Annotated in this window: 41 protein-coding genes and 1 other annotated feature; of the genes, 4 read left to right on the top strand and 37 right to left on the bottom strand. The window is 29.5% G+C overall.

Annotated elements, in window-relative coordinates; all coding sequences use genetic code 11:
- From WAO56_RS00945 to WAO56_RS00865, 17 genes are all read right to left on the bottom strand, one after another.
- Positions 1-232, bottom strand: a 232-nt coding sequence (locus tag WAO56_RS00945; protein ID WP_422144938.1) for a mannonate dehydratase, incomplete at its 3' end; no start/stop codon positions are given.
- 82 nt (positions 233-314) lie between these two features.
- Positions 315-1,061 carry a GntR family transcriptional regulator gene (locus WAO56_RS00940; RefSeq protein ID WP_422144939.1) on the bottom strand — a complete coding sequence of 249 codons (747 nt, stop codon included), beginning with the start codon at positions 1,059-1,061 and terminating at the stop codon, positions 315-317.
- A 270-nt stretch (positions 1,062-1,331) separates the two neighbouring features.
- On the bottom strand, positions 1,332-2,972 hold the full coding sequence (ilvB, locus tag WAO56_RS00935; RefSeq protein WP_422144940.1) for a biosynthetic-type acetolactate synthase large subunit: 1,641 nt from the start codon (positions 2,970-2,972) through the stop codon (positions 1,332-1,334).
- 9 nt (positions 2,973-2,981) lie between these two features.
- Entirely contained in the window at positions 2,982-4,655 is a 1,674-nt protein-coding gene (ilvD, locus tag WAO56_RS00930; protein WP_422144941.1) for a dihydroxy-acid dehydratase, read from the bottom strand.
- Between the two features lie 19 nt (positions 4,656-4,674).
- A complete protein-coding gene (ilvC, locus tag WAO56_RS00925) occupies positions 4,675-5,658 on the bottom strand; it encodes a ketol-acid reductoisomerase (RefSeq protein ID WP_422144942.1) in 984 nt (327 codons plus the stop codon).
- Positions 5,659-5,679: 21 nt separating this feature from the next.
- On the bottom strand, positions 5,680-5,877 hold the full coding sequence (locus WAO56_RS00920; RefSeq protein ID WP_422144943.1) for a hypothetical protein: 198 nt from the start codon (positions 5,875-5,877) through the stop codon (positions 5,680-5,682).
- A 59-nt stretch (positions 5,878-5,936) separates the two neighbouring features.
- Positions 5,937-6,141 (bottom strand) — a binding site (T-box leader).
- A gap of 189 nt (positions 6,142-6,330) precedes the next feature.
- Positions 6,331-6,768 carry a GNAT family N-acetyltransferase gene (locus WAO56_RS00915; protein ID WP_422144944.1) on the bottom strand — a complete coding sequence of 146 codons (438 nt, stop codon included), beginning with the start codon at positions 6,766-6,768 and terminating at the stop codon, positions 6,331-6,333.
- A 7-nt stretch (positions 6,769-6,775) separates the two neighbouring features.
- Positions 6,776-8,137: a DNA repair protein RadA gene (gene radA, locus WAO56_RS00910; protein WP_422144945.1), complete on the bottom strand. Its 1,362-nt coding sequence runs from the start codon at positions 8,135-8,137 to the stop codon at positions 6,776-6,778.
- A 93-nt stretch (positions 8,138-8,230) separates the two neighbouring features.
- Entirely contained in the window at positions 8,231-8,674 is a 444-nt protein-coding gene (locus WAO56_RS00905) for a GtrA family protein (RefSeq protein ID WP_422144946.1), read from the bottom strand.
- A gap of 60 nt (positions 8,675-8,734) precedes the next feature.
- Positions 8,735-9,661, bottom strand: a complete 927-nt coding sequence (locus WAO56_RS00900) for a glycosyltransferase family 2 protein (RefSeq protein WP_422144947.1) — start codon at positions 9,659-9,661, stop codon at positions 8,735-8,737.
- 158 nt (positions 9,662-9,819) lie between these two features.
- Positions 9,820-12,267 carry an ATP-dependent Clp protease ATP-binding subunit gene (locus WAO56_RS00895; RefSeq protein ID WP_422144948.1) on the bottom strand — a complete coding sequence of 816 codons (2,448 nt, stop codon included), beginning with the start codon at positions 12,265-12,267 and terminating at the stop codon, positions 9,820-9,822.
- Entirely contained in the window at positions 12,260-13,306 is a 1,047-nt protein-coding gene (locus WAO56_RS00890; protein WP_422144949.1) for a protein arginine kinase, read from the bottom strand. The genes WAO56_RS00895 and WAO56_RS00890 overlap by 8 nt, the downstream gene beginning before the upstream one ends.
- The gene (locus tag WAO56_RS00885; protein ID WP_422144950.1) at positions 13,299-13,868 is read right to left on the bottom strand and encodes a UvrB/UvrC motif-containing protein; all 570 of its coding nucleotides are present in this window, start codon (positions 13,866-13,868) and stop codon (positions 13,299-13,301) included. The genes WAO56_RS00890 and WAO56_RS00885 overlap by 8 nt, the downstream gene beginning before the upstream one ends.
- 10 nt (positions 13,869-13,878) lie before the next feature.
- Positions 13,879-14,340, bottom strand: coding sequence for a CtsR family transcriptional regulator (locus WAO56_RS00880; RefSeq protein WP_422144951.1), 462 nt, complete (start codon positions 14,338-14,340; stop codon positions 13,879-13,881).
- Positions 14,341-14,507: 167 nt separating this feature from the next.
- The gene (gene fusA / locus WAO56_RS00875) at positions 14,508-16,565 is read right to left on the bottom strand and encodes an elongation factor G (protein WP_422144952.1); all 2,058 of its coding nucleotides are present in this window, start codon (positions 16,563-16,565) and stop codon (positions 14,508-14,510) included.
- Positions 16,566-16,676: 111 nt separating this feature from the next.
- Complete coding sequence (locus WAO56_RS00870) at positions 16,677-17,921, bottom strand: AI-2E family transporter (RefSeq protein ID WP_422144953.1); 1,245 nt, start codon at positions 17,919-17,921, stop codon at positions 16,677-16,679.
- A 93-nt stretch (positions 17,922-18,014) separates the two neighbouring features.
- A complete protein-coding gene (locus tag WAO56_RS00865) occupies positions 18,015-18,782 on the bottom strand; it encodes an IclR family transcriptional regulator (protein WP_422144954.1) in 768 nt (255 codons plus the stop codon).
- 118 nt (positions 18,783-18,900) lie between these two features.
- Here WAO56_RS00865 and WAO56_RS00860 point away from each other — a divergent pair, with 118 nt between their 5' ends.
- A complete protein-coding gene (locus tag WAO56_RS00860) occupies positions 18,901-19,533 on the top strand; it encodes a bifunctional 2-keto-4-hydroxyglutarate aldolase/2-keto-3-deoxy-6-phosphogluconate aldolase (RefSeq protein ID WP_422144955.1) in 633 nt (210 codons plus the stop codon).
- Positions 19,534-19,549: 16 nt separating this feature from the next.
- Positions 19,550-20,572, top strand: coding sequence for a PfkB family carbohydrate kinase (locus WAO56_RS00855; RefSeq protein WP_422144956.1), 1,023 nt, complete (start codon positions 19,550-19,552; stop codon positions 20,570-20,572).
- An 87-nt stretch (positions 20,573-20,659) separates the two neighbouring features.
- On the opposite strand, the gene WAO56_RS00850 is transcribed toward WAO56_RS00855, so the two are convergent.
- The 8 genes from WAO56_RS00850 to WAO56_RS00815 all read right to left on the bottom strand — a co-directional run bounded on the left by WAO56_RS00850 (position 20,660) and on the right by WAO56_RS00815 (position 27,543).
- Complete coding sequence (locus WAO56_RS00850; protein ID WP_422146184.1) at positions 20,660-21,826, bottom strand: NAD(P)-dependent malic enzyme; 1,167 nt, start codon at positions 21,824-21,826, stop codon at positions 20,660-20,662.
- Between the two features lie 237 nt (positions 21,827-22,063).
- A complete protein-coding gene (locus WAO56_RS00845; protein WP_422144958.1) occupies positions 22,064-23,008 on the bottom strand; it encodes an AEC family transporter in 945 nt (314 codons plus the stop codon).
- Between the two features lie 135 nt (positions 23,009-23,143).
- The gene (locus WAO56_RS00840) at positions 23,144-23,986 is read right to left on the bottom strand and encodes a MetQ/NlpA family ABC transporter substrate-binding protein (protein ID WP_422144959.1); all 843 of its coding nucleotides are present in this window, start codon (positions 23,984-23,986) and stop codon (positions 23,144-23,146) included.
- Positions 23,987-23,996: 10 nt separating this feature from the next.
- On the bottom strand, positions 23,997-24,653 hold the full coding sequence (locus WAO56_RS00835) for a methionine ABC transporter permease (protein ID WP_422144960.1): 657 nt from the start codon (positions 24,651-24,653) through the stop codon (positions 23,997-23,999).
- Entirely contained in the window at positions 24,653-25,657 is a 1,005-nt protein-coding gene (locus tag WAO56_RS00830; RefSeq protein ID WP_422144961.1) for a methionine ABC transporter ATP-binding protein, read from the bottom strand. The genes WAO56_RS00835 and WAO56_RS00830 overlap by 1 nt, the downstream gene beginning before the upstream one ends.
- A gap of 163 nt (positions 25,658-25,820) precedes the next feature.
- Complete coding sequence (locus WAO56_RS00825; RefSeq protein WP_422144962.1) at positions 25,821-26,555, bottom strand: NAD-dependent protein deacylase; 735 nt, start codon at positions 26,553-26,555, stop codon at positions 25,821-25,823.
- Positions 26,556-26,575: 20 nt separating this feature from the next.
- Positions 26,576-27,037 (bottom strand): 8-oxo-dGTP diphosphatase, encoded by a 462-nt coding sequence (locus tag WAO56_RS00820; RefSeq protein ID WP_422144963.1) that lies wholly within the window; start codon positions 27,035-27,037, stop codon positions 26,576-26,578.
- A 62-nt stretch (positions 27,038-27,099) separates the two neighbouring features.
- The gene (locus tag WAO56_RS00815; protein ID WP_422144964.1) at positions 27,100-27,543 is read right to left on the bottom strand and encodes a hypothetical protein; all 444 of its coding nucleotides are present in this window, start codon (positions 27,541-27,543) and stop codon (positions 27,100-27,102) included.
- Between the two features lie 193 nt (positions 27,544-27,736).
- On the opposite strand from WAO56_RS00815, the gene WAO56_RS00810 reads away from it, so the two are divergent.
- Positions 27,737-29,218, top strand: a complete 1,482-nt coding sequence (locus tag WAO56_RS00810; RefSeq protein WP_422144965.1) for a carbon starvation protein A — start codon at positions 27,737-27,739, stop codon at positions 29,216-29,218.
- Positions 29,219-29,296: 78 nt separating this feature from the next.
- Here the strand turns inward: WAO56_RS00810 and trpA are convergent, their stop codons facing one another.
- The 8 genes from trpA to WAO56_RS00770 all read right to left on the bottom strand — a co-directional run bounded on the left by trpA (position 29,297) and on the right by WAO56_RS00770 (position 36,574).
- Complete coding sequence (gene trpA, locus WAO56_RS00805) at positions 29,297-30,067, bottom strand: tryptophan synthase subunit alpha (protein ID WP_422144966.1); 771 nt, start codon at positions 30,065-30,067, stop codon at positions 29,297-29,299.
- A complete protein-coding gene (trpB, locus tag WAO56_RS00800; protein WP_422144967.1) occupies positions 30,060-31,244 on the bottom strand; it encodes a tryptophan synthase subunit beta in 1,185 nt (394 codons plus the stop codon). Before trpB ends, trpA begins: the two co-directional genes overlap by 8 nt.
- Positions 31,237-31,827, bottom strand: a complete 591-nt coding sequence (locus WAO56_RS00795; protein WP_422144968.1) for a phosphoribosylanthranilate isomerase — start codon at positions 31,825-31,827, stop codon at positions 31,237-31,239. Before WAO56_RS00795 ends, trpB begins: the two co-directional genes overlap by 8 nt.
- Positions 31,824-32,600 carry an indole-3-glycerol phosphate synthase TrpC gene (gene trpC, locus WAO56_RS00790; protein WP_422144969.1) on the bottom strand — a complete coding sequence of 259 codons (777 nt, stop codon included), beginning with the start codon at positions 32,598-32,600 and terminating at the stop codon, positions 31,824-31,826. The genes WAO56_RS00795 and trpC overlap by 4 nt, the downstream gene beginning before the upstream one ends.
- Positions 32,578-33,612: an anthranilate phosphoribosyltransferase gene (gene trpD, locus WAO56_RS00785; protein ID WP_422144970.1), complete on the bottom strand. Its 1,035-nt coding sequence runs from the start codon at positions 33,610-33,612 to the stop codon at positions 32,578-32,580. Before trpD ends, trpC begins: the two co-directional genes overlap by 23 nt.
- A gap of 603 nt (positions 33,613-34,215) precedes the next feature.
- Positions 34,216-34,767: a hypothetical protein gene (locus tag WAO56_RS00780; protein WP_422144971.1), complete on the bottom strand. Its 552-nt coding sequence runs from the start codon at positions 34,765-34,767 to the stop codon at positions 34,216-34,218.
- A gap of 84 nt (positions 34,768-34,851) precedes the next feature.
- Positions 34,852-35,661, bottom strand: a complete 810-nt coding sequence (locus WAO56_RS00775) for an SDR family oxidoreductase (protein WP_422144972.1) — start codon at positions 35,659-35,661, stop codon at positions 34,852-34,854.
- Positions 35,662-35,722: 61 nt separating this feature from the next.
- Entirely contained in the window at positions 35,723-36,574 is an 852-nt protein-coding gene (locus tag WAO56_RS00770; protein ID WP_422144973.1) for an aldo/keto reductase, read from the bottom strand.
- Between the two features lie 168 nt (positions 36,575-36,742).
- Here WAO56_RS00770 and WAO56_RS00765 point away from each other — a divergent pair, with 168 nt between their 5' ends.
- Positions 36,743-37,780, top strand: coding sequence for a DUF3048 domain-containing protein (locus WAO56_RS00765; protein WP_422144974.1), 1,038 nt, complete (start codon positions 36,743-36,745; stop codon positions 37,778-37,780).
- A 75-nt stretch (positions 37,781-37,855) separates the two neighbouring features.
- Here WAO56_RS00765 and mprF read toward each other — a convergent pair whose 3' ends face one another.
- The 4 genes from mprF to WAO56_RS00745 form a co-directional block, all read right to left on the bottom strand.
- On the bottom strand, positions 37,856-40,420 hold the full coding sequence (mprF, locus tag WAO56_RS00760; RefSeq protein WP_422144975.1) for a bifunctional lysylphosphatidylglycerol flippase/synthetase MprF: 2,565 nt from the start codon (positions 40,418-40,420) through the stop codon (positions 37,856-37,858).
- A gap of 143 nt (positions 40,421-40,563) precedes the next feature.
- Positions 40,564-41,082, bottom strand: coding sequence for a cysteine hydrolase family protein (locus tag WAO56_RS00755; protein ID WP_422144976.1), 519 nt, complete (start codon positions 41,080-41,082; stop codon positions 40,564-40,566).
- 124 nt (positions 41,083-41,206) lie between these two features.
- Entirely contained in the window at positions 41,207-42,778 is a 1,572-nt protein-coding gene (locus WAO56_RS00750; RefSeq protein ID WP_422144977.1) for a hypothetical protein, read from the bottom strand.
- Positions 42,768-43,481 (bottom strand): ABC transporter ATP-binding protein, encoded by a 714-nt coding sequence (locus WAO56_RS00745; RefSeq protein WP_422146185.1) that lies wholly within the window; start codon positions 43,479-43,481, stop codon positions 42,768-42,770. The genes WAO56_RS00750 and WAO56_RS00745 overlap by 11 nt, the downstream gene beginning before the upstream one ends.
- Between the last annotated feature and the right edge of the window lie 113 nt (positions 43,482-43,594).

Below are 43,594 nucleotides of genomic sequence, written 5' to 3'. Positions count from 1 at the left end.
GTAATCCTAGCTTAATATCTTCATGAACATTAACACTTTCTATTACCTCTACTTCTAAACCATGTTTATTAACATAATCTACATATTCCTTAATTCTTTCTTCCGACCATATTTCACCAGCTGGAATGTCGTCTAACATACCCATAATACCTGTACAATTAGGAATTTGTTTAATATATTTTAGTGGTATTGCATCTGTGTTTTTTCCATACCATCTAAATGTCATTTTCATAATACACCTCTAATTTTCGTATAAGTTCTAGTTAAAATTTTAATTAATACTATATTTATTGTTATATTATATATATATTATATTAAAGTTTTTTTATTATTTCATCTAAGAAGCTATTTTCTTCTAATATATTTATACTTTTTTCACTATTCTTATCAATCTTTATTAAATCTGGGTAATTAATCTTTAACCAGTGCTTCTCTTCAACTAATTCCGAAATATGCTTATTTAAAATTTCTATTAGGGAGTCTCTATCTCCCTTTTCCATACATTCAACTATTTTTTTATGTTCTTCTACTAATTCTTCTAGGTGTTCTACTCCCATAGAAGTTAAAGATAAAAGCCTCATTCTTCCATAATGAGCTTGGTTTTCAGATATTACATCCCATATGAAATTTCTATCAGTAATATCAAATAGCACTTCATGAAATTTGTCATCGTACTTTAAAAAAGAAACATAATCGTTTTCTTTAATAGCCTTCATTTGTAAATCTATTACTTCTTCATATTTTTTCAAATCCAGCTTTGAATAATCTTTTTCTAAAAAATCTATAAACATCTTGTATTCAATACAATGACGTAAATATCTTTCATCTTCCATTCTTTTTAAATCTATTTTAGTAATTCTTGTTCCAACTTGTGGAATACTTTCCGCTAAGCCTTCTTCCTCTAAACGTATAATAGCGTCCCTTGCTGGAGATCTACTAACATTCATTGACTCACTAATTTCTTTTATACTTATGTTTTTTCCTGGTTTAATACTTAAATTCATTATTTTTGAGTGTAGTGTTAAATACACTTTTTCACTCATAGTAATTTTTTCTCCCATTTTTCCTCCATTACAATACTTATAATATACCTAAACAGGTTAAGTATTTTAAATATTAATACTGATATATTATATGATGTATTAACTAATATATTAGTACTAATATTTCACTAGGTCAAGTATTTTTTATAATTTTTAATTATAATTTCTTATATGTTAATTAAACTTAACAAATCTATATATTTTATATATTAAACCTACCAATAAACTTTATTTAACAACAAAAAAATACTAAACTATTTTTCTAGTTTAGTATTTTTTATATTACTATTAATTTCTTTCTATTATATTATTAATACTTGAACCTGCTGCTACCATTGGATAAGCCCAGTCGTCATGGTCTATCATACATTCAACTATATTTATTCCCTTTTGTAGGTCACAATTATTAAGGGCCTTTTCCAATTCCTCTTCGTTATTTACTTTACCTGCATAATTTACTCCATAGGCTTTTGATAAATAATAAAAATCTAGAGCATCATAAATATCGGTTTCAGAGTATCTTTCATTTTCAAATATTCCTTGCCATTGTCTTACCATACCTAAGGTATTATTATTAAAAACAAAAATTGTTACAGGTATATTATAGGTACTTAAGGTCAAAACTTCATTGTGATTCATCCTAAAGGAACCATCACCGGTTATTAGCACAACTGGAGTTTCAGGTTTTGCAATTTTAGCACCGATTGCTGCTCCTACTCCAAATCCCATTGTTCCTTGACCACCGGAAGTTATAACCCTATTTGGATATTTAGCTTTCCAATACATCATTGTCCACATTTGATGCTGGCCAACATCTGTAACAACTACAGCATCATTTGTAAATATTTCTTGAATTTTTTCTATATATCGTTTTGGTAAGAAATTCTCTTCAGATTTCGGTAACTTTTCATGATTAAAATCCATTTCAAAATGTAGGCCTTTTAACTCATCTATCATGATTTTTAATATCTCATTAAAGTTTCCTAGAATTTCAACCTCTGCTTCAATATTTTTATTAAATTCTGTTCCATCTACATCAATATGAATTACTTTTGCATTTTCACTAAATCCTCTTCTATGACCTATTGCCCTATCTGAAAATCTTACACCAATTCCCAATATAACATCAGCCTTATAAACCATCATATTGGTAATTTTCTGACCATGCATACCAACAATTCCATAGGATTTTTCATCGGTCATATCAAATGCTCCCATACCCATTATTGAATTCATAACAGGTATGTTTAAATTATTGGCTAATTCTCTTAACAATTCTGATGAGTTACTACGAATAACTCCTCCTCCTGCATAGATTATTGGTCTTTTTGCATTTTTAATTAACTGGCAAGCTTTTTTTATATTATTAGTATAATCTAAATGTCTTTCGTCTCTGTCTATTCCCAAAGACTTATAATCGTAATCTTCAATTTCCTTTTCAAGTACATCCTTAGTTATATCTACAACTACAGGTCCTGGTCTGCCACTTCTTGCAATATTAAAAGCCATTTGTATAGCTTCACCTATTTTATAAGGGTCTGTAACTAAAACATTGTGCTTGGTTATACTCATGGTAATTCCCGTTGTATCAACTTCTTGAAAGGAGTTTTTTCCTAAAAGTTGCTGTCCCACTTGACCTGTAATTACAACTAGTGGAATAGAATCTGAATAAGCAGTTGCTATTCCAGTTATAGTATTTGTTGCTCCTGGTCCTGAAGTTGCTATACAAACACCTGTTTTACCAGATCTTCTTGCAAAACCATCTGCTGCATGAGTAGCACCTTGTTCATGACTAGTTCTATATATTTTAAAAGTACCATCTCTGTATAAAGCATCAAACAAAGGTATAACAGCTCCTCCAGGATAGCCGAATACCGTATCTACCCCTTCAGCTTTTAAGCATTTTAATAAAAAATCTGATCCCTTCATAAAACCTCCTTAATCATTTAAATAAGCATCATTTATAAAGCATGCTCCTTTATCTGCTGAAGAAACATATTCCATATATCTTGCTAAATATCCATCAACTTTTTTAGTTTTAGGTGTAAATTTACTAAGTCTGTTTTCTATTTCCTCATCTGATAAATCTACCTTTAAAACTCCATTAGGAATATCAACTATAATTGTATCTCCATCTTCAATAACTCCTATTGGTCCACCTTGTGCAGCTTCAGGTGAAACATGACCGATAGCTGCTCCTCTGGAGCCACCAGAAAATCTTCCATCGGTTATTAAGGCAACGGAAGTATCTAGTTTCATACCATTTAGTGCTGAAGTAGGAGATAGCATTTCCCTCATACCTGGTCCACCTTTTGGTCCCTCATATCTTATTATAATTGCATCTCCTGGATTAATTTCCAATTTCAATATTTTTTTATAGGCTTCTTCTTCACTATCAAAAACTCTAGCTTTTAATTTTGCAGTCATCATTTCAGGTAATACACCTGACGCTTTTACTACTGCTCCATTAGGTGCTAAGTTTCCAAATAGTACCTTTATTCCCCCTACAGGTGAATATGGATTTTCTATAGTCCTAATTACTCCACCAAAATATTTACCTTGGATTAATTCACCAATGGTCTTTAGTGATACAGTTTTACAACTTTTATTTATTATTCCATCTTTCCTAGATAATTGATCTAATACTGCATAAATACCACCACTTGCATAAAGGTCCTCTATATAGTCAGTACCTGCTGGTGATAATTTACAAAGATTTGGAGTTATATTACTTACCTCATCTATATCCTTTAAGGTTAAAGGTACCTTTGCAGCATCGGCTATTGCTAGTAAGTGTAGTACTGTATTTGTTGAACATCCTAAAGCCATATCCATAGCTAAGGCATTTTCAAAGGCTTCTAAGGTCATAATGTCCCTAGGCTTAATATTTTCTTCAACTAATTTCATAATTTGTTGACCTGTTCTTTTTGCAAGGACTTTTCTTGCAGAATAAACAGCCGGAATTGTACCATTTCCCTCTAATGCCATACCTAATGATTCTGTTATACAGTTCATTGAGTTGGCTGTAAACATACCAGAGCAAGAACCACAAGTTGGACAAGCATTTCTTTCTATTTCTTCAAATTCTTCTTGATCCATTTGGTGATTTGCCACACTACCTACAGCCTCAAAACTTGAAATTAAGTCTACATCTCTTTTAGTGGTTTTACCCTTTAGCATTGGACCACCACTTACAATAATAGTAGGAATATTAAGTTTTGCCGCTGCTATTAGTGCAGCAGGAACAGTTTTATCACAGTTTGGAATAATAACTAAACCATCAAATTTATGAGCTTTTACCATAACCTCTATTGTATCTACTATTAATTCCCTAGAAGGTAAGCTAAAATTCATACCTGTATGATTCATAACTATTCCATCACAAACTGCAATAGAAGGAAATTCAAAAGGTATTCCACCTTCCATATAGACGCCCTTTTTTACTTCTTCAGTAATTTGACGTAGGTGAATATGTCCTGGAACTATTTCATTAAACATATTACAAACGCCTATAAATGGCTTTTTCATATCTCCTTCATCTACTCCCAAAGCTCTTAAAAGAGATCTATGAGGAGATCTTTCCATACCCTTCTTTATATTATCACTATTCATTAAATCACCTTATTTTCTTTTATTTTTTTATAAATTTCATCATTGATCTTAATTTTTTACCAGTTTCTACTATTGGATGAGCAAGTTCTTCTTCTACTCTTTGATTATAGTATTTTCTTCCTGTTTTGTTTTCTTCTATCCAATTATTAGCAAAAGTTCCATCTTGAACTTCTTTTAAAACTTGTTTCATTTCTTTTCTTGTTTCTTCAGTTATAATTCTCTTACTTGTTACATAATCTCCGTATTCAGCAGTGTCTGAAATTGAATATCTCATATTTTCAAATCCACCTTCATAAATTAAATCAACAATTAATTTCATTTCATGTAAACATTCAAAATATGCAATTTCTTTTTGATATCCTGCTTCTACTAAAGTATCAAATCCAGCTTTAATTAACTCTGTTACTCCACCACATAAAACAGCTTGTTCTCCAAATAAGTCAGTTTCTGTTTCCTCTTTAAATGTAGTTTCAATAACACCTGCTCTTAAACCACCAATACCTTTTGCATAAGCTAATGCCTTAGCTTTTGCTTGACCTGAGTAATCTTGGAAAATAGCTATTAAAGCAGGAACTCCCATACCTTCTTGATAAACTCTTCTAACTAAATGTCCTGGTCCTTTTGGAGCAACCATAAAAACATCTATATTGTTAGGAGGAACAATTTGTTTATAATGAATATTAAATCCATGAGCAAATGCTAGTGATTGTCCTTCTCTTAAATATGGTGCAATTTCCTTATCATAAACGTCTTTTTGTCTCTCATCTGGAAGTAAAATCATTAATACATCAGCTTCTTTAGCACAATCTGAAACCGATTTAACAGTTAGACCATTTTCCTCAGCCTTTTCAATTGATTTTGAGCCTTCTCTCAGTCCAACCATTACGTCAACTCCACTTTCCTTTAAATTTAAAGCATGAGCATGACCCTGGCTACCATATCCTAGAATTGCAACTTTCTTTCCTTCAAAAATACCTAAATCTCCATCTTGTTCATAAAACATAATATATTTCTCCTCCTAAAATTATTGTATTTTTATATCAGCAAGGTTAGATAGAAACAGATGAACATCATTATAATTATTTTCATCAATTTTTAAAGTTAAATCATTATCTGATAAATTGAATTCATTAATAGGTACTCTTCTATTCCTTAACACAGATAATACTCTTAAACATGAATCCATTCCATTATCCAATTTTGCTACCAATATTCTTTCCATCCTATCCATCCTTTCATAAATATAATTATAAAAAAAAACCTCTCATTCCTACGCAACTGCATAGGGACGAAAGATAATTCCGCGGTACCACCCTTTTTGTGTTTAACACCTCTTTTAAAGTTAACGGATTTACCGGATTTTTCTACTACTATTTCAAAAAATCTGCCATAGAGTGAGTAAAATAATAAACCTATTGTTAACTTACACCTGCCGTTAACTCTCTGAGAATATTTTTACTATTTAGGTCTCTATCATTGCATTTGATATTGTTAATATTTTTAATATGTTATCACTTTTTATAAGTAAAGTCAACCTATAGTTAAATATTTTTTTTAATAATTATACATACATAAATGTTATTTGTCATTATGTTTTTATTTTTCTTGTATATCAGTGTATAATTATTCCTACTTAAATTATATAATTATTTTTATGTATTATAAAAATAACAGTTTAAATATTTTTTATCATTGGAATATGTGGAATAGGAACAAATTCCGGCATAAAGGGCTTGCCTATTATTTTATAATTAAGTTTTTCATAAAAATTCACTGCAGAATCTCGGGATTCTAAAAATATTTTTTTAAAATTATTATTTAAAGCGTATTTTTCGGTTTCCAGAACTAATTTTTTTCCAATTCCTAACCCTCTACTATCGTCATAAACGGCTAAATATTTAATTTGAATTTCTTCTTTATCCAAGGGATGTAAAACTATAAGTCCTTTTAACTTATTGTTTAAAAATCCACCTATTAAAATATCGAAACCATCTTCTAAGCTTAAATCATCTTCCTTAATACTTCTTCCCCAGGGAATACGTAGGACTTCATCTCTTAATAAGAGCGAATCCCTATATTCATCTGTTCCATATTCTATATATTTTATCTCCATAGCCCACCTATTTAAATATATTTTTAATTACTTCCATTAAATTACTACATTGTACAATTTCAATATCTTTAAATTTCTTTAAATCTAATTTTGTTTTAAATATAAAAACTCTTTTATAGCCTAGTCTACTTAATTCTTCTATTCTTGTTTCTATTTGAGGTACTCTTTTTAGTTCTCCTGTTAAACCTACCTCCGATATAAAAACGGTTTTACTATCTATTCCCCTATTATAAAAAGCTGAAACAATACTCATAATTATAGCTAAGTTTACTGATTGCTCAGAAAGCCTAATTCCTCCTGTTGTTTTTATAATGACATTTTTATCATATAGGTTAACTCCACCTCTTTCTTCAAGAATGGATATTAAGGTATTTAGCTGATCTTTTCTTAAACTATCTCCAATTCTTGTAGGATATGGCAGGAAGGATTTTGAAACAAGACTTTCTATTTCAACTACCATCATTCTAGAGCCTTCTTTTATCATAGACAGGGCAGAGCCAGGAATTGAACTTTCCCTTTCTGTTACAAAATGGTTATCTATATCCTTAATTTCCTTCATTCCGTTTTCTGTCATATTAAATAAGCCTATTTCACCTGTTCGTCCAAATCTATTTTTTGTAGACATTAATACTCGAAGTGGCTCATCTACCTCTCCTTCTAAATATATAACTGTATCTACAAGATGTTCTAAGGTCCTAAGTCCTGCCATTTCATCATTTTTAGTCATATGACCTATCATAAAAACAGCCTTAGGCTTATCCTTGTTTTTTGCTATATCTACTAATATATTTGCACATTCTATTGTTTGGACAGGAGAACCGGCTCTGGAGCTATACTCACTTAAGGTGAAGGTTTGAATACTGTCTAAAAATATTACATCTGGCTCTATTTCCCTTATATTTTTTACAGCAAGGTCCATAGAAGTTGTAGATACAATCCAAATATCATTTGGAATTTCATCCATAGTTCTAATTGCCCTAGCTTTTATTTGAGATTCAGATTCCTCTCCTGAAATATATAGTACTTTTACTCCTTTTTCAGCTAAATCGTAAGCCATTTCTAAAAATAATGTAGACTTTCCCGCTCCAGGTCTGGCAGTTAATATGGAAACAGAATCCTTTACTATTCCTCCACCTAAAACACGATTTAATTCTTCCATTGAAGTAACGATTCTTTCACTACTATCTAATACTACATCTTTTAATTTTAAGGCAGTTTTATTCTCTAAAGTATTTTTCCCTGGCTTTTTATCTTCTACTATTTCTATTTCTTTTAAACTTCCCCAGGACTGACAATTAGGACATTTTCCTGTCCAAGAAATACTTTCATAGTCACATTCCTTACACCTAAATATTTTCTTTTTTTTCATTTTTCACCTTTATCAATATATCTCTTTTACTATATTCTATAAAAAAAGATATGTTATTAATATAAATTTAAACTATATAACATATCTACTATACTATTTTTTAACTTTTCTATTTTTAAATACAAAATATTTACTAAAAAAATAATTTAGTATAACTACTATTGCACCAATTAAAAATTTTGCTACTAATCCTTCTATACCAAATATAATTTGATCTATTCCAAAAAACATCAATATAGGTAGTCCTACTATTTCAATTATACCCGTTAATAGTCTTCCTCCTAAAAACAAGGAAAACTCCCTTGCTAAATGACCTATTTTGAAATTTCTACTATTAAATACAAATATCTTATTTGTAAAGAAGGCAAAAACTACTGCAGATATCCAGGCAATTATATTTGCAATATTTATATTAAAATTAGCATATTTTACTAATAAACTATATACCGTTAAATTTACTACTGTAGTAAATATTCCCGTAATTAAATAGATAATTATAGACCTGTATTTTTTTATATATTCTCTAATTATATTCACTAATTTTCACCACTAATATTTTAACTTAAAAATCTCTTTAAAAGAATTATAATCTTAAGTTTATAAGATATTTATAGATTCTTCTACAATATACCTATTTCTATTTTTAACCTCATCATAAATTGCTGATATATACATTCCTATTATACCTAAACTTAACATAGTAATAGAGCCTGTAATTAATTGTAATAATATTATTGTTGTAAATCCACCTAAGGCCTGTCCTGAAAAGTACTTATATAGTGATTGTATACCTAAAATAATTGTAAATATAAGGAAAATCAATCCTAAAAAAGTTACAATCTGCAAAGGAGCTGTGGAAAATGAAACTATATTTTTAACTGCATACTTTATAAGACCAAAGGTCGACCACTTACTATTTCCTGCTGCTCTTTCACGAACTTCATATCCAACAGTTATTGTTTTAAAACCAACCCATGAAGACATAGCCCTAAAAAACATATTTTTCTCAGGTAGTGCAATTATTTCATCTACGGCTTTTCTATCTAATAGTTTAAAATCAGAGGTTTTTTCCATATCAACTTTTGTTGATATGGACATTAATTTATAAAATAATTTAGAAAACCATCTATATATTTTATTTTCCCTTCCTCTTTCTAGCTTAATCCCTTCTATAACATCATATCCATTTTTCCAAAAACCATACATTTCTATTAAGGTTTCTGGTGGATGTTGTAAGTCACTATCAATTACTGCACAACATTTTCCTTTAGCGTGATTTAGTCCTGCAAAAATTGCAGACTCCTTGCCAAAGTTTCTTGAAAATTTTATTCCCTTAATATGTTTATTATTTTTTGCAATTTTAGAAATTTTATCCCAAGTATTATCTTTAGAACCATCATCAATAAAAATCAACTCATAGGTAATATTTAATTTATTAACAACTTTTTCTAATTCCTCAACTATTAAGTCTATATTCTCCTCTTCATTGTAAGCAGGAATCACAATAGAAATTTCAGTGTCCATTTTTTTCTCCATTTTCCCTATTATCATCTTTTATACTTATAAACATAATAACATATATTAAATATTTTTTTCTTCAATTACCTATCTTCTATTTTCTAAAATATAAAAGGGTTGAAAAAATACTACTAGTATTACTTCAACCCTTGTTTAAAATTATTTTATTTACTCTCAACTTCTACTGGTTCGTTTTCTTTTTTCTTAAAAGTAACCTTGTCTCCCCTTGTAGAAATAACAATTTCATCTTCCCTTTGAACTTCTTGACTTAAGATTGCTTCAGCTAACTTATCCTCTATTTTAGTTCTAATTACTCTCTCTAATGGTCTTGCACCGTAGGTCTTATCAAAGCCTTCTTTACTAACTAAGTTGACTAATTTATTATCATAACTTACTTTTATCTCTAGTCTAGCAAGTCTTTCAACCATTTCATCTAACATTATTTCTGCTACTTTCTTAGTATCTTTTTCTGTTAAATTACTAAATACAATTATATCATCAACTCTGTTTAAAAATTCCGGTCTAAAGGTTCTTTTTAATTCTTCCGTAATTATTTCCTTGTTTTTATCGTATTCTTCTTTTTCTTCATTTCCTGAGGAAGTAAAACCTAAAGTAGCCTTTCTTTCTAAACTATGGGCTCCAACATTTGAAGTCATTATTAATATTGTATTTTTAAAGTTTACTACCTTACCCTTAGAATCTGTTAATCTACCATCATCTAAAACCTGTAGCAGGGCATTAAATACATCTGGATGAGCCTTTTCAATTTCATCAAATAACACTACTGAATAAGGCTTTCTTCTTACAGCTTCTGTTAATTGTCCTCCTTCATCGTATCCAACATAGCCTGGAGGTGAGCCTATTAACCTTGAAACTGAATGCTTCTCCATATATTCACTCATATCTATTCTTATCATTGCATCTTCTTCACCAAATAAAGCCTTTGCTAAAGATTTTGCCAAGTATGTTTTTCCAACTCCTGTAGGTCCAACAAAGATAAATGAGCCTATTGGTTTGTTAGGATCTTTTAATCCTACCCTAGCTCTTTTTATTGCATGGGAAACAGATTCTATAGCCTGATCCTGTCCTATTACAGTTTTCTTTAAATCCTTATCTAAATTTAAATATTTTTCACTTTCTTCTTTAGTCATAGATGTAACTGGAACATTGGACCAATCTGAAACTATATTTGCTATTTCATCAAAGCCTACTACCATTTCATGAGTTCTCTTTTTCATTTTCCAAGATTCTTGTGTATTTTTCAACTCTTCTTTTATTTCTTTTATTCTATCTCTTAATTCTGCAGCTTTTTCAAAGTCCTGCATTGCAACAGCCTGGTCCTTGTTAGTTTGTAGTTTTTCTAACTTAGCTTCAAGCTCTTTTAAATCTGGTGGAGCAACGAAAAATTTAATTCTTATTTTAGACGCTGCTTCATCAATTAAATCTATAGCCTTATCTGGTAAAAATCTATCGGTTAAATATCTGTTTGAAAGTTCTACTGCTGCAACTATTGCCTCATCGTTTATTACAACCTTATGGTGTGCTTCATATTTATCCCTTAAACCCTTTAAGATTTCAATAGTATCTTCAACAGATGGTTCCTCTACTACTATTGGTTGTAAACGTCTTTCCAGTGCTGCATCCTTTTCAATTTGCTTTCTGTACTCATCTATTGTAGTAGCACCTATTATCTGTAAATCTCCCCTTGCTAGTACTGGTTTTAATATGTTGGCAGCATCCATTGCTCCTTCAGCACCACCGGCACCGATTATAGTATGAAATTCATCAATAAATAAAACAACATTATCTTGATTTATTAATTCATCAATTACACCTTTTATTCGCTCTTCAAAGTCCCCTCTGTATTTTGTCCCAGCTATCATTCCAGCTAGGTCTAAACTTACTATTTCCTTGTCCTTAATTATTTCCGGAACATTGCCTTCGACAATTCTCTGTGCTAAGCCTTCTGCTATAGCTGTTTTACCAACACCTGGCTCTCCAATTAATACAGGGTTATTTTTTGTTCTTCTTAAAAGAACTTGTATAATTCTTTCAATTTCCTTATCTCTACCTATAACTGGGTCAACTTTCCCTTCCCTAGCTAGTTCATTTAAATCCTTGGAAAATTTATCTAATGCTGAATCACCTTTGTTTTGTCTACTTTGTTGATTTGCCTTTTGACTTGTTGAGGCAAAATATTCTTTTAATTCCTTCTTTACCTTATCTTTATTAACTCCTGTTATATTTAACATATAACTTGAAAAAGAGTCATCGTCTTCTAGTAGTGCTAGTAAAATATGTTCTGTTCCTATAAAATTACTTCCTAGTCCTCTAGCAACTTCTCTACTTTGCTCCATTAATCTTTTTACTCTTGGAGTTAAATTATCCGGTATTTTATTTGCATTTCCGTATCCTATGCTATTTACTACAACTTGTTTTAAATTCTCATAGTTAACACCAGCATTAACAAGTATTTCTGTGTCCTTACTATTTAACTTCATAAATCCTAGTAGAATATGCTCTGTGCCTATATAATCATGTTTCATTATGAAACTTTCATTCGATGATAATTTAAGAAGTGTATCTACATTTCCCATGTTTTTATTATTCATTGACTATCTCCTCCTGTTCGAAGAAATCTCTAATATAATCAGCCCTTAATACATTTTCTTCTTCAAATGATTTTAAAGAGTATTTGTATTTTAAAATATTATATTTTTGCACTGACAACATTAAATTTGTTATTTGATTGTAATTCAATCCTTTATATAAACCTAAATCAATTCCCATTCTTAAAAAGGATAAATTTTCCAATGCTTCTTTATCGGAAATAATTCTTGCATTTTTCAAGATTCCTAATGCCCTATAAACTTTATCCTTTAAATAATTGGTTTTTTGATTAAGTAAATCCCTTCTAGTGTTTCTTTCTCTCTCTATAATTTTTATTACTATATTTTCTAATTTATCTATTACTTCTATTTCTGAAAAACCCAATGTTTTTTGATTAGATATTTGAAACATATCCCCAAGTCCATCACTACCTTCTCCGTAGACTCCTCTAATTGTTAAACCGAGTTTAGCTAAAGAATCTATTATACCTTGAAGGTAATTTCTAATTTTTAAAGCTGGTAGGTGTAACATTACCGATGCCCTCATACCTGTTCCTGTATTTGTTGGACAGGAAGTTAAATAGCCAAAATCTTTATCAAAAGCGAAATTTATATTTTTTTCCAACTGACAATCTGTATTTTTGGCAATTTCAAAAGCCCTATATAAATCAAAGCCCGGTAATAAAACCTGTAATCTTAAATGATCCTCTTCATTAATCATTAGGTTTAGGAAGTTTTTTTCATTTATAATATAATAGGAAATATCCTTGTTTTTAATTAATTCTGGACTAATTAAATGCTCTTCCATTAATACTCTTCTATCGATACTGTCTATTTCTTTTAAAGAAACAGCTGTAAACTTATTGTCCCTATCTATACTATTAATAGCCTTAATAAATATATCAGATATTTCCTTTGCCTCTTCTGTATTTAAACTATTAGGAAATTTAAATTTAGTTAAGTTCCTGGCTAATCTAATTCTTGAACTAATTACCACATCATCATATTCAGTTTCTTTTTTTAGTTCTAACCACCTAACCATTTACCTCTCCATCTATTTTATTTAAATCTATTTTCAACTCTTTGATTTCATCCCTAATTTTTGCTGCATTTTCGTAATCTTCATTTACTATTAAGTCCTTAAGGATTTCTTCCTTCTCTTCTATTTTGTCTCTAATACTAATTAGACCTTCATATCTTTCTGGGACTTTTCCCTTATGCTTATTGTCACCTTGAGTTTGATTTAGTATTTCCTTTACTTCATTTTTAAAATCTTCATAACATTGGCTACATCCGAATTTGCCAGTTGATATAATCTCTGACAAACTTGTACCACAATTTGAACATTTTCTTTCACCACTAGCTACAGTACTTTCTTCTGTATTACTTTCTTTTCCTGCATTAGTATTTATTATTGAACCAATTAGGTCACTTAATATTTCTTGGAAATACTTAAAATCCCCTTCGCCTAAGTCCATATTCGGCATAATATCACTTATATATTTAAAGTAACAATCCTTACATAAACGAATAGTCTTTTTATTATTATTATCTATAAAATGAATTTCAAAATTAGCATCATTATTACATTTATCGCATTTCATAATTATCCTCCTATCGGAGAAAAGCCAATAGCATATTTCTTAAAATATCAGCTCTTACAATATTTCTATAATTAATATTAACATTGGTAAGAGCTACATCTTCCAATGCATGTAGTATTAATTGACCTTCCCTTTTACTTAAAATTTTTTCTTCGTATAAACTATTTACTATATTATATGCCGTATCCTTAGTTATACTTTCACCTATTACTTCATTTATAATTTGATCTATTGACGATTCTTCTGTAAAAGTTAGTTTCATTATTCTTATATATCCACTTCCACCTCTTCTACTCTCTATATAATACCCTTTATAGGGAGTAAATCTTGTCGTTAATACATAATTAATTTGTGATGGTGCACAGTTAAATTGATTTGCTAAATCATTTCTTCCTATTTCTACTATACCATCTTCTGTTTGTTCAAGTAAATCCTTTATAAATCTTTCTATACTATTACTTAGACCCGCCATACTACACCTCTAACTTTGACTTTCTTTGACTTATTAGTTATAAAAAGCCATTTATTTTCTACTTAAGTATAGCATCTTTTATTATTATTATCAATACCTAGTTAGTAGTAATAAAAAAGCCTTCTAAGAAAAATAATTTTCCTAGAAAGCTTCTTTTATATAATATCTTAATCTTCTTTAGATTCTTCTATGATTTTTTCAGCAATATTTGAAGGTACTTCCTCGTATCTTACAAATTCCATACTAAATTCTCCTCTTGCCTGAGTCATAGATCTAAGATCTATTGCATATTCAAATAACTCTGCATGAGGTGCTTCTGCTATTACTAATTGAGTACCATCAGTTTGAGGATCCATTCCTAAAATTCTACCTCTACGTTTGTTCATATCCCCCATTATGTCACCCATGTATTCATCAGGAACTGTAATTTCAACTTTCATAATAGGTTCTAATAATACAGGGTTTGCTTCTTTTATACCCTTTCTAAAAGCTAATTGAGCAGCTAATTTAAATGCCATTTCATTTGAGTCAACTGGATGGTATGAGCCATCATAAAGAGTTGCCTTTAAATTTACTACAGGATAACCTGCTAAAGGTCCCTTTTCTAAAGATTCCATTAAGCCTTTTTCAACTGCAGGGAAGTAATTTTTAGGAACTGCTCCTCCAAATACCTCTTCGTCAAATTCAAACTCTTCTGCAGAAGGTTCAAATCTTATAAATACATCTCCGTATTGTCCTGCTCCACCAGATTGTTTCTTATGTTTACCTTGAACATCTGATTTTCCCTTTATAGTTTCCCTATAAGCAATTCTTAAAGGTATAATTTCAGTTTCAACTCCAAATTCGTCTTTTAATCTATCTAAAGCTACTTGTAGTTGAACATTACCTTGTCCCCCAAGTGTTAATTGTTTAGTTTCCTTGTCCCTATTAGTTACTAAACTAGGATCTTCCTCTTGTAATCTTCCCAGTGCTGAGGAAATTTTATCTTCATCTCCCTTTGTCTTTGGTTCTATTGCAAAGAATAATGTTGGTGAAGGATATTTTAAAGGCTTAAATAGAGTTGGATTAGCTTTTGATGCTAAAGTATCTCCAGTTTGTGTAACAGAAAGTTTTGAAATAGCTCCAATATCTCCTGCTACTATTTCTTTCGCATCAATTTGTTCCTTACCTCTTAAGTAGAATAAACCACCTAATTTTTCTACCTTATCTTTTGATACATTATATATTTCTGCATCTTTTGTTACTTTACCTGAAATAACTTTAAATATGGAAATCTTTCCAACAAATGGGTCTACTACAGTTTTAAAAACAACTGCTGCCATTGGAGCATCTACTGATACTTCTCTAAATTCTTCATCTTGATGTCTAAATCCATATTTAGCCCTCTTATCATCTGGTGAAGGCATATATTCAATAATTAAATCAAATAATACATCTAGTCCAGCACCGGTTTCTGCTGAACCAGCTACTAATGGAACAGCTGTACCTTCAAGTAGGGCTGCAGTTATACCTTGCATTAAATCTTCGTGGGTAAAGGTTTCACCTGAAAAATATTTTTCCATTAATTCTTCATCTGTTTCTGCAACTACTTCACAGATTTCATTATAAACAACTTCAACCTCATCTACCCTATTTTCAGGAATTGGAACTTCTTTTCTTTCAAAACCATCGTACTCATAGGCTTTTCTATTTAATACATCTATAATACCTTTAAAGTCCTCTCCTTCTCCTAAAGTTAAGGTAAAAGGAATTACTCTTTTAGAATATTCAATATGAAGATCCGAAACAATTTTTGCAAATTTAGCATTTTCTTTTTCCATTTTATTAACAAAAATTATTCTTGGTAAGTCTATTTCTTTTGTATATTTTAATACTTTTTCAGTTCCTACTTGAATACCATTTGTAGCATCTATTACTATTAAAGCAGCTTCACTTGCTCTTAAAGCAGAAAAAACCTCACTTTGAAAATCAAAATATCCAGGAGTGTCAATTAAATTTACTTTTGTATCCTTCCACTCTATTGGAACAATAGAAGTATTAATGGAAATTTTTCTTTTTGTCTCCTCTTTTGAAAAGTCAGAAACAGTATTTCCATCTTCTACTTTTCCCATTCTACCTATAACTCCTGTGTTATATAACATAGCTTCTGTAAGAGTAGTTTTCCCACTTCCGCTATGACCAACTAAAGCTAGGTTTCTAATTTTGTCCGTTGTATAAGCTTTCATAAATTCCTCCTATTTTTAAAAATAATAAGTATGTAACAATTATAACATGAAAACATTTTTCAGGTATATAAAAAGTGAAAGTTTTATTTAAAACCTTCACTTTTATAGTTATTATTCATTATTATCTATATCTAAAATTTTTCCACTTTCATTTTTTTTAGTTTTTCCCGAAATGATTTTATTCTCTTCTTTTAAATATTCATCAGTTGCTATAGGTAATCCCTTTTTCTTTAACCTATATTCTGATATTTCCTTTATTAATTGATAGATTACAACAAATATAGGAACTCCTACAATCATTCCTACTATTCCAAATAAACTTCCACCAATAATAATTGAAACTAATATCCAAAAGGCAGAAATTCCTAATTTATCACTTTGAACTCTTGGTTTTAATAGATTTTCCTCTATTTGTTGAGCTATTAAAATCATTACTATAAAAATTAATGCCTTGTTGAAATTTTGCACCGATATCATTAAAAACACTGGTACTGAACCAATCCAAGGACCTATATAAGGAATTAAATCCGTTACTGCTATAATAAATCCCATTGCAATGGCTCCTTCTACTCCAAGAACACTTAATCCCACTGCCATCATAATTCCTAGAATTGAAACTACTAGAAGCTGACCTCCAATATATCCCTTCATAGTAGAATTGATTTTCATAACTATTCTAATTAAGTTTTCAGAAACTTTTGTCGGTAAAAAAGAATATGATACCTTTCTTGCTAATGCACCAAATCTTTCCTTGTCAAATAATATATAAATTGAAGCTATAAAACCAACAAACCAAGCTACTGTTGTAGTTACAACTCCTGACGCCATTGAGCCTAATCTAGGAAGCATACCCTTAAAGAAATCTGTAATAAAACTTAGGATTTCATTTGCCTTGTCGGTAATAAATTCAACTATATTAGGATCAATTTTAAACTTCTCCAATATTTCCTCAAGTTTATATAAATTTGTAGTAGCCATAAGTTTACCAGCACTATCTATTAAAGTTTTTATTGAGTCATATAGTTGTGGAATTAGTAAACTAAAAAATAATACTATAAACAATAAAAATAAAATATATGTTAATGTTGTAGAAATAATTCTCTTTGTCCTATCCTTTAATTTTGAGAAAACCTTTATTCTGTTTAACATTTTCTCTATAAATGATAAGGGTAAATTTAATAGAAAGGCAAAAACTCCTCCTATTATAAACGGATAGAATATTCCAAAGAAATTACCAATACTTTCTTTTACATCATCAATCCGATACAATACAAAGAAAAATATTATTGAAACAACAGCAACAATTATTCCATAAATGGCCTTTGTTCTATCTTTCTCGTTCCAATCAATTTTCATTCTTCACCTCAATTGTATTTTAGACTTTATATCAATTTTAAATTACTTTAAATTAAATAACAATATAATTAAACAATTGTAATAATTTCTTAACTATTCTTTAATACTATATCCTAGTCTTTCTGAAATTTTATTTGCATAGTATTTAATATAATTTGAAATCTCATCTAATTTTTCATCGGTCATTCTATTAGACGGTCCAGATACACTTATTGCCGATTCAACCTTACCGTCAATATTAAAAATAGGTGCACCAATACATCTTACGCCTATTTCATGTTCCTCATTATCTACAGCATAGCCTAACTTCCTAATACTTTCTAGCTCTTCTTTAAATTTATTAAAATCTGTAATAGTAGTTGGGGTAAACTTTTTAATATCTGAACTATTCCAAATTTCTTCAACTTCTTCTTCTGATAAATACGCAGTAATTGCCTTACCTACAGAAGAGCAATACAAGGGAGTCCTCTTACCAATAGTTGAAAACATTCTAATTGTATTTTTACTTTCAACCTTATCAACATATACTATATAGTTACCATCCCTTACAACTAAATGTACTACCTCATCTACCTTGTCCATTAATTCTTCAACATAGGGTCTAGCGATTTTTACTAAATCTATATTTTGAATTTTATTTATTCCTAACTCATAAAGCTTAAATGTTATAGAGTATTTGCCAGTTTCTTCATTTTGTTCTACAAATCCCTTATATATTAAAGAATGTAAAAGTCTGTGTACAGTACTTTTATGTAAATTAGTCTGTTCACTTAACTCTTTAATACCTATTCCATTTTCATTTTTTGCTACAATTTCCAATATATTTAAAGCCCTATCTAGGGATTGAACTATTTCTGCCATTATTTTACACTACCCTTTCAAATTTATTTGCAATTCTATTATAAACCAACTATAATAGAATTAACAAGTTTCATATTGTAGTATATAGTTTTGTATTGTGAAACACAAGGAGGATACCATGAGAAAATTTGAAGTTATTCAAAGAATTGAAAAAGTTGGAGTTGTAGCAGTAATAAGAGCTACTTCTACTGAAGAAGCTAAGAGAATATCTTTAGCTTGTATGGCAGGCGGTATTGATGCAATAGAAATTACATATACCGTACCTGGAGCTAGTAAAGTTATTGAAGAATTAACAAACGAATTTGGAGATGATTTATTAGTAGGTGCAGGAACTGTACTTGATAGCGAAACTGCAAGAGCTGCAATTTTAGCTGGAGCTAAATATATTGTTAGCCCTGCTTTCGATTTAGAAAGTGCAAAATTATGCAACAGATACCAAACTCCTTATATGCCTGGTTGTATGACTTTAACAGAAATGATTAAAGCTATGGAAGCAGGTGCAGATGTTATTAAAGTATTCCCTGGTTCAGCATTTGGCCCTGACTTTATTAAGGCTGTTAAAGGACCATTACCACAAGCAGTTTTAATGCCAACTGGTGGAGTTAGTATTGATAATGTTGACAAATGGATTAAAAATGGATGTATAGCCGTAGGTGTTGGTGGAAACCTTACTAAAGGCACAAGTGAAGAAATGACAAATGCTGCTAAAGAATTTGTAGGCAAGGTTAAAGAAGCTAGAGAAGCTAAATAACAAGGAGGATTTAATTATGGCAAAAGTTGTTACCTTAGGAGAAATAATGTTAAGACTATCCACACCAGGATATAGAAGATTTGTACAATCCGATTCTTTCGATGTAAACTATGGTGGTGGTGAAGCTAATGTAGCTGTTTCATTAGCTAATTATGGACATGATGCTTATTTTGTAAGTAAATTACCAAATAACCCAATTGGTCAATCTGCAGTAAATAGCTTAAGAAAATATGGTGTCCATACAGACTATATAACTAGAGGTGGAGACAGAGTTGGTATATACTATTTAGAAACTGGTGCTTCAATGAGACCATCAAAAGTAGTATATGATAGAGCTCATTCATCAATTAGTGAAGCAACTATAGATGACTTTGATTTTGATGAAATATTTAAAGATGCGAAATGGTTCCATTTTTCAGGAATAACTCCTGCTTTAAGTAAAGAAGCAGCTGATTTAACCGAAGCAGCTTGTAAAGCAGCAAAAGCTAATGGAGTAACTGTTTCTGTAGATTTAAACTATAGAAAAAATTTATGGACTCCTGAAGAAGCTCAAAAAGTAATGACAAATCTAATGCAATATGTTGATGTTTGTATTGGTAATGAAGAAGACGCTCACTTAACTTTAGGTTTTAAACCTGGAGATACAGATGTAACTACAGGAGAATTAGAACTAGAAGGATATAAAAATATATTTAAACAAATGATTGACAAATTTGATTTTAAATATGTTATAAGTTCATTAAGAGAATCCTATTCTGCATCTGACAATGGTTGGTCTGCTTGTGCATATGATGGAAATGAATTCTATGTTTCTAGAAAATACGAAGTTAGAATTGTAGATAGAGTTGGTGGTGGAGATTCCTTTGCTTCAGGAACTATTCATGGTTTACTTGAAGGAAAGAATTTTAAAGACGCCTTAGAATTTGGTGTTGCTGCTTCAGCTTTAAAACATACAATTAATGGAGACTTTAACCTAGTGACTGTTGAAGAAGTTGAAAACCTAGTAGGTGGAGATGCTTCTGGAAGAGTTCAAAGATAAAAAGACAATTTCATTCTATTCTTAAATAATAAATAATAATAAGAAAACGCCTATTGGTTCAATAGGCGTTTTCTTATTATTATCTGGTTATTCCCAATTCTTTAGCTTTTTTTCAACTTCATCTGCAACAATATCTGCAACTCTATCATCAAATGCTGAAGGTATAATATACTTTTCATTTAACTCTTCATCTGAAACAAGTTTTGCTATACCTACAGCTGCTGCCATTTTCATTTCTTCTGTAATCTTCTTTGCCTTAGCCTTTAAAGCCCCTTTAAATAAACCTGGAAAAGCCAAAACATTGTTGATTTGGTTAGGAAAGTCCGATCTACCTGTACCAACAACCCTTGCTCCAGCTTCAATAGCATCTTCGTACCCTATTTCCGGCTCAGGATTTGCCATAGCAAATACAATAGAATCTTTTTTCATAGAAGAAACCATCTCTTTATTTAAAACCTTTGGACCACTTACTCCAATAAATAAATCAGCCTTTTTCATAGCTTCTTCAAGAGTTATGTCTTCCTCATTTAAGTTGGTAATTCCTGCTATTTCTTTTTTTACAAAATTATATTCCTGGGAATATTTTTTATTTAACACACCTGACCTATTAAAAGCATATATGTTTTTTACACCTAATTGCCTAATCATTTTTATAATTGAAAAACCAGCTGCTCCAGTACCTGAAACAAGAGCAGTAATATCTTCTGCTTTTTTATTTACTATTTTTAAGGCATTAATAAGTGCAGCAGTAACAACTATAGCAGTTCCGTGTTGGTCGTCATGAAAAACAGGAATATTCAATTCTTCAATTAAAGTTCTTTCAATTTCCACACATCTAGGAGAGGAAATATCTTCAAGGTTAATTCCACCATATGTTGGTGCAACAGCCTTTACTATATTGATTATCTCTTTAGGATCCTTTGTATCTAACACAAGAGGAACAGCATTAACTTCTCCGAATTTTTTAAATAAAACACATTTTCCTTCCATAACTGGAAGAGCTGCTTCCGGTCCTATATCACCTAAACCAAGTACAGCAGTACCATCGGAAATTACAGCAACGGTATTTCCCTTCCAAGTATATTTATAGGCATCGTCTTTGTTTTCTGCAATTTTTCTACAAGGCTCTGCTACTCCTGGAGTATAGGCAATAGCTAAATCATCCTTATCCTCTAACTTAGCCTTTAATTCTACTGAAAGTTTCCCCTTCCATTCTTCATGTTTTTTTAATGCTAATTCATAAATATTTGACATAACAACCTCCTACCCAAAAAATATAGGTACTAAAGAAAAATAAACTGCCAACTTTGTACCTTTATAATTTTTTATTCTTTTATTTTAAATATTTTATAATTTCAAAATTAATAGTTCTATTTTTAACAATTCATTTTAATATATGTACAAATAAATTTTAACATAATCCTAACTTAAGGTAAAACTATAAAGCTAGTATTTATAAAAACTTAATTAAAAACAAGATGACTATTAATTCTATAACAAATTTTTTAAAGTTAATAAATAAAGCTCAACTGTTAAAGTAAATACGCTAAATATAGTAGTATACATTATTATTCTTGACGCTAATTGAGATTCACCTGTGTAATTTACAGCTAAAACATAACTTGAAACTGCAGCCGGCGCTGACATGGAAATTACTATTGCAAATAAATCCATTCCTCTAAATCCTAGAAAAACAGCAATAAATATACCGAATATTGGAATTAATAAATTTCTTCCTAGACAGGTAAGATAAACATTTTTTAACATGGTTTTATCTTTTTTCAAAACTAGCCCTGCTCCAATAAACATTAAGCCTAAAGGTGTAGTTAAGGCCCCTAAGTCCGTTAATGGCTCCAGTATTATTGGCGAAATTGGAATTTTACAAATATTTATAATTAACCCGAAAATTGCACCTAATATTAACGGATTTTTTATAATATTTATAACTATTTTAGATAACTTAATTTTTCCTACACTGGCATAGATTTCAAATCCTAAAACAGCGAAAATATTGGTAATCGGTCCTAAAAATCCTATTAATAATACTAAGGGACTTATATCTATATTTTTACCATAATAATTAGTTGCTAAAGCTATTCCTAAAAGTAACATATTTGGTCTTACAATTCCTTGGAGCATAGTTGCTTTAACTCCTCTAGTCCTTCTGGTCCTATTAAGTAAGAACATCGCTGTTACAAAAACACAAATATAAAATAAGATTACATATAAAAGAACATAGAAATTTATATTTTTTAAAGATTTTGAATTTACTATACTGGTTAACATGTACAAGGGCATAAAAATATTAAAAACTAGACGATTTCCTTCGTCTACAAAATTTTTAGACATTATATTATACTTGCCTGCCAAAAATCCTAAACCTATTAGAAAAAAAGTTGGAAAAATAACTTTAACTATTTCAATAAATAAACCCATATTTTCTTAATCCTTTGTAATAAATTTAATACTTTTACTCTACTATAATCATATAGTATAAATAAGTATTCTTAAAGTTAAATATTATACAAAAAGAAGTAAATGTTTTTTATTTAAACATTTACTTCTTTTTACTTAAAATGCAGGAACTACTGCTCCCTCATATTTTTCTTCTATGAATTTTTTACAATTTTCTGAAGTCATTACCTTTACAAGTTTTTTAATATTTTCATTGTCCTTATTTTCAGATTTTACTGCAACTATATTTACATAAGGTGAGTCATTACCTTCCATTACAATACTATCTTTTAAAGGATTTAAATCCACTGTTAATGCATAATTAGAATTAATTACTGCTCCATCAACATCAACATAGGCACTTGGAATATTAACTGCTTGTAATGCTGTAAATTTTAAGTTTTTAGGATTTTCAGCAACATTTTCCTTTGTAGCACTTAAATTAGTGTTATCATCTAATTTTATAAGTCCATTGTTTTCCAATAATAATAAGGCTCTTCCACCATTAGTAGGGTCATCTGGAATTAATATTTCTGCACCTTCAGGTAATTCATCTAATGACTTATGCTTTGTAGAATAAAAGCCCATTGGTTCAACATGTATTTCCCCTGCTACTACAAAATCATAACCCTTTTCTTCATTTTGTTGATCTAAATATTGTTTATGCTGGAAGAAGTTAGCATCTATGTCACCACTATCTAAAGCTATATTCGGCATTACATAATCATCAAAATTAACTATTTCAACTTCTAAACCTTCAGCTTTAAAATCCTCTTCTAATGCTTCCAATATTTCTGCATGAGGTGTTGCTGTTGCACCTACCTTAATTTTCTCTAACTTTTCTTCACTAGTTGCTGCTCCAGTTGTTTTTGTAGTGTCCTTTTCCTTATCTTTAGAACTACATCCAACAACTGCTAACATTGAAATTACTAGTAAAATTGCTAATACTCTTTTCTTCATTTTTTACCCCCTATTTTTTATTTGTTTTTCTATTTAAATAATTTCCTATTATTTGAACGATTTGTACTATTATTACAAGTAATATTACAGGTATCCAAAGTAGAATAGTTATTGATCTTTGATGTCCATAGGTTAAGGCTACTGCTCCTAACCCTCCTCCTCCAATAAAACCAGCCATTGCTGAATATCCTATTATATTAATAATAGTCATTACAATACCGTTAATTATCATAGGCATAGTTTCCGGAATCATAACTTTCAAAATTATTTGAGAATTAGTTGACCCCATAGCCTTTGCCGCTTCTATTAAGCCTTTATCCATATCTAAAAAGTAACCTTCCATTAATCTTGCTACAAATGGAATTGATGCTATTGTTAGTGGAACTATAAAAGCTGTCGGCCCTATTACCTTTCCTACAATAATTCTAGATAGTCCTAATAAAATCATTATTAAGATAGCAAAGGGAATGGATCTAAAAACATTAATAACCGTACTTAAAAAATTGTAGATATAACTTGATGGTGATATTCCATCTTCCCTGGTAACTACTAATATAATCGCTAAAGGTAAACCCAGTATTACAGCTATTATAGAGGATACAAAAACCATATATAGAGTTTCTAAGGTTGCAGGAGCCACTACTTCCCAAACTTGTTCATAAGTCATTATAGCACCTCCGCTTTTATATTCTTTTCTTCAAGATAGTCTAAAATTTTACCTAGTTCTTGGTAATCCCCAATTACCTCTACTATCATATAGCCTATGGACTTATCTGTTACCTTGTTAATTTTTCCTTGTATTAGATTTATTGAAGAATCAAATTTTTTAACAATATCACTAAGAATAGGTTCTTTTGATGTGTTATCATCATAGGTTATTCTTATTAATTTCCCCTTAAATTCTTCAGGATTCCATAAAAAGTCATCATCTGACTCCTTAAGATTTTCTATAAAGGACAGGGTTCTTTTATGTTTAGGGTTTCTAAAAAGCTCCTCAACTGTATTTTCCTCTATTATTTTACCATTTTCCATAACGGCAATTCTGTCACAAATATCCTTAGCTACTTCCATTTGATGAGTAATCATAACAATTGTCATATTTAGTTCCCTAACTACCTTCTTAAGTAATTCCAATATTTGCTTTGTATTAGCAGGATCAAGGGCTGATGTTCCCTCGTCACTTAATAGTAGTTTTGGCTCTGTTGCAATTGCTCTAGCAATAGCCACTCTTTGTTTTTGCCCTCCTGAAATTTCTGCCGGATATGAATTTTTCTTATCCATTAAATCGACAAATTCCAAAAGTTCATTTACCCTATTTTCTATTTTATCCTTTGGCATTTTTAATAATTCCAAAGGATAGGCTATATTCTTATAAACTGTTTTTTGGTCAAAAAGATTAAAGGATTGGAAAATCATTCCAATATCTTTTCTTTCTTCTAGTAATTCTTTTTGATTTAGTGATGTAATTACCTTACCGTCTATTTTAATTGTACCTGACGTTGGTTCCTCTAATCTATTTAAACATCTGACTAAAGTTGATTTCCCGGCACCACTTAAACCAATAATGCCATATATTTCACCTTGTTTTACTGTAAAAGAAACATCGTTAACAGCTCTAAACACATTTGAGCCAACCTTAAATTCTTTTACAAGGTTTTTTACCTCTATCATAAAACCTCCACTATATATAAAAAACCTCTCTTTAGAGAGGAATTAATTAATTCTTTACAAAAAAATTTAAAACTTTTTTGCAATAAAGCATATTAAAAGTATATCTTTTAGCCTATTGTATGTCAATTAAATACAGTATTTTAGCTATATTAATTTCAAATAACTAGATATCGGCTAAGTAGGAAATAATATTTCCTATGTCATCATAATATACATAATTAGCTATATGATCATAGTCGGTTTTTTCTTTATTTATTAAAACTAAATTATTCCCCTTATAATATTGAATAAAGCTAGCTGCAGGATATACCTTTAGGGAAGTTCCTCCTACTAGAAGTATTTCTGCATCACTTATTAATTTTATAGCATTTATAATATTGTTTTCATTTAAACTTTCACCATATAATACAACATCCGGTCTTACAATGCCTTTTTTACATACATCACATTCAATACTGTAATTATTGTTTTTAACTTCTTCTAATGTATATTCCTGCCCACAATTTGTACAATAAAAATCCCTTAGGTTTCCATGAATTTCAACTACATTTTCACTACCTGCCATTTGATGTAGGGAATCTATATTTTGTGTAACAACGCCTTTTAATTTTCCCATTTTTTCTAACTTAGCCAAACCTATATGGGCTGCATTTGGTTTAGCATCTTCGTAGATTAGATTTTCCTTAACATATTTCATAAAATCTTTAGGGTAATTGGCAAAAAACTCATGACTAAGCATATATTCCGGACTAAAATTAGAGTCATTTTTTTGATTATACAAGCCTGTTGCAGAACGAAAATCCGGTATGCCAGACGCTGTTGAAACTCCTGCTCCTCCAAAAAATACTATATTATTACTTCTAATAACTGCTTTTTTTAACCTTTCTATATTATTCATATTATCCCTCCTAGTTAGGATTACTCAATATAGTCAATATTACTTAGCTTATCATCTTTATAATAACATATTATCTCCTTGTATTTTCCCTTATATATTTTCATAATCTCATCCATAGAGTCGGATTTGTTATCTATTTTTAAAAATGTTTCTAAATCCATCCATGATAAATTCCCCTCTCTGTTACTGGAAATTAAGTCACCATAATATGAATTTGTATAATATAACAAACCAACTAATCTTTTATTGCAGTCTAACATATACCATTGGAATATTCCCTTTAATTTAATATTTTCAATATTCAAATTAGTTTCTTCTTTAATTTCCCTAATACAGGAACTTTCTAAACTCTCTCTTCTTTCAACATGGCCTCCGGGAAAAGTTAAGCCTTCCCAACCTTCATTTTTAACCTTATCTAAAACTAAAACTTTATTATCTTTTAAATCATGTATCATACACATATTCATTAAAACTACTTCCATATTTTCCCTCAACTTATTCTTATTTCTAGTACTATTCTTTAATAAAAATAAAAGTGGAGTATTTATTTTCCACTTCCACTTTTGTTTGTAGCTTTCTTTTTCTTATTATTCTTTTTCTTGTTTTTCATATATTCGTCGTATTCTTCCTGAGTATAATATTTAGTGTATCTTTCATCTATTACTAAACTAGTATTAAACATTATAGCTCCAATAATTGCATTTATTCCATATATGTCCGGAATATATAATATAGCAAAAAAAGAAAAAATAGGTAGTGTTTTTGATAAAAATTCCAAGACTTTATTTTTCTTAAATCTTTGAACGTAGAAATTCTTTGTTAAAATCCTAAATCTATAAATCATAGATGCTAGAAAAACTAACACAGCAACTACTAAATAAATTAAACTTAATTCCTTTTTTGCAAACTTGTATAGAATATAGAAAAGTAAAATTGTTGTTAACATCTGTAAAAATACTGCAAATTTTCTTTTTTTATGTAAATCCATAATCTCTCCTTATTAATATTTAATATTATCATAGTACAATTTACATATATAATTCAAGTAAAAAAATTGTTTAATTTATTTATAAAATAGTTTATTATTTTATATGTTGATAAATATCATATATAAAATTTATCAATAATGTTAAAATAAAAAATTGGTGGCTTGTCCACCAATAATAAAAGGGAGGTTTTTTATGATTTTATTTGTTACGGGAATGCTCCTATTAATAGTAGGAGGATATTTCTACGGAAAGTTCTGCGAAAGGGTTTTTGGCCCAGATGATAGGGAAACACCAGCTGTTAAAAGTTACGATGGTGTTGACTATGTACCTATGAAAGATTGGAAGAATAAACTAATCGAATTACTTAATATTGCTGGAACCGGTCCAATATTAGGTCCAATTCAAGGTATTTTATTTGGTCCAATTGCTTTTATAACTATTCCTATTGGATGTGTTTTAGCAGGAGCTTTACACGATTATTTTATTGGTATGATCTCTATGAGAAACAACGGTGCACAGGTACCTAAATTAGTTTCAAAATACATGGGAAATACTATGAACAAAATATATAACATTGTTATTTGGCTATTAATGTTACTTACAGGTGTTGTATTTATTTATACACCAGGAGACTTAATAGTTAACGATATTCTTCATATGGATATTAACTCAAATGTTATTTGGATTGTTTATGCTCTAATTTTATTTTATTACATTATTTCTACAATTTTCCCAATTGATAAAATAATCGGTAGAATTTATCCTTTATTTGGTGCAGTTTTAATAGTATCTGCTATTGGAGTTTTCATAGGTATTATTAGAGATGGTGGTGCAAATTTACACAATCTTACAAATACCGGTTTGCTTTTTGCAAAACATCCAACAGGGCAAAAATTCATACCTGTATTCTTTATAACAGTTGCCTGTGGTATAATGTCCGGTTTTCATGGTTCCCAAGCAACATTAATATCAAGAACTGTAAAACATGAAAAAGAAGGCCGTGGAGTATTCTACAATATGATGATAGGAGAAGGTCTAATTGCCATGGTATGGGCAGCTGGAGCAATGATTTTGTTTAATTCCGGTACTGATGTGTCAACTGGTGCTACAGAAATGGTAGGAATTATTTCAAGAGAATTTATGGGAACAGTTGGAGGACTTTTTGCTATAGCAGGAGTTATAGTATTACCTATTACTTCTGGAGATACTGCCTTTAGGTCATTAAGATTAATGATAGCTGAGCAATTTAATATTGACCAAAAATCTGCTGTTAAAAGAGTTGTTCTTTCTTTAATTATATTTATACCAGCAATTGCAATTCTTTTCTTTGCAAAATCAAATGCAGACGGATTTAACCTATTATGGAGATATTTTGGTTTTACAAATCAATTTGTAGCTGTATTTGCCCTAGCATTAATTACAGTATACTTAAAAGCCCATGGAAAAAATTATTGGATTTCTATGATTCCAGGATTTTACTATACCTTTATAGTTGCTTCCTATATATTCCATGAACCTATAGGTTTTGGTTTGGAAAGTCGTCTAGGTTTTGATCCTCAAAGTTATACTATATCCTATATTTTAGGAGCAATTTTTGTAGTTCTTTTCTATATATTAATATTAAAAATAACTTCAAAAAGAAAAGACGAAATAATAAAACTAGATAGAATATAAAAACAAGCTAAAGGATAAACCTTTAGCTTGTTTTTTTTTAGGAACTAATTTATTATAATCCGTAAAAGTATAAGCTCTCTAAACCATAGTATTTTTTATTTCTTTTATAAAATCATAAACTTTTTCCGGAGCTTCATCTCCACTTTCTTCTATTATGTTAACAATAGCTGAACCTATAATTATTCCATCTGAAATTTCTGCCATATTCTTAGCTTGATTTTTATTTCCTATACCAAATCCTATTGCTACAGGAGTGTTAGTATATTCTTTTACTAAATTTACCAATCCTTCAAGTCCATCTGAAAAATTCTTTCTAACTCCAGTTACACCCATTGAAGAAACTAAGTATACAAATCCTTTAGCATCCTTTGCTAGCATTTCAACTCTATTTTTAGAAGCCGGAGAAATTAAAGTAATTATTATAATTCCATATTTATCTGCAAAAACTTTCATTTCATCTCTTTCTTCATAGGGTAGATCAGGTACAATTATTCCATCAGCACCAACTTCTTTACACTTTTTGAAAAAATCATCATATCCATATTTAAATACAGGATTACAATAGGTTAAAAAGACAATAGGAGTGCTTGTTTTTTTTCTTACAGTTTCTACTAAGTCAAAGGCCTTTTCTATTTTCATACCGTTTTTTAAAGCCTTTATATTTGCATTATGAATTACTTCCCCTTCAGCATTTGGATCTGAAAAAGGAATTCCTATTTCTATTAAATCAGTTCCGGCTTCAACCATTTTATATATAACCTTCTCGGATATTTCCAATGTTGGATGACCTGCTGTAATATATCCTATGAAAGATTTCGTATTTTTTAAAGCTTCTTCTATTCTATTCATTTATATTCTCCCCTCTGTATCTTGCAATAGCAGCTACGTCTTTATCGCCTCTACCTGATAGACAAACTATAATACTGTCTTCCGGCGTATATTCTTTTGCCACTTCTAAAGCTTTAGATAATGCAAAAGAAGACTCTACTGCACAAATAATTCCTTCTGTTTTAGCTAGATATTCAAAAGCCTGAACTGACTCTTCATCAGTTACAGGAACATATTCAGCTCTTTTGCTATCATGTAAATAGGAGTGCTCCGGACCTATTCCGGGATAATCCAGACCTGCAGATATTGAATAAACCGGTGCTATTTGTCCTTGGTCGTCTTGAACAAAATACGACTTCATACCATGAAATATTCCAACCTCTCCTGTAGTTATTGTTGCTGCATGTTTTCCTGTTTTTATACCTAGTCCTGCAGCTTCACAGCCTATTAAGCGGACATCTTTTTCTTCAATAAAGTCTGCAAACATTCCTATTGCATTACTTCCTCCTCCTACACAAGCTAAAACAGCTTTAGGAAGTTTTCCTTCTATTTCTAATATTTGTTTCTTTGCTTCTTTGCTAATTACAGATTGGAAATATTTCACCATAGCCGGATAAGGATGGGGACCAACTGCTGAGCCAAGTACATAAAAAGTATCATCAAATCTACCAGCTAATTCCCTAATTGTTGCATTTACAGCATCTTTTAAAGTTTTTGTACCTTCTGTAACAGCATTTACCTTTGCACCTAATAGTTCCATCCTATAGACATTTAGGGCTTGACGGTCTGTATCTTCCTTTCCCATGAAAATCTCACATTCCATTCCAAAAAGGGCTGCAATTGTTGCTGTAGCTACTCCATGTTGACCTGCTCCTGTTTCAGCAATTAATCTGGTTTTACCTAATCGTTTTGCTATAAGAGCTTGTCCAATTACATTATTTATTTTATGAGCACCTGTATGATTTAAATCCTCCCTTTTTAAATATACTTTTGCCCCTCCTAAGTCCCTTGAAATATTTTCTGCATAATATAGTAAAGATGGTCTATTAACATAATTATTTAATAAATCATTGTATTCTTTTATAAAACTTTCATCCTCTATACATTCATAAAAAGTTTTTTCAATATTCTTCATTTCTTCCATTACAACTTCCGGCATATATTGGCCACCATGTTGACCATAACGTCCCTTATTCATTTCTTACTCTCCTTATAAATTCTTTAATTTTATATCTGTTTTTACTTCCTCTTAATTCCACTCCGGTACTTGCGTCCACTCCATAGGGTTTAACTGTATTTACTCCATTAACAACATTAAATGGTGTTAATCCTCCTGCTAGAAAAAATGGTTTATTAACTCTTGGTATTAATTCCCAATTAAATTTTTCCCCTGTGCCACCTTTTCCATTATCAAATAATAAATAATCTACATCATAATCCATATAAACATTTTCTGAGTTAAGATTTATTGCCTTTATTATTTTATTTTCACATTTTTTCTTAAGTTGATTTATATATATCTTATCTTCTTCTCCATGTAGCTGAATTATATCTATAAGCTTTTGCTTACATATATTTTCAATAGTTTCTATTTTCTCATTTACAAATACGCCAACAACCTTTATATCCTTGTTTAAAAATGATTTTAATTCCTTTGCTAAAAGTGGAGTAATTTGTCTTTTGCTTTTTGCAAATACAAATCCTATATAATCGGGTTTTAATTCATTTACTATTTCAACATCATTTAAACTTCTTATTCCACAAATCTTCACCTTTGTCATTTTATGCCTCTAATAGTATTAAAAACCTTGTTTTTATTTTTTGCCTTCATAAAAAACTCCCCTATTAATACGGCATCTATATTATTTTCCTCTAATTTCTGAATATCCTTCCTTGTTTCTATTCCACTTTCAGAAATATATATAAGGTCTTTAGGTACTAATTTCCTTAATCTAACACTATTGTTTATATCTACGGTGAAATCCTCTAAATTTCTATTATTAACCCCTATAATTCTAGCCTTTGCCTTTAAAGCCATTTGAATTTCCTTTTCATTATGAGTTTCAACTAATACATCTAGTTTTAATTTTCTTGCTAAATCCAAATACTCCATTAGCTGTTTTTCTTCTAAAATAGCACAAATTAGTAAAATTCCATCTGCTCCTATTAACTTTGATTCATATATTTGATATTTATCAACAATAAAGTCCTTTCTTAAAATTGGTAGATTAATACTTTCAGAGATTTCCTGTAAATATTCATTTTTACCTTTAAAAAAATATGGTTCTGTTAAAACAGATACAGCACTAGCTCCAATTTTTTCATACTCCTTAGCTATTTCTAAATAATTAAAATCTTCTGCAATAACTCCCTTTGATGGGGAAGCCCTTTTTACTTCCATAATAAAAGCCATTTCGTCTTTTTTTAAAGCCTCATAAAAATTTTTCTTTTTATTACAACCTTTTGATTCTTCTTTTAGACTTTCTAAAGGCTTTTCTTTTTTAAGCAAGTCCACTCTTTCTTTTGTTTTTTTAACTATATTGTCTAATATCATATTTCATCTCTTTCGTAAGATTTATAAAATCTTCAAGTTGTTTATAGGCCTTTCCCGAATCTATTATTCTTGATGCTAAATCTATAGAGTCTAGTAGTGATAACTCCGGTTTAGCTACATGAATTCCCGCTGCGGAATTTAAAATTACTGCATCTCTTTTTGGTCCCTTTTTTCCTTCTAAAATATCCATTGTTATTTTTGCATTTTCCTTTGGAGTTCCACCAATTAAATCTTCTTTTTTACACCTAATCAACCCTACAGATTCAGGTGTAATAACTTTTTCTTCAAATTTTCCATGATTTATCTTACATATAGTTGTCGGTGAACTTAAGGACAATTCGTCTAATCCATCTTGACCATATACAACTATTCCTTTTTCAACACCTAAATTTGATAATACCTTTGCCATTGGTTTTACTAAGCTCTCATCATAAACTCCTAGAACTTGCATTGATGCTCCTGCAGGATTTGCCAAAGGTCCAATAATATTAAAAATACTTCTAATAGCTAATTCTTTTCTAACCGGTGCTACAAACTTCATTGCTATATGATAATTTTGTGCAAATAGAAAACAAAATCCTATTTTATCTAAAATATTCTTACTATGCTCCGGTGAAATATTTAAATTAGCTCCTAGGGCTTCGACAACATCTGCTGCACCACATTTAGATGAAGAAGCTCTATTACCATGTTTAGCTACCGGAATACCTGCTGCCGAAATAACAATAGATGATGTTGTAGAAATATTAAAAGTATTAGCCCTATCTCCTCCTGTTCCTACTATTTCCAAAACAGGTTTATCATTTAAAAGTTTGACACAATGCTTTCTCATACCTGCTGCCGAGCCTGTAATTTCTTCTACAGTTTCCCCCTTTATTGCCAAACCTGTAATATACGAGGAAATTTGCACCTCCGATGCCTTTCCTGTCATAATTTCATCCATAACTTCCTTAGTCATTTTATAACTTAAATCTTTTCTGTTGGATATTATCTGTATCGCTTCTTCTATCATTATTTACCTCTCTTATTTAAATTTTTTCATACCTCTTTCTTTATTAAACTAATTTTTATATATTTATTTTCCTGAATTAATTTCTAATATAAGGGGAATTCAATTTCCTGAACCTATACTACTATTAGAAAAATTTCTATTCAGGAAATTGAATACTGGGTTATTTTTATATTCAAACTCCCTACTACAAATTTATCTTAATAAATAATCCTATAGAATTTTTACTTTAATCTTTCCAATATTTTTCAAAGCTTGAATAATAAACCATAAAAAAACCGCCCTCGACAATATATGTCAAGGGCGGTAAATACAAAAATTCACCACGGTGCCACCTTGTTTTAAGCGCAACGCTTTCTCTAGCAGGGTACCATCATACCCCTGGCAACTTACGTATGCCTTACGTCATAGAATACTAAGCCTAAGCTTTTCACTATGCCCTCAGTGGTCCATTTAATAATCTGCTTACTGCTGTTTCTCACCATCCCAGCTCTCTTTAAGGGCTAACAATTATTCTTATCTCCACTTCAACGGTTTAAAGTTATATGAAATTAAATATGATAATACTATATTATTTTTCCTTTGTCAAATATTTTTTTAAATCTTTTACTCTTTTGGAACCTTGTCATAAAATATAATCATCCATGGGGATTTATACTTGTGTAAATTCGCTATTTTAAAATCACCATTTTCTTCAGACACTGTAAATTCTGCTTCTACATCTTCTGTATGAATAACTTCTTTATTTTCTACAACAACTCCAGTGTAATTTACCCTATATTTTTTTCCTAAATTCCCTTCTTCTAAAAATTTAATATCAATATTTTCTAGATCCACCTTGTATTTATCTATATTTTCAATATAGGTAAATAATACCCCTTTTGAAACTATTTCTTCATAAAGGTCCTCTGTGAAAAACTTTTTATATTTTTCTACTTTATTTGAATTTTCTGCACTACTTTCTGTCTCTGTAGAAGAGTCCTTTATTCCCAATTCAGCAACTTCTGAATTTAAAATATTTTTCGAATCTTCTTCAAAACTGCTATAGTTAAGTTCGATAAAATTCTTAATTAACTTTTCTTCAGAATCTTTTGATGAACAACTTGCTAATACAAAAATTGCCATTAAAAATAATAATATTAATTTAAACTTTTTCATAATCTTATCCTTTCAAATTGTATTATATAGAAAAAAACCTGTATATCTATTTTAAAATAAATATATAGGTTTTTAAGAACTATTTTATTTTATTGCTGCTAATTTGTGTAAATTTAAAGTTAATCCACCATCTACTGTAAAGTCTGTACCGGTAATAAAGGATGCCTTATCACTAGCTAAAAATTCAACTATATTGGCTATATCCTCTGATTTTCCTGCTCTTCCTATTGGTGTTACAGATTTTAAGAAATCCATTTGCTCAGGATGTTCTTTTGCAGCTTCTTCAGCCATTGGAGTTAAAATAATTCCTGGAGATACTGAAACTATTCTTGCCCCTTTTTCTCCATATTTTTCTGCATTCTTTTTAACTAGTAATCTAACACCTTTTTTAGAAAAATTATAAGCATTTGAAGAATTACCTTCCATTAATTTTTCAAGCTTATCTAAATTATTATCCTTTGATGGCTCCTTTAACAACTCATCATATTCTGGATTATCTGGTATAACAGACCCCATCATAGAGCTAATTAAAATAAGTACCGTATCTTTATTTACATAATTATATAACTCATCTATTAATATTTCTGGTCCCATTAAATCTATTTCAAGAGTTTTTCTTACATCTGCTCCGTCCCCACTAACTCCTGCTGAATTTACTACTGAACCAATTTCTCCTAAAGAATTTGCATATTCCAACAATTCTTTTACTGAATCCCTTTTAGAAACGTCTGCTATAAAATATTTAGCATTTACATTTAAATTACCTAATACCTTTACTGCTTTTTGTAATTTAACTTCATTTCTACCTGTGATTACTACTATACCTTCTGGAAGTTTTTTTGCACATTCAAGTCCTATTCCACTTCCGCCACCTGTTACAATATGAACTTTCATTAAAATTCCTCCTTTAAAATAATCAAAAAAACAAAATCATTATTTATTTATACATATTATATTATACTACATCTAACCAAGTTTTAAAGTTAGGGGCAGGAAATTCCCTGTTTAATCTTTCTAGTTCATCTTCCTTTAAAATAATTTTTAAGGAGGCTATATTATCTTGTATATGTTCTTTTTTTATGGCTTTTGGTATAGTAACAATGTTTTTTCTATTTAATACAAAACTTAGTAATAGTTGATAAACACTTATATTATGATTTTTAGCTATTTCCATAACTGACTTATTATTTACTAATTCTTCCCTTAAAAATCCTCCCTGAGCTAGGGGACAATAGGCCATCATAACAGTATTGTTTTTCATTAACCAACTTTGTAAATCATATTCTGTTCCTCTTGAACCTAAATGGTATAGTACTTGGTTTATAACACAATTACTTCCCTTTTCAATTGAGAACAATTCTTCCATATCTTCAGTGTCAAAATTAGATACACCCCATTGTTTAATTATTCCCTGTTTTACCATTTCTTCAAAACAGTCTACAGTTTCCTTTAATGGAACTGTTCCCCTCCAGTGTAGAAGATATAAATCCAAATAATCAGTCCCCATTCTTTTTAAAGAATTTTCTACTGATGAAAATATTTTTCTTCTTGAAGCATTATGTGGATAAACTTTAGATACAAGAAATAAATCTTTTCTATTAAAGTCCTTTATTGCTTCACCAACAATTAGCTCCGCTCCCCCTTCACCATACATTTCCGCTGTATCAATTAAATTTAATCCTTTGTTAATTCCAAATTGTAAAGCCTCAACTTCAACTTTCCTTTTTCTTGAGTCTTCTCCAAGTCTCCAAGTTCCTTGTCCTAGTTTTGGTATGTAATTTCCATTTTTTAATAATAATTTATCCATTTTTCTCCTAAAATAAAATTTCACCTCTTCTATTTACTATATTTTTACAAATCTTACAAAATATTTATATTTATCCATAATCCTAACATAGTTTTTTGTCCAAAACAAATTAATGAGTAATTACCGGTATATCTTATGTTATAATCATTTATAGAAAGGGAGGTATAAATGAAAAAATTAAAATTACTTATACTATTTTCCCTTATGGCTTTTACTTTAATTGGCTGTAATGGAAATAACAATAATGAAACCGCTACTTCCAGTAGCACAAAACCTACTACAGTTAAAGAAACAAAACCCTATTCTTTAGTTGATGGTAGTGAAATTTCTGAAAATGATAAATACAATCCAGTTATTGGTGTCATGCTAGATAATCATCCAGAAGCAATGCCTCAATCAGGTTTTAATAAAGCAAGTATTGTATATGAATTTAAAGTAGAGGGGGACTTTACAAGATATTTAGCGATTTTTCAAAATAGTGATGCAGAATTAATAGGACCTGTAAGATCTGCTAGACCTTATTTTGTACAGACTATTGCAGAATTTAATGGTATTTTCGCCCACTTTGGTGGAAGTGATTTAGGAATAAAGACCATAGCTACATTAAATATAGATAATTTAAATGGTATGGAATTAGAAGGAACTACCTTTTACAGAAATAGAGAGGTAAATAAGGTTTCACCACATAATGCCTATACATCTATGGAATTACTAGAAGATGCCATTTCACAAAAAGCTTATAAAACCAATAGAGAATTTGAAGGTTTTAAATTTGATTTAGATGGAAAAGAAGTTTCAAAGCAAATGAATGGTGGAAAAACTGCTAGTGAAGTTCATGTTCCCTTTAACCCAAATTATATAGTGGATTTTAAATATGATGAGTCAAAAAAATCCTATGAGATTTTTAGAAATGATACTCAAATAGTAGATGAAGCTGATGAAGAAAATGTTTATACTAAAAATATTATTATTGAATTTGCTAGTAGTAAAGTAAATGGACCAGCTGGTACTTTAGAAATATCCCATATAGGTAAAGGAACAGGTAAATTAATTACAGAAGGAAAAGTAATAGATATTAACTGGTCAAAAGAAACAGCAACGGACAGAACAATTTTCACAAATACAGACGGGGAGGAAATATTTTTAAATCCTGGTCAAACTTGGGTAGAAGTAGTTGAACCAAGTACAAATATTGCAACAAATTAAAAATAAAAATATTATTAAAAAAAGCATCTAAAAGTTACTTTTGTTCTAACTTTCAGATGCTTTAACTTTATTGTTTTAATCTATTGTTCTGGCTTTTAATTCTTCAAAATAATCTAAGTCCCTTATTGTATCCTTACCATAACAAACATTCACCAATGCCAATAAGGTTTCTGGTAGGCTTATGTCATCCTTATAAGCTATAAATACACTACTCCACTCAGGATTGAATTTATTTTTATATTTTCTCAAACCCTTAAATCCGTATATTTTATTTCCATATTCGTATGCTAAATTTACTAATTTCTCCTTTGTACTTGAATAGGCCTTAGTTCCAACATTTGATAAAGGTGCAATACCTAGGTCAAAATATTCGTATCCATTTTCCTTTGCCCACTCTATAATAGTTATAAATAGCATATCCATTATTCCATCTGGAGAATTGTTTTTATGTCGCATTAAATCTATGGAAAGTGTATTTCTTCCTTTAACTGGCATCATATTTGCAAAGGCTTCAATTTCTCCCTCTGCATTTTCAATAATAAAAACCGGCGCCCTATTAATATAACTCTCTTCAAAAGCCCCTAGGGAGAAATGCATTTCATCTCTTTTTCCTAGCCATTCATCAGAAACTGCTTTTAATTCTTCCATAGTCTTATTATCATATGGAGGCTGTATAACTTTAAAAGTTAACCCCTTAGGTTCCATACTATTAATGGTTTTTCTTAAAATTTTATTTCTTTTTCCTGCTAGATTAAAATTCTGTACATCTACTGTTGCACTTTCACCAATTTTCAAAAACCTAAACCCTATACTCATATAGTCTTCTAAATACTTTCCAGTAATTTGATAAAAACATACTTTCATCTTATTTCCAAAGGCCCACTGAATAAGTTCATCAATAGCATCTTCAAAATCTTCAGGATCTCCTGCTGGGTCACCTAAAACAAGTATATTGTCCTTATATGGTCTATATAAAAACATAACAGTTTCTTTTTCATTTAGAAAATAATTTTTATCATCCATGTAAAATAAATGAGTGTAGGCAGTATAAGGATATTTTTCATAGAACTTTTCAAACTTCTCCATACCAACTTCAGTATTTTTATAAAACTCTACATGCTTTCTATTAATTCCCGCCATTACGGAAAGTACAAGTATTGCTACTAAGGGACTGAATAAAACATATATTGGATAGTTTTTTATAAAATCCAAAGAATATTTACCAGTTCCATGTAAAAAATCAACTTTATGGGTTATATTGAAAAATATAATATAAGCTGTAAATATTAGTAATACAAATGCCGAGTTCTTAATTAAATGATTAGCATTTAACTTTCCTGTTGAAGCCTGGAAATACCTACGATTTAATATTAAAGCCAAGGCAAGTACTATACAAATTACAGCCTCAATATAGCTTCTTCCTTTATACAGGTAAATTATTGCTGCTATTGTTAATAACATCACCGACAAATTATGGGCTACTTTTACCATGTTTTTTATACCACTTGATAAAACTACCAGCAGTATACCAATAACCAAGGTAAATCGTCTGTTAAACATTATCATATAATCCGGGAACAATTTTCCCATAACTCTAAATCTAACAAATAATCTAGGCATTGCCATGGATATAATAATTATTATACCTGCCATTAATACAGAAAAGGATAGTAATATGGCCATAAAATTAGCCTTTTCAAAAACTTGTTCGCCTGTTTCATCTTTAGGTGAAATCATTAATAATATTAATCCAACAAGCCAAGGAATAATTGTATAACAAATTCTACAAATTAATAAACTAAATACTATGTTTGGCTCTCCATAACCCATCATTTTAAATAAAACCATAGATGCAACTTCAAAAGAACCTAAACCACCTGGAATCATACTTATAATTCCTACAATTGTCGCTAATACATAGACAATACAACTTTCCATTAAGGAAATTTCAGGCTGGTAGAATTTTATTGTAAAAGCAAAAAACAAGGCTGCTAAAAACCATTCAAAGGTAGATTGTAAGGTTAATAAAACCCTTAGTTTTAATTGTCCCTTTGCAAATACAGAATCCTCATCTGTTACAAACTTTTTAATTGGTAGTTTATCACTAAAAATAAATAATAAAACTACTAAAAACATTAAGACCATTATTGGAATTAATGCCGGTTTACCTATTTTTATCAGTCCTATACTAGAAGGTAAGGCTAAAGAAAATAGTCCTATAATATCTGAAAACAAAACTATAAACATAATTCTATTTACTACTTTTCTGTCAACATCAAATCTATTATAGGAAAACTCTCTAATTGTTAGTCCTGCTACACCACCAAAACCAATAAAGTTATTAAAGGATTGAGATATCCAACCTATCCTAAAAACTTCAAGTTTTGGCATTTTCATTTTATAATAGGCAGCTAAAATAAAATCGTAAATTGCTGCAAAACTAAAACATAACAAACCTAAAGCAACAAACATAAATTTTTGCCATGTTGTCATGGTTTTTGCCATTTTTAATAATTCTCTACCATCTAATCCCTTTACTTCTTTAACAATAACATATGTAGTTAATAAAATAATTAAGGTTATTAAAATCCCCTTTATTATTTTCTTGTGTTTCCCGTAAAATTCCTTTAATTTATTCATATACATAACTCCTAAATATAACAATCATATTAAATATATTACCATATAGTAGATTGTTTTTACATTAGGTAAAACAATCTTAATAATGTTTTAATAATTTCTTAATATTTAATTCACTAAATAATGTTAAATATTGTTATATTTTATATTACTTCTATTTGACATGGTCCTAGTGCTTTTAGTGCATTATTATGGCTTTCTACAGTAACACCTGCACAACAGGAAGAATCTACAAGAATATTAGTTTCCGGTAAAAATGATTTTATTGTTAGAGCATTGGATATTACACATATATCTGTACACAACCCTACGATTGTAATTGAATCTATTTTTTCCTTTTTATTTTCCTCATATAATAATAGGGCTAAATCCTTTGAGCCAAAAGTTTCTTTGTCAATAGGCTCAGTTTCTCTTAATTTATTAATATCCTTTTGAATTTCCCAGCCAAAAGTTCCCTTTATACAGTGTTCAATTGGTAAATTCTTACCTTCTAAAGTATTAAGATAATCTTCATCATGGGTATCTCTAGTAAAAAATACTTTTCCTTTAAAATTTTTAATTTTTTCTATTACTTTTGGTACAATTGCCTTAGCTTCTTTCGTTCCTAATGATCCATCTATAAAATCATTTTGCATGTCTACTACTATTAATATATTATTCATCTTTTCCTCCTTGTATCTTAATACTAATTATTTCTATAACCATTAAATATTTTCCTTATTCTATATGCCTATAACAATTATATCAAATAGCTGTTTAAATAAAAAAGACTAGAAATTTCTAGTCTTAAAAAGAATATTTTAAAATATTTTTATATAATCCAAAAGAAGATACTAGTAGTAAAAATAAAACAACTATATTAATATACAGGGCAAAATTTTCAAAAATCATATTGAAAGCTATAATTAACATTGGTCCTACTATTCCAAGTAAAATTACAATAAATGTATTAACACTCTGCTTTACTAACTTTACTTCACTTTCCCAATTAAAGTTCAAAAACTTCAAATTGATTTTTAAGCCAAGTACGGCTATGAAAATCGTAAAACTTAATACTAGAAATATGGCTATTAGTTTTTGCTCTATTTTAAAGCCACTTTTTATTACCGATAATGTATATATAAGAACTGCTGGACTTATAATAGTTAGATTCAATAGAATTTTACTATTGTATAGGCTCCTATTAGCTATTGGACTACTTTTAATAAACCAAATTTTTTTTCCTTCAAAGGATAATGAAACAGCTGTTGTACATGACAAGGAAATTATCATACAGGCAATATAGGGATACATATTTCCAATATTATTTAACTGAGTATTTCCTATTAAAGACTCTATACTTTCAAAGCCAAATAACAATATTGCTACAGAAATTATTATTAACATAATTGGACCTATAATTGTATTTAAGGCGTATACTCTTGAATTAAAATAGGTTTTTAACTCTTTAAAATATAAGGCTTTTAAAATTGATTTTTGAGAAAATACCTTTGTATCTATATGTCCGCTATTAGTTTTTTTCCTTCCCTTGTTAATATTAACTTTTACAAATATAGAGTCAATATAAAGTATTGTAATTAAATAAATTATTATTGATAAGGATATTATTATAAACAAGTAAAGGATATTATTATTTCTAAAAATCTTAAAAATCCATTTTAAGGGAAAAATATAGTAGATAATTGAATTTAAAAATTCCCTCATAAACAAAGTAACACCGGATATTGAAAATTCTACATCCATATATTTTAATGGCAAATAAGTAGAAAAAACAAGAATAACTACTACTAATAACAAGGTCAAGCCATTGTATAAATAATTGTTGTTTCTAAATTCCGATAATAATTTACTAAATACAGAACTTAGTATTAATCCTAAACTTATGGAAACTACTGGAATAAATAGAGTCAATAATATCCAACTAACAATTGCCAATATAGAAACTTTTACAAATATCAAATACACAACTGCAAAGGGTATTGTTATTAAAAGATTAATTAATAAATTATAAAAATATATTATTATAAATCTACTTTGTACTAACCAAGAGATTTTAAGTGGAAAGGTCATAAAAATATCCCTATTTCTAAAGCTATAAATTTGGTCTCTAGCCTTTGAAAATGTAGCTATAAATGAAATAATAAATATTAACAAAAAAATTAATACCGGAATATAATCCCCTAAACCTAACTCTATTAGTAAAAATGCCTGTCCAAAAATATATGAAAATAAAAATATAGTTAAAATTACAAAGGTAAAAAACATTCCCTTATTATTTTTAATATATTGTTTAATATTTTTTATACTAAATTGAGATTTAAGAGTATATTTTACTAAAATACCAATATTACTTAACATAATAGTTCTCCAGATATATTTCCTCTAATGTCCTATTGCCAATTATGGACTTTGTTTCACCTTCAGCTATTATTTCCCCATTTTTTATAATTAAAATATTAGTACATAAATTTTCTGCCACTTCTAACACATGAGTTGAAAACAATACTGCTCCACCTTTGTTACATATTTCCTTCATAATATTTTTCAATTCAAAAGAAGCATTTGGGTCTAAACCTACAAATGGCTCATCGAGAATCAAGAGTTTAGGCTTATGTATAAAGGCAGAAATTAAGACAATCTTTTGTTTCATTCCCCTGGAATAAGTTGAAATATTGTCCTGTAAAGCATTTATCATTTCAAATTTTTCACTGTATTCCCTTATACTTTTTTCCCTATCTTCTCTTGAAATATTAAAAATATCAGCTACCATATTTAAATATTCCAGTCCTGTTAAATTTTCATAAATATCTGGATTATCTGGAACATAAGCAATTACTTTTTTACAGGCAATAGGATTTTCTATAAAGGACCTACCGTCAATAAAAATATCTCCACTATCAAAATCATGAATGCCAACAATACATTTTATTGTAGTTGTTTTCCCTGCCCCATTATGACCAATAAACCCAACAATTTCTCCTGCATTTATTTTCATATTTAAAGCTTTTATTATTTCTTTTCCCTTTTCATAGGATTTAGTCAAATTCTTTATTTCTAAAATATTTTTCATAATAACTCCCGTTTTTATTTTCTATTAAAATTATATTATAAATACATTTTAATAGATATGGACTATTTGTATACAATTTTGCTACTAATCTACTTTTGCGATAC

The sequence above is a fragment of the Miniphocaeibacter sp. genome (genome assembly GCF_049276255.1).
Lineage (GTDB): Bacteria > Bacillota > Clostridia > Tissierellales > Peptoniphilaceae > Miniphocaeibacter.
The sequence above is the reverse complement of the archived record's forward strand: the minus strand, read 5'-3'. Positions and strand labels throughout refer to the sequence as shown.

Bases quoted from the DNA above. Each gene is read 5' to 3' on its own strand.
- WAO56_RS00940 (WP_422144939.1), bottom strand. From the start codon at position 1,061: ATGGGAGAAAAAATTACTATGAGTGAAAAAGTGTATTTAACACTACAC.
- ilvB (WP_422144940.1), bottom strand. From the start codon at position 2,972: ATGAAGGGATCAGATTTTTTATTAAAATGCTTAAAAGCTGAAGGGGTA.
- ilvD (WP_422144941.1), bottom strand. From the start codon at position 4,655: ATGAATAGTGATAATATAAAGAAGGGTATGGAAAGATCTCCTCATAGA.
- ilvC (WP_422144942.1), bottom strand. From the start codon at position 5,658: ATGTTTTATGAACAAGATGGAGATTTAGGTATTTTTGAAGGAAAGAAA.
- WAO56_RS00920 (WP_422144943.1), bottom strand. From the start codon at position 5,877: ATGGAAAGAATATTGGTAGCAAAATTGGATAATGGAATGGATTCATGT.
- WAO56_RS00915 (WP_422144944.1), bottom strand. From the start codon at position 6,768: ATGGAGATAAAATATATAGAATATGGAACAGATGAATATAGGGATTCG.
- radA (WP_422144945.1), bottom strand. From the start codon at position 8,137: ATGAAAAAAAAGAAAATATTTAGGTGTAAGGAATGTGACTATGAAAGT.
- WAO56_RS00900 (WP_422144947.1), bottom strand. From the start codon at position 9,661: ATGGACACTGAAATTTCTATTGTGATTCCTGCTTACAATGAAGAGGAG.
- WAO56_RS00895 (WP_422144948.1), bottom strand. From the start codon at position 12,267: ATGAATAATAAAAACATGGGAAATGTAGATACACTTCTTAAATTATCA.
- WAO56_RS00890 (WP_422144949.1), bottom strand. From the start codon at position 13,306: ATGGTTAGGTGGTTAGAACTAAAAAAAGAAACTGAATATGATGATGTG.
- WAO56_RS00885 (WP_422144950.1), bottom strand. From the start codon at position 13,868: ATGAAATGCGATAAATGTAATAATGATGCTAATTTTGAAATTCATTTT.
- WAO56_RS00880 (WP_422144951.1), bottom strand. From the start codon at position 14,340: ATGGCGGGTCTAAGTAATAGTATAGAAAGATTTATAAAGGATTTACTT.
- fusA (WP_422144952.1), bottom strand. From the start codon at position 16,565: ATGAAAGCTTATACAACGGACAAAATTAGAAACCTAGCTTTAGTTGGT.
- WAO56_RS00870 (WP_422144953.1), bottom strand. From the start codon at position 17,921: ATGAAAATTGATTGGAACGAGAAAGATAGAACAAAGGCCATTTATGGA.
- WAO56_RS00865 (WP_422144954.1), bottom strand. From the start codon at position 18,782: ATGGCAGAAATAGTTCAATCCCTAGATAGGGCTTTAAATATATTGGAA.
- WAO56_RS00860 (WP_422144955.1), top strand. From the start codon at position 18,901: ATGAGAAAATTTGAAGTTATTCAAAGAATTGAAAAAGTTGGAGTTGTA.
- WAO56_RS00855 (WP_422144956.1), top strand. From the start codon at position 19,550: ATGGCAAAAGTTGTTACCTTAGGAGAAATAATGTTAAGACTATCCACA.
- WAO56_RS00850 (WP_422146184.1), bottom strand. From the start codon at position 21,826: ATGTCAAATATTTATGAATTAGCATTAAAAAAACATGAAGAATGGAAG.
- WAO56_RS00845 (WP_422144958.1), bottom strand. From the start codon at position 23,008: ATGGGTTTATTTATTGAAATAGTTAAAGTTATTTTTCCAACTTTTTTT.
- WAO56_RS00840 (WP_422144959.1), bottom strand. From the start codon at position 23,986: ATGAAGAAAAGAGTATTAGCAATTTTACTAGTAATTTCAATGTTAGCA.
- WAO56_RS00835 (WP_422144960.1), bottom strand. From the start codon at position 24,653: ATGACTTATGAACAAGTTTGGGAAGTAGTGGCTCCTGCAACCTTAGAA.
- WAO56_RS00830 (WP_422144961.1), bottom strand. From the start codon at position 25,657: ATGATAGAGGTAAAAAACCTTGTAAAAGAATTTAAGGTTGGCTCAAAT.
- WAO56_RS00825 (WP_422144962.1), bottom strand. From the start codon at position 26,555: ATGAATAATATAGAAAGGTTAAAAAAAGCAGTTATTAGAAGTAATAAT.
- WAO56_RS00820 (WP_422144963.1), bottom strand. From the start codon at position 27,037: ATGGAAGTAGTTTTAATGAATATGTGTATGATACATGATTTAAAAGAT.
- WAO56_RS00815 (WP_422144964.1), bottom strand. From the start codon at position 27,543: ATGGATTTACATAAAAAAAGAAAATTTGCAGTATTTTTACAGATGTTA.
- WAO56_RS00810 (WP_422144965.1), top strand. From the start codon at position 27,737: ATGATTTTATTTGTTACGGGAATGCTCCTATTAATAGTAGGAGGATAT.
- trpA (WP_422144966.1), bottom strand. From the start codon at position 30,067: ATGAATAGAATAGAAGAAGCTTTAAAAAATACGAAATCTTTCATAGGA.
- trpB (WP_422144967.1), bottom strand. From the start codon at position 31,244: ATGAATAAGGGACGTTATGGTCAACATGGTGGCCAATATATGCCGGAA.
- WAO56_RS00795 (WP_422144968.1), bottom strand. From the start codon at position 31,827: ATGACAAAGGTGAAGATTTGTGGAATAAGAAGTTTAAATGATGTTGAA.
- trpC (WP_422144969.1), bottom strand. From the start codon at position 32,600: ATGATATTAGACAATATAGTTAAAAAAACAAAAGAAAGAGTGGACTTG.
- trpD (WP_422144970.1), bottom strand. From the start codon at position 33,612: ATGATAGAAGAAGCGATACAGATAATATCCAACAGAAAAGATTTAAGT.
- WAO56_RS00780 (WP_422144971.1), bottom strand. From the start codon at position 34,767: ATGAAAAAGTTTAAATTAATATTATTATTTTTAATGGCAATTTTTGTA.
- WAO56_RS00775 (WP_422144972.1), bottom strand. From the start codon at position 35,661: ATGAAAGTTCATATTGTAACAGGTGGCGGAAGTGGAATAGGACTTGAA.
- WAO56_RS00770 (WP_422144973.1), bottom strand. From the start codon at position 36,574: ATGGATAAATTATTATTAAAAAATGGAAATTACATACCAAAACTAGGA.
- WAO56_RS00765 (WP_422144974.1), top strand. From the start codon at position 36,743: ATGAAAAAATTAAAATTACTTATACTATTTTCCCTTATGGCTTTTACT.
- mprF (WP_422144975.1), bottom strand. From the start codon at position 40,420: ATGAATAAATTAAAGGAATTTTACGGGAAACACAAGAAAATAATAAAG.
- WAO56_RS00755 (WP_422144976.1), bottom strand. From the start codon at position 41,082: ATGAATAATATATTAATAGTAGTAGACATGCAAAATGATTTTATAGAT.
- WAO56_RS00750 (WP_422144977.1), bottom strand. From the start codon at position 42,778: ATGTTAAGTAATATTGGTATTTTAGTAAAATATACTCTTAAATCTCAA.